Here is a 57671-nt window from a genome sequence, read left to right as displayed (position 1 = left end):
GCTGGATGGCGTGTCCGGACTTCTTCCACAAGCTCGTTTGCGCGGCCGTCACGAACTTGACGATAGCCGGCGAAATGTCCTGGAATTCGTCAATGAGCAAATGCTGTATAGGCGAGAGGTCAGCGGCATCCATTTCCCCGAGCACATCCCGCTCATCGGCGAGAGCTCTGAATATCTGGTTGAACGTCCAGACCCTCCGGGCCTCCAGCGCCTCATAGAAGGACGAATAGTATTCAGCGCAAGCGCGCCCGAACTGCTCCTCAATCGAGCCTTTGGCAAGAAGAGGAAGCTGGTCGAGGGTGCGAGGGTCAACAGCAAGATTTTCAGCAAACTGCCCGAACGTAAACAACGCATAGAACACCGGAAGCAGCTTTCGTTCACCGGGAATACGAATTTTGAATTTCGGAGCGGTGTTCGTTTCTGGAAGCGCGACCCAGTGGAGCTGCTTCTTCAGTGCCGTCAAGTCCTCCTCGTCCGTGACGTACCGAATCTTCTGCTCACATTGCGCCAGGAGCAAAGCCTGCTTGTTCTTCGAGGCGAGAAAGTTCTTAACGGGGGTCGTGCGCCCGAATCCATTCATCTTGTCACGTATCGCGCTGTGCACGCCAAGTACTACGTACGTATCGACCGAGGCGATGTAGCCATGAGCCACATATCGCCCGTTGTCAACAGTCAGAGCGCAGCGTTCGCCGGGCGATGTGAGTTCCCGAACGCCCGGCAACGGCCACAGACCACGCTCCCGCCAATCCGCCTCCACGTATGCAGAAAACTGTTCATCTCGGCGAAGAATATTCTTCTCGAAACGAACAGCTTCGATGGCATCTTTGTCATCCTTATCGATTGGAGGTGAAAGGAATGATGATTTAAGGAGTTCCTTCATGACGTCACGAAACGCACTGCTTTCAGAGAAGCGAGCCGTATAAGCGTCGTGCAGCAAACGCAGCTGGGGGCGCGACAGGTCGCCGGGCATTAGGCTATCAACATTGTTCGCGTTATTCTCCTCCTCGTTAAGCAAATCGTCGCTCAGAGGGGAGGCGTCAGAAGGCGCTGTGACGGCTTCCGCGCTCTTTGTTACCGCAGGAACGTCATCCTTCAGGAACTCGAATACCGCGACGTCTCGACCTCTTTTTGCACGGAATAACTGCAGAACCTTTGAATGAAAGGTTCGAACTGATGCCTCTGCTTCTTTCAGAGTAATCGGCGTCGGCCAAAACTGAGACTCTTCGACCAGTTTATCGATAAAGTCACGACGTGATTTCCGCGTAAACGTGAAGACGGTGATGTGACGCAACTGGACGTTCAGGTAGTTGGTCGACAATAGGAAACGATTGACAAGTGACGTCGACTTGCCCGAGCCGGCGCCCGCCAGCACTGGCAACGCAGCTCGTGTCGAGAAAATCAGTCTCAGCTGATTGTCTGTCGGGCCAATGAGCTTGCCGCTACCGGGTTCCTTTTCCCGATACATATGTTCCCGAACATTCCGCTGAGTGCTAGGTTTGATTTCGAACGCGTCGCCAGCATAGACTTCCTTGATAGTCGCTACCGAAGAAGTCACCGTTGGTTTCGGCTGTTGTGGCTTCACTGCGAGGGGCTGCTGAACGTGCCTCTGCGGAACAGCCTTGCGTTTGCTCGCTCTTGCGAGTCCAACAAAAGCCAGGAAGCTATCCCAGAGTTGTAAGAACCACTGCGTCATCGACAAACCTCGTAGAACTGGCGACTTGGCAATGGACGTCGCCGCCATCCGGTTTCCCGGTCGCCTTGTTTTGGATTCAAGCTGGCCTCCTGATGCAAGGTCCTCAAACGCAGGCGCGCGAGGTCGGGACCATTCGGCTCGGCACATCCTTCGAGTACTTGCAGGTGCTTGTTGCCCAGACGGATGGAATACTGAGATTCCGTCGAGCAAACCGAGAATATCTCAATATTGAGATGAAGACATATCTCTGTCGAAGCGCTGCGCAAGGAGGCAACTCCAAAGGGAGTGCTACGGGAGAGGAGGAACCAACCCGGAGCCAGATTATTTCGAGATAAGGAATAGTTTCGAGATAATCTCGCCATCCTAACCCGTTGCGGGTTCAAGATAGCGTCTGTCATATTGCCTGCTTAGGGTCTTCCCTATATGATTTTGCTCGGCTCTGAGAGAAGTCGACACAAGGAAAATCAAATGGGAGCGCAGGACCTTATCGCGTTGATAAATTCGGGGCTACTCCAGTCCGACCGGATTGTGAAATTGGATACCCCCGTCGGGCCGAATGTGCTGCTGCCACATATCGTGGTGGGTACTGCTCAGCTGGGTGGCAATTTCGAGATTGCCGTCGATGTTGTTTCGCTGCAGGATTCGCTCGAACTGAAGTCGTTCATCGCGCAACCCGTCACGCTTTGGACTCAACAGCCTGACAAGACCTACCGTCCGCGACACGGATACGTACACACCGCACGGCGACTGGGTACAGACGGGCGACTGGTCAGCCTGCAACTGATTTTCTCGTCGTGGCTTCATTTCCTGAAGTTCCGCAAGGACGCCCGCATCTTCCAGGACCAGACAGTCGAGACCATCCTCGAAACAGTCTTTCAGGAGCATCTGCAAGCAGTCGGTGCTTATCGAATCGATGTGCACAAGCCGTCGCCAGCGCGCTCGTTCTGCGTGCAGTACGAAGACGATTGGAACTTCGTGCACCGACTGATGGAGTCGGAAGGCTGGTTCTATTACTTCGAGCACGCCGACGACGGTAAATCTCATACCCTCGTCATCACGGACGACCTGTATTCGCTCAAGCCGCTTGAGCCGGAACAGCTCCTTTTCTACCGTGCCGGCGTCACGCGCCAGCCCGACGCGTTCGTCCACTGGTCGGGCACGCGGACCTTACAGAGCACGTCGTATTCGACGAGTACGTTCGACTATAAGAATCCGGACGCACGCAAGGAAAGGTCATTTCCGACCGTCGCGAACCAGGGCGACCTGCCGCAGCAGGCCGAGGTCTACGAGTACACAGGACCGTACACGTACCTGGAGGATGACCGCGGCGACCGGCTTACGAAGCTGAAGCTGGAGGAATGGGAGTCGCGCGCGAAACGATTCCACGGGGTAGGCAGCGTACCAAGCATTGATGCGGGGTACTGGTTCAGCTTGCTGGACCATCCAGAGCACGACCGGGATAGTGCCGACGACCGCAAGTTCGTCATCGTCGAAACAACCTGGTATATCCGCAACAATCTGCCGGTGGGCGAAACTCGCCCCTATCCGCATAGCCTCGATGCCCGTCTTTGCGAGGTTCGTGACGCTCACGAGGAGTCGGCACCCGCGTTCGCGGTTAAAGATGCTTCAGGCAGCGAGGGCTTCTTCCTCGTGGAGGTCGAAGCCCAGCGCCAGAAGGTGCCGTTTCGCAGCCCGTTCGAACACTGTAAACCCGTCATGCATCTTCAGACGGCGACGGTCGTCGGCCCTGGCAACGAGGAGGTCTACACCGATTCGCTGAACCGAATCTTGGTGCGCATGCACTGGGACCGACGTGAGGGCATCGGAGCGACATGCTGGGTGCGCGTTTCCTATTCCGATACTGGCGGCGGCTACGGCAGCGTGCACGTGCCGCGCGTTGGCGAAGAAGTGACTATCGAATGGCTTGGTGGCGATTGCGACCGTCCCATTGCAACAGGGCGCGTCTACAACGGTGCAACGCAGCCGCGCTGGCATTCGAACGGCATCCTATCAGGCTTTAGCTCGAAGGAATACGGCGGCAACGGTTACAACCACCTCGTGATGGACGATGCGACCGGGCAGAACCGGCTGCAACTGTTCTCGTCGCAAGGCAGCTCTATGCTTCACCTGGGATACCTGATTACCCAGGACGGCAATGTCCGCGGCAGCTATCTCGGTAGCGGCTTCGACCTTCGCACCGATGCATACGGCGCGATTCGCGCCAATCGTGGGCTTTTCCTCACGACCCATCCTGGTTCGGGTGCGGCGCATCAGCAGTTGGAGGTCCGACAAGCCCAGCAGCAACTCACCAGCGCTCACAACTTGGTCGAGTCGCTTTCCGACGTCGGCAGCCAGCACCAGGCCGAAAGCCTGAAAGCGGGCCAAGACGCGCTCAAGGCTTTCACGGACGCCACGACCGACAACGTTCAGGGGCAAGACCAGGGGAGCGGCGGCCGCACGGCGGGAGGCGGCACGGGCGCAGCCAACGCGTTCAAAAAACCTATTCTTCTGGCTGCAAGCCCGGTGGGCATTGCACTGTCGACGCAGCGGTCGGTGCACTTGGGTGCAGACGAACACGTGAACGTGGTCAGCGGCCAGAGCACCCACATCGCGGCCGGAAAATCGCTGCTCGCGAGTGTCGCCGAACGCATCAGCCTGTTCGCCCAGAACGCCGGGATGAAGCTCTTCGCTGCGAAGGGCAAGGTGGAAATCCAGGCGCAGTCGGACAACATCGAAGTGACCGCGCAAAAAACGGTAAAGGTGCTATCGGCGACCGAGAAGGTCGAAGTAGCCGCGAGCCAGGGCATCCTGCTGACCTCAGGTGGCGCGTATATCCGGATTCAGGGCGGCAATATCGAGATTCACGCTCCGGGCAAGATAGACATCAAGGGAGCGCAGCATGCGTTCGCCGGCCCCACGAGCGCACCCTACGATTTGCCGGCCCTACCCAAGGGCGACCTGCACAACAAGCTCGAACTGAATCTCACGGACGACAACCTCAAGGCTGTGCCTCAAGCTCCCTACAAAGTCGTGTTTGAGAACGGGACGACTCTGGCCGGCAAGCTTGACGGAAATGGCCACGCGGTCCTGCGCGACGTACCAGACGGCACCGCAAAGGTCTTCTTCGGGGAGGACGCCCGCCCATTCACACCCCAGCCCGTCCCCGCGCCCACGGAGCTCGCGCAGCCTGATGTTCTCAAAGAACTGCATGCAGCCGGGCACAAGGGCATTACAGAGGAAAACCTCTACAGCCTATTCAACAAATTTTCTGGCCGGCCGGATGTGAAATGAACGAAAGCGACCAACAAGCAATTGAAGACGCGGTCAAAGAGATTGGCTGGTCGATGGCAACCAACGCTGTCCCGTTGTTCTACGTCGCGCAGAACGTTTACGACACCACGGAGAGCGTCTGGACCGTATGGAACGCACGCGAAAGTGCGGACGAGATGACGAAAATCGAGGCCGGCATCGACTTGGTGTTCGCCGTCGTGGGGTGGGTCCCTGTCGTCGGCGCCGGCGTCAAGCGTACGTTCCGCCTAGTCAATCACAAGTCTGAAATCTACGGCCCGCTGCTGTTCGACATTCTGCGTTTGGTGCTTCAGCAAGCGCACATTCAAACCAGCCCGGATGCGTTGATTGATAGACTGTTCGATGCCACAGGCGTCAAGAAGTACCTGACCGAGGCGCGCGAGCATATCCAAAAATCCTGGCTGTATCGGGAGATGCCGTCCGCGATGCAAGTCACGTTTATGCAGGCGCTGACCTTCGTCGAAACGAACCTGCCGTACTGGCTCGCGCAATTCGTCCAACGTAAACTGCTCCACTGGCGCAAGAAGCAGCCGAATTCGTCGGCGGTCAGCACGCTGGATGAGCATCGGACCACCGAGAAGCCTGGCGCGAAAGGCGAAGAGGCGAAAGCCGGTCATGACCGCCCGGTCCCGACGCCGTCCAGGGGTGTGGTGAACGCCAAGCTCGCGGTGACCGATATCACGACCGAAATCACCGGCATCCTGGGCGAACACATCGGGGACTACTACTGTTACGAAAAGCTGAAGTGGGGAAGCGGCTGGCAGACCCATGATAAGGGCTTGAGCGGCAGGTGGAGCGAACAACCGGGCCTGCGAGTCATGGGCAAGCTCAACGACAAAGGCAAGCTGAATAAGCTGTTCGAACTCAAGGCGCGCGGTCACGGTATCGATGGCGTGTGGCGTACGGCTCCGTTCAGCAACCAGATGAAGGACTTCGCCATCGTCGAAATGAAGGCATCGACGACGAAGCGCAAGCTGAAGGACCCGAATGCAAAGCATAGTATCTGGAGCAAGCTCGGAACAATTAAGGATGAGGTGCGGCCCCTCGCGGACGACCTTCTCGAACCACCCGACGACGCGGGGCCCACTGTCCCAGCGGGCGGGGGCTCAGGCAAGCCTGGGGCCGGCAAACCCACGCCTGGCGGCGGAGGCGGAAAGCCACTGAGCACCGGGGGTGGAAAGCCTGCCGCCAGTAGCGACATCAAGGCTCAACGGAAGCTGCAAGAAGAGAGCGCTGCTGCGCCCGGCGGCGCGGCTCCGACAACTGAGCCAGCCGCTCCGAAAGACCCGAAAGCCAGCATCGTCCAGATGAGCAACGCCTGGATTCTGAAGAACCTGCCGGAGGCCGTGTCGCGCGACATTGAGCTGTCTATTCTGAATGTAGGCTATTCGCGCCATTTGTTGTATGTGCCGTTCTACCTCCCCTCGGCCGCGCAGCACGTCGAAGCGCTTGCGACGGGTGACGAACATGGACACGCCGACCACGACCTACCATTCACTCACCACTACAAGGACGGCGAGGTCGCTGAAGCAGTCAAGCGCAAAGCCGAGCGGCTAAAATCGCGTATCTGACACGAGATATTTGAAATGAGCGATTTTGATTCGAAGCGACGACAGCGTTTTCTGGGCGAAGACTACTTCAAGTGGCTGCTGGCTTCCTTTTCCGAAAACATCGCGAGTTGGGCCGACAGACTGACCCCTATCGGCGATACTGAAAATGAAAGGAAGGCGCTGACTCGAGGCATTGTTGCCTCGGACAGCTATCGTCGCTTTCTGCTCATGTACACGGGCGGCGAGGACATCAGCCTGCTAAGAAACGAATTCGAATCGGTGGTCTCCGCATTCGAACAGCTCACGATAGCCGAGCGCGTGCATCAGGCAGATGAGCGGCAGCCGCCGCTCGCGTTCAGTGAAATCGGCGATTATGAGACCGCTATGCAGTTGATTGGCTTTTGCTACCTGCTGCATCGGCGTGACTTGCTGCCGCGCATCGCCGCGATGTTCGACCCAGCCTACCGCGGGAAGGACACACTTTACGAAGACCTGCTCGCGTACGAACTCGAGGGGCGTGTTGACGTCGACAGCTGGTTTCACGATGTTCCGTATCGGCCGCTCGTCTTCAGTCTCTACCGCGAAGCGAAACAAGAGTGTGTCGACGACATCACACAATACCTCGGAGCCTGGTATCCGGGCATGGCCGCGGCGGTGTGGCATGACGGTCACCTCGAAGCACAGAAGGGGGGCAAGGGGACATACGTTGGCTATTGGGCAATCGAAGCCGCAGCAGTTGCCTATTTGCTAGAGCTGGACGACAGTTCCTTCCGGGACCATCTGCTGTATCCGAAGGACCTAGCCGACTTTGCGCGCAACTTCGAAGCACAGAAGGATAGCGCACCGGCACTCCAAGACAGAGCAACGAAAACAGTGCGTACCGGTCAGGTCTGCCCGGAAACCGGCATCTGGAAGGCGCTGGGCCACCACGTGCCTGGTGTGTTGGTACAGCAGGGCGAGCGCATGCCCGAAGTGTTCGCTCCGGACCGGTCAGGTGCATATCGCTCCCAACCCGCGCTGTGGGAGTTTGAACGCAAAGCATGACGTGCGAATGAGTTCGCCAGGCTGCGTTTTCAGACGTCGCGCGTCGTGATTTTGGTGGCGCACCCACCGCGGCAGACCAGAGCCCCGCCTGCTGAGTTCGTCCTTAAGCAAAACTATTAGAACCGCGCCGGTTCATCTGGCTTTTCGGGTGTGACACGCGGTCTCCCGAGGCCAGCCGGCATGGATACGAAGGTGCCCACGACGAGCCATTGATTTTTAAAGACTTTTCAAATCCTTAAGGAAAACTATCGCCTTTAAGGAAAACTGTTAGAGCCTGCCATAAGGGCCCTGGTTCTTCCAGTACATACCTCCGGCATATTTCAAAGCCTCGGATTTCGTCCGACAGCACTCCTCGAACACGGTAGACGAGTCGATAGCCTGACGAGCAGCTTGTCCGAGAGTGGCAGGGAGTTGAGCATTGGCCGTAGAGGTCTGTTTTTTGCATCACAAACGGCCAATCTTTATAAATCAATAGGTTACGATGATTCCCAGAGGTGTTCTGGCCCGCTTGGCCGCTGAGCCCACGTCTCCGCCCGAATCTTCCCCGCCAGCTTGCGGATATCGCGCGTCAAGCGAGCCTGATCGAGATACCCGAGAGGGCATGAGCCAGTTCCGCGAGATCGACCGATCACCCGCTTCGGCGTCACGCCCACATCGCTGGAAAAGCGCTGCTGCAGCGTGCGCGCGCTCCCCCCGCACACTCGACATGTTCCGTTGTGGCGCCCCCTCACCGCCCAAAGACTCGCGCAAGAAACCCACTACTTCGAGAAACTCAGCTTCTTCAACAACACCGCGCCACTCGCCCGACTCATGAGCGAAATGGATTCAACATCGAGGTACAACCTCGACGTCCTCGTCGTGATGTCGGTCGGCTCGTCGTTGTTCGGCTCGGCGTGCTCGACGTGTTCGGTCAGGTACGGCCGGACCAGGCGCCCGGAAAGAGCCAACACGAACCCGCCCTGCGCTTGTGCGTACGCAGCAGGTGACAGCTTCACGCTGCCGCGCACCGTGGACTTCCCGTCTTTTCCGGGATCGAGTTCGATGATGTCGATCTGCTGGATATAGCCTTTTGCCTTCGCCTCGGGTGCGATCACGAGCCCTCGCCCTCGCGGCCCGGTAATGGCCTTTCTGAGCAGGATGCCTGTCCGGCCTTCGCCGTCGGCGTCGACCAGGTCGACGTTCACCTTCAACAGATGCTTCTGCGACTGATATCGCAGCCCGTACGACACCGGCACCAGGAAAGTGACCTCACGATCCAGGTTGACCGCGGCCAGGTTGGCATCCTTGCCGTGCTTGTCGGCCACGCCGGGGATCAGGCCGCGGACGCGCTCGCTCAGGGACGGGGACGCGCTTTTGACGTGCAGCTTCTCCAGTGCTTCCCGAATCGCAACCGGATCGTCGCCGACGATCGGCCGCGTAAGCGACGTGTTGGCCGAAACAGCCGGCGCGACGCTCGCCGTTTCGTTGACAGTGTCGGCCGCTGCGCGCGTCGCGGCCGGGGCCAGCATGATCGCCACGGCGATGGCGCACGCGACATTCCGACGGCCCAACATGGATCTCCGGTGAAACACGACACACTCCTGATTTTTCTGGCGAATCGGTTGACGATGAAATCGGCAGGATCAAACGATCGGTAACGGTCCAACCGTTCGTATCCACCGATCGCCTGCGCGACCCATCATAGGTTCATTGTCAGTTCGGCGGCAGGCCGGTGCGCCACACTATCGTATTGCCCAGACTACAACAATCCGCGACAAACGAGCAGCGGCAAGATAGTCCGGTGCCGGGCCGACCGGGGGTGTCAGCGTTTCCGTGTTCAAGGCAGGTTGAGATTCACGCGGCGGGTCGAACGAATCGATCCTCGCAGAGGATCTGCGAACGGGTTCATCGCCGTCTTCCAGTCATGCGCGGCACGCCCGCGATGGCGACAGGCGGTTTCATCGCCCTTCCCCGAATGATGACTCGTGTCACGAATCATGTTGCCGTCGCAGTGCATCTGCAGGCTCAGCCTTCTGACGAATGCATCGACACGTCGCCGACGACCACGCCTCTCAGCCCCTCCCGCAACGCCGTCACGTTGTCTGCCCCGTTCAGTTGCTCGAACTCCCGTTGCGCCTCGCGCCAGAGAGGCGCCGCCCTGTCGTGCAGGCGCCGACCTTCCTCGGTGAGCTCGATCAGGCGGCTTCGGCCGTCCGTGGGCGACGGCTTGATCGTGACGAAGCCGTCGCGCTCCAGGAAGCCAACCATTTTCCCCATCGCCGTTCGTTCGATATCGAGCCGTTCGGCCAAGGCGTTGACCGGGGTACTTCCCACCTCGTTCAGGGCGGCCAGCGTGAGGAATTGCGTGATGCGCAGGCCCGCGGGCTCGAGATGACTATCGTAGAGTCGGGAGATCTGCCTGCTCGCCTTCCTCACGGCGAAGCAGTTGCATTGATCGATTCCAAGCGGCTGGTTGACCGGCAACATCTGTTCTACTCCTGATTTCGGTTGATCGCGCAAACGCCAAGCGTACGTCACGCGAAGGCGCAGCGGTATCTTTCGATGAAAGCCGGCAGCGGTGGCGTACGGCGATCCGCACACCTCGTGTCTCGCTGCCGCGCCCGCCCCGTATCATCTGCGGCGTTCAAAGCCCTGCCGGCGGCGTGATGTAGCCGGGTATCTCGGCCGCGAGCGTACTCTTCAGCAGCGCTGTTCCCTTGTCGGCCATCACCTCGCTCCTGCCGAGGGCGAGCGCGTCGTAAGTCTGTCGCACGACGTCCTCCGGACTGGCTTTGGGCACGTCGATGCCGTGGGTCAGGTCGGTATCCACGAACCCGACGTGCAGGCCGAGAACCTGGATGCCACGCTCGTGCAGAGACAGGCGAAGCTGGTTCGTGTAACTCCACGCGGCGGCCTTCGACGCAGCATACGGCGCCAGATAGGGCCGCGGAAGCCACACGATGTCGGACAGCACGTTGATGATGGCGGCATGCGGCCGGGCCGCCAGGATCGGCTCGAAGGCCTGTGTGACGCGCACCACGCCGTAGTAGTTCGTATCGAACATGCGGGCGGATTGCGCTTCCATGTCGGCCGCCAGCGGCCCGTCGATCAGCGCGGCAATCCCCGCGTTGTTGACCAGCAGCGTCGTATCCGCCGCCAGTTTCGCGGCCTCGGCGATCGACGCCGGATCCGTGACATCGATCCTGACCGGCACGACGCCCGGCTCGTCGAAACCGCTCGTGTTGCGCATGCCCGCATAGACTTTCGCCGCCCCGCGACGACGTGCCTCTCGCGCAAAAGCCAGACCCAGGCCGCGATTGGCGCCGGTGATGAAGACGGTGGCGTTCTTGATATCCATCACATGCTCCTCGTTCAAAAGCCGCACGCCGGGGGCGAGTCGACTCCCGCCGCCAGCCTGCGCGGGCTAGGTTCAAAGAAAGACGTTGTCCGGTAACTGCTTCGAGAGCGCTCCCCGCAGATGGGTGGCGAGCGTCAGTACGGCGCCAAGCGGGCTCATCCGCACGCTGACGCGCGGCACCGATCCGTCGGCGTTGCGATCGACGACAACGACCGCGCTCAACTTCTCGCCGCTCGTCAGGACAGCGTCGTATTCCAGAAAAAGCCGCGAGCCGACGGCTTGAAGAAACGTGGGCGTCTGTGACGCGTAGAAGGTTCCGACGGCGTCGACGGCGAGCCGGATGTCGTCGCGCCCGGTGACGGGACCCCGCAACACCGAGCTGATCAGTTCCGCGTCGGCCGTCAGATCGTCGAGAAACGGGTGACGCTCGTCTTGAGTGAGTGACATGTTCAAACCTCGCTTCTTTTTAAGGATGGGTTCACGCGAATGCGGACCGATTCCTGGCGACAAACGCCTGGACCGACAGCGGCGGCGTCCCGGTGATTGTCTCGACGACATCGTTGGTGCCCGAGAAAATGCCGTCGCGGTAGTTCTGCGCGACTTCGACCAGATGCTGCGTGAGGAACGGCGGAAACTTGTAAAGGGTTTCCATCTTGATTCGGAATGCCTCGATGGAAGTCGGCGCGTATTCGATCCGGGTGCCGAGCACCTCGCTCATCGCCGCTGCGATCTCGACATGGTTCATCTCGACGGGGCCGTGGAGCGTGTAGACCTTGCCCTCGTGGCCTGCGGGGTTGGCGAGGAGATGGGCGATGACGCGCCCCTGATCGTCGGAGGCGATCGGCGCGTGACGGCCATCGCCGAACGGAAATTCGATCTTCCCCGTGGCCCGGATTTCCTTTGCAAAATGCGGATAGACGAGCCAATCGGCGAAGAAGGTGGGGCGCAAATGCGTCGTCGCGACACCTGACCAATCAAAGACCCGTTCGGAAACCCAATGATCCTGCGCTGCGTGGCTCGCCGACTCCCGACGTGCGGAAATCTGCGACATGTTGACGATTGCCGAGACGCCCGCTTCCTTGGCTGCCTGCGCGAAATACGCCGCGGCCCCGATGATTCCCGGCGCGATCGGATGAAGGAAATAGGCCGACCGGATACCTTCCATCGCTGCCCGGATGGCGTCGATGTCGGTGAAGTCCCCCACCGCGATATCGACACCGCGCCGCCTCAGCGCGGCCGCCCGGTCGTCATCCGTGCGCACATATGCCCGCACGCGCTTGCCCAGCTTGAGCAGTTCGTCAATGGCAAACCCTCCGGTCCGCCCGGTTGCACCACTCACAAGAATCTCGGCTTCGTTCATCGCTTCGCTCCGTTGGAAAGTGAGAGCATATGCTCCCTTGAGGCAAGGATAGGAGCATATGCTCGCATTTTCAAGTTTTTCTGGTTGCGTGCATGCGGAGGAGCGCCAGGCTCGATTCAGCCCGGCGGCATGGCGGACATGCGCGCACAGCTCGAAATGGCCGAACGGAGTCAACCGATCTGGCGCCGCCGGTTTGATCTGGTCCTATCTTTGACAACGGAGGGGATCGTTGCCCGCCCGCTTCGGCCGATACGGCGACGACGAGAATCCATCGTCTGACGGCCGCTCCCCGGTGAATCTCAGGAAGCAACCGACCCGGCCCGCACGAAATGATGCTCCACCCTCGTGCGCAGTACGCCCTCGAGCGCGGCCAGTCGTTCGCGCAGTCGAACCGCCTGCCCTTCCGTCATTGCCCCGAGAACGATCTTCTGCTCGAGAACGTCACCACAGCGGGTGATGGCCCAACGGTCACATCAAGCTCGAACCCGGTGTTTTATCGGTGACATTCCCTCCTTGTACACCGGAGCGTCATGCAAGCCATCACGTTGTTTCTGATCAGGTGTCTTCGTACGAAGATGGCCATTTGCCGCTCCTGCCCGCGAGGCTATCCAAAGATTCGCGGAAGCTACGCCCTAGGAGTATCGTGGTGTGCTGGTCTCGCTTCCGATGCGCAATCCGACTCATCGAAAGCGGCTACTAGCGCCCTAAACGTGCAATGGAGGTGACGATGAGCAAAGGGACAGGCGGTAGCCAAGGTGGCGCGCGCAGCAACTCGGGCGGTGCATCGAAGGGCTCCTCCAGTGGGGCCAAATCGACCCAGAGCGGCGGCCGGTCGGGCAGTGGCACTTCCGGTGGAAACTGGCCGAGTACGACCGGGAATCCGTCCGGCGGTGGGCGCGGCAACGCTGCGCCTCGCGGGAGTCGCTGACGCGTGGTTTGCCGAGGCAACATCCCCAACGGTATTGACGGCGACTATCCGACGAGTTTCGAAGACGCGCCTGACGCACGCTTCAACGCAACGGACAACAGGCATTTGTCCGTTGCTTGAGACTGCAGAGAGTATTGTCGGAGGCGGCCGAACTACCCCCGAACAAAATGATGCTCCACCCTTGCACGCAGTACACCCTCGAGCGCGGCCAGTCGTTCGCGCAGTCGAACCGCTTGCCCTTCCGTCATTTCCCCGAGAACGATCTTTTGCTCGAGAACGTCCCCACAGCGGGTGATGGCCCAACGGTCGACCGTGACAGTTTCACCTTCGAGCACGGCAGCCGCCGTCGAGACGATGCCCGGATTCCGTCTCGACACGAGATGAACCGTATGCGTCAGCGTGAAACCAGGAAGGAAGTGTGACCAGTCTTCACAGACTGTCGGACAGGAGGCCGAGGTAGCTTGACGCATGGTTGCTCCGGATGATTGGTTATCGAACCGGTACCAGCCATGCTGCTCCCGTTTCGTTGCCGTAAATCGGCCGCATCGCCTCAGAGGCGTCCACCTTGCCCGGGAGGGCAGGTTGGCGTCGGAGAATCCGACTCTGGATGCTTGACTTCTTACGTTCGACATTTCGAACGTTTGTTCATTATACCGAAAAATGGATGGTGGGCAAGAGGTGACGGGAGCGCCGTACTTTGACCGGACGGCGCCGCCGATCCGACCCACGCGCTCCTTCAGGCGACGCGTGTCCGAACGCGTCGCCCCCCTTCCTCACGCAATGTACTTGTTCTTGATCCGAATATCCCGCCCCTGAAACGGCCCCGTATCGTGCTCATGCTCATGCACATGCACATGCACATGCACATGCACGATCACCTGCTTCGGATCGAACAACCGCGACACCTCGCGAAAATCCTGATTCACGCGCTTCATGCCTTCGAACATCTCGCCGTGCAGCGCCGCATCGTCGAGCTGCACCGCCCCACTCCCCAAAGCCCGCTCAAGACGGACATGCAGAAAGCTCGTCAACTGCGCATCCTCGGTCGTAGCGAGCTGGAACGTACTGATCTAGTCGTGCAACACCGGCGAAGCGGACAGAACCAGTTCGCTATCCTCTACGAGGATCGATTCGTTCGACCATCCATGTGAATCTCAACCCGCCTTGAACACGGAAATTCTGACTCCCCCGGTTCGGCCGCACATCTGATCGAGCGGTGCCCCGCCACCAGTCTGTTTGGCAAGAAGGGGCATGCGTGGCTCAGCGTTCAACCGCTTCCACTGGATGAGCGACTCGGTGTTGAGCACCGACTGCGCGAACTGGCCCGCTCCGGCGAGGATCTGCGCGAGATCGGGGCCAATATTCGACCACACGACACGCGCCTTCCGGGGCCTCTGTCCTTTAATGAATGAAGCGCGTGAGCATTGCCAGCACGCCTAATCCCATGACTACGCTTAGCAAGGCATTGCGCCAACGGAGATAACTTACCGCCACGACCGTCAACCCGACGATCTCGACGCCGAGCGGTGTCGCTGTACCACTCGCACTGAGGGAGTGCGTGACCAGAATAACCATCACGCACAAGGGAAGCTCTCGATTGAGCATCGTCATCCACGAGCTTCGAAGCACCGAACGATGCATCAGGAGCGGCAACGCTCGCAGCAATATCGTCAGCCCGCTCATGATTCCTACTGCGATCCAGTTTTCAATCATTCCCATCGCTTTTTCGCGCTCCATTGACTTCATTTTCCAGCGGAAAAACGGCCGCTCGGGTCAGCAACAGGATCAAGCCGAGCCCCAGGGAAACGATCAACGCATAGCTTGGTAACAGTGCCTTGGCGACAACGTACGCGCAAATACCGATGGCCGCAGGTGCCAACCGACGACGCGCCAAATACTGCTCGATTGCCAGAATGGCAAACAGCGCCGGCAATGCGAAGTCCAAATTGGGAATCCACCGCGAGACCTGATCGCCAAGCAATACTCCTAGCACCGTGCCGCCAATCCAGTATCCGTGGTTGACGAGGCTCACCACAGCCGACAACTGCCGACGGTCCGCTTCCGGAACAGTCGTCAGCACGGAGTAGTTCTCGTCGGTAAGCGCCGCTATAACGTAGGCGCGGGAAACTCGCGCCTTCGGCAGATGGTCGAGCAGCGGGATGGCATACAGGATGTGTCTCAAGTTGATCAGCAGCGTAGTGAGAGCAACCGTGACCGGATCAACTACGTTGGTCAGCATTGGAACCGCTGCAAATTGCAGCGCCCCGGCGAAAATAAGCATGCTCATTGCGATCACGAGCGCGGGCGGAAGTCCTGCTTGACACGCCAAAACGCCGAACGCAAACCCGGTCGGGATGTAACCCATTCCAACCGGCGTCGTGAGCCTCACGATCAAGCTTCGTCCGCTCGTCATCGTGCCAACGCCCCGATTTCGACAGATGGCGCGGCATGCGCGAGCGAATCCGATGTCTTGTAAAGTGAAAACGACTTGATCAATGGTCGAATTTCGCTCTCTGCACCAAACAGGCCGACGCACACGATGCGATTCTTTCCCGGCTCTGCTGACAGTGTCGCCGACTGCTGCTCGACTGCGCTCACGCCAAGCATTGAATCGATAAAGGCGTTGTGCACTATCTCCATCCCCCTCAGTTGCAGCACAAGTCTTTCGAGCTGGCTCGAGCGCTTCGAACGGAGAACGATAACCGGATACTCGCTGATGCGACTCTCTACGCTGAATGCAGGGCTTGGGTAAGGCAGCAGCTTCCAGGTTGAAGCCGCATTAGCCGCCGCCAGTCCAAGCGTGGTGTGCGCGACAGCGTTGAGAATTGTCGGTGCCGGAAACTCTGCATTGACGACAAGAACCGTCTTGCTGGAATTGTCGAGGTACATTATTTTCATTCTCCTGAATTGAGTGCTGCCCCCTCGGGGCGCGCCAATCCGCCCACGTGCGGGATCGAATATGTGCAGGTAATGCTCCCTAGCCACAAGAATTGATGTTCGATCATCCTACGCATGCCCCATAGTTCGCGTCGCGCGAAGCCGGGCTTGTCGCCATCAGCGATCGCGACTTGACGCAGATATAAGCTACGTGGCCAGTCGCGCGAACTTTGGCCTGCGATATGGGCCAAATGATGCCAGTCATGTGCAGGAAGGTCAGATACAAGGCAAGCCATCCGAACCGGAAGATGAAGCAGAAGCATCCTTGCTCCCCAACCGGACACGCGAATGACATAGGAAAGGTAGCCACGCCAATTGCTATCGTGCGCTCGCAACGGGAACGTCTCGCCGCAAAAGCGACCCCAGCATCGGTCTGCATACCCGCTCCAATCACCAACCGATTCCCCGGCGACATTCCAGGCATGCTCGGTTAAAAACTGAAGCAACGCACTGACGTGATAAATGAGGAACATCGGTACGAACACAGCGATCACATAAGCCTGCCACCCTGATACCATGATCAGTGCAACATGAGATGCCGCCATACCCAAGGCAACGAGCGTTTCAGCCGGCTTGTTGCGTAGAAAGACCGACTCGAGGCGTGCGCGCGCAAATACGAAGTGGAACACTGGGCTCGCGATGGTCATCCAAAGATTCATCCACAGCTCATTTCTTTCGCGCCCCGGGATGAAGCCGAGCTTTGCCAAAAATGCGGCATCCGCGTCGCGTTCGGTCGTAAATATGTTGGCGTTGTGATGCTCGAGATGTTCCTTCCGGTATTCTTCGCCGTTCTGCACGAAGATCAACGAAGGCAAAACTCGCGCGTAGAGCCTGTTCAACAGCGTGTGTGAAAACAGCCGGTTGTGAATCGCGTGATGTAAGTGTGTAACTTGCATCTTCCTGAGCAACCCGACCAAGATCAACCATGACACAACTATAAGAGCCCAGGCGCCGACCGTATTCTTGCTGGCAAGCAACACGAGCGCGACAACAATGACCACACTCAAAGCGAAGGTGACAATAACGTCCAGTGACCGCGGGAGGACAAAGCGCCGCTCAGTTGCTTCAAGCGGTTTGCCCGTCACCCATGTCAGGATAGGTTGCGCGACACCCGGTAGACCACGCATTGACTCTCTTGCACCACTCTCAAACATGCTATCCACTCTCGATCAGGAAAAAATGGGGACGCCTCGACGCCACGCCCCCAACGGTGGTACCGAAGCATCTCAGGGCTTCTCTGCCCGAAAGCGCAGGCGCGTGTAATCGATCGTCCATCGCCCATCGTTGCCGAGCAAGCGAGGCGCGAGCTGACGCGTCACTTGATCGAGCAACGCATCTCGCTCTTCCTCCGGCAATACGGTTAGATATGGGCTGCCAAATGTTCTGATCCAATCACGCACCGGGTAGTCGATCACCACGGGTCGATCGAATAACTCGATGTGTGACACGACAAGCCCACCATCCTCCAACACTTCTCTGCACTCCTTTTCTTCTGGCAAATACCACGGATCGATCTCCTCAGCATCGAAACCCCACCGTGTCAATGCCTCATGTATGGCTTGCCGGATGTAGTACGTATTCCTCGCGCCTGCGAACTCGCCGACGAAACGCCCTCCAGGCCGCAGCGCATTTTCCACGCCACGAACCACCGCGTCGGCGCGACGCATCCAATGCATCGCCGCGTTGCTGAACACGCCGTCGAACTCGCGGGAAAATTCGAGCTCTTCCCCGTTACCCACGTATGCATCTATGCCGCGTTCCCGTGCGACCGCTACGAGCTCCGGACTATAGTCGACACCTGTCATCATCGCTCCCATCCCAGCGATCTTTTCAGTCAGGTAGCCGTCGCCACAACCGATGTCGAGAATCCTTTCACCCGGTCGCGGATTCAGCAATTCGATTGCTCGGGCAGCGAGATCGCCAACAAAACGGGCATTTTTCTCATAGAGCTGCGGATTCCACTTCTGACGTTGCGAAGTACCTCGTTCAAAGCCCTTCTTTATCATCGCCGAACCTCGACTCTCGTATGAATTTCGGTCATGGCCTTTGCCGTCAAACGATCGACGAATGTCCTGTTGAGCATCGTATGATCGGTGTGCGTAGGCCCAGAATCTGAATCCGGGTGGTAGATCACGATGCGCATGCTCCCGTTTCGGCTTTGGAAACTGTGCGCGACACCGGGCGGAATTACGAATGCGGTGCCCGCTCGAAACTCCAGCATCCCATGGTGCGTTTCGCATTGACCATTGCCGGAGAGAATGAGGCCGACCCGCACGGTCGGATGTGTATGCAACGTCTGCGAGGTATGACTCGGCAGGTGCAGAAAATTCAGGCAAGGCTCACCGCGCACGGGCGGCGCAAGCAGCAAACTGCTCGTACATCCGTCGATATAGCGCAGTCGTCCAAGTTCTTCGACCGGTCCGCCTACGAGCGTTGCGCCTTCATAACCAAGGCTCGTGACAAGCAAAGAATGAGCTTTGCCCTTGAGCGTCGACGTACCGGGAAAGCACCCGAATTGCCCGCTCCTCATGTTGTAGACGCCACCTCCGTGCGACACCTCCAACTCACCGGAGTGCACAATGATGAAGTGCGTCGAATCCGCGTCCAGATGCCGCGTGCCGCCCGGCGATACGGCAACCCGGATTGGATTTTCCAATTGGCTGTAATCGAGCTCTGAAGCCATGTCCAGCGGAAACACCAACATCTTGTCGCCCGCAAGAAATCGCGTGCTGATGGTCATAACGTCTTCCTCAGGTTCTTATCGACACGCAAGGAGATGCGTGTCCTACATACAACGACCTCTACTGCGGCTGTTAGACAAAATTCGCCGCTTTTCGACTTTCCATTTGAGCGATGACGACGGCATCACTCGTCATACATATCGACCGCATTCTTCACGGGGAGCACGCATACCAACAATCGCAATTTGCTTACCCCAATTCATTGTAATGACAAACGCATCTCAATAATTTCCGCTTATTTGAGATACCAACATCAACCATGGAGAGTTGCAAAAAATATCTGCTTGATACAAGCGAGTTTGTTTCTATGATTTGACGCTCGATCGAACTGAAACTTTGCAAATTTTTAAATTTCGGTTCGGCACCCCACCGTCAAAATGTTGCCATCAAATCACTCAAATTCGCGCGTACCACCGCACTCTCAGTGGTAGTGAACTCATCGCTCAAATCACTCACACTTGGCTTATCACTCAATTTCCGGTTGCCTTTCTCCGTGGTCATGTGCAGCAGTTCTCCCTCCTACCAAAACGGCGCATTCCTCAGCTTGCCGTCGTTGTTTAATTACAACATCGACACGGATGGCAAACTCGGTCCGGCTCCCGGGACGACCGAAAATTGGCATCAACAATTTCTTTGAATTTCAGTGATCGAGCCGCGATCACACAACAAAAACCGCTCGTATTTCATAAATTCATTTATACCCACCAGGCAACCATCTGACAAATTCGATAATTTTTAGAGAAAACAACAATATTCGTACAAATCCCACAAATACCGACTCATTCAAACAATTCAAACCAATCCAAGAACAATTCCTTTATATATAGCCACTCTTCTCTGGCTCGCTTTCAAGAGTTGGCTACGGCCTCCGAACGAACGTCCATACGCACTGTATTCCACCGTCCATCTTGAAGCGCCAGCGCGCAACTTACCGGGAAGCACAGCATCGCCATGCCGCCCGACCGGATTCGGGATGTGGTCACGCCCGATCCTTACCAGTTATGCCAACAACGGCAGCCGTGCTTCGACACGATCTCGCGCGCAGCCACAGTTCCGGCAAGCGCATTCATCCATGCCACCGATGCCAGAGTGGGCGCCGCCATATCGCTCGCCGTCATCTCGCTGCCGTCCACCAAATAGCGGGGATCATCGACCTGGGCCGTGTCGGATATGTCGCGCGCGAACTCGTGCAGTTCACGCATAGTCCGAGAGGGCAGGCGCAGCTCAGTGTCTTACTTGACATCTAGGCGAGCGCTGGGCCGCACATGCGGCGCAGATCATGTAGATCGCTGACGTCCCGACTGGCGCCCCCGGCATCGCCGCGCTGGCTGCACGCCTGCATACAAGCAAACGGGCGTTTGCACGCAATTTCCGCAAAGAGAGCAGACAGTGACCCGCGTAATTCGTACTGGCAGCGCGGACCGAACATGCGAAAGCGCGCTAGCGCGAGCCGCCTGTCGTTAATCGTTCGACGAACCGCCCGCTCGCACCGTAATCAACGTCACCGTCGTCAGCGCGATCGGCACGCAGCTGGCCCTGGGACTGTATCTGCTGGACGAGCGCTTTATGGCGGCAGATGTGCTCTAGAGCTCGGCTCGGCTCCGCGCTGCACGGGACACGATGTTCAAGTTGGTACCCGCGACGCTGCTAGTGCGCTGCTAGTGCGCTCCTACATCGACCGCATATTTGCGCTTCCGGCCATTCAGCACGCGCAGGTGACAGATGCGGCGCAGTGGCGAAGCAGGACAAATCCAGGGCGGCAGCTACACCGGCCAGCTAGGGTAAGACTGGTGCATGGTGGAGTTGGACACAAGCTCCGCCGCCCTCGGATGCGGAAAAAGCGCCGCATCGGCGCGGGAAGCTCAGTCGGGCGGAATGCGGCCGCCAGCCGATCGTCACACCACACGCCCCGTCAAAACACCGTATGCAACCCCACCCGCGCCACCGTCTGGCTCGCCGAACTCGACGCCCCGTTCGGATCCAGCACGCCATTGACCTGCGCGTTCGCGCCGTTGTTCGCGCGCTGGTAGTCCGCCGACACATACACCATCGTCCGCTTCGAGAACCAGTACTGAAGCGCCACGCTGACCTGATGCGCGTGGTTGTCGTTCACCGCTTCATTGCCCTTCATGTACATGTACTTCGCGCCGAGCACGACATCCGGCCTGACGTGCCACAACCCGCCCGCCTCGGCCATCCACACGCCGGCGTCGTTGAACGAGTTGTGTACGGTGGTCATCAACGCGTTCGCGGTGACGACACCGAAGTCGTAATGCATCCCGACACCCCAGTTGCGCACGCTGGTGGACGGCACGCCGGGCGCAGGGCCGTATTTCTCGTTCGTGTAGGCCGCCCCGATACCGAACGGCCCCGCTTCATAGTTCAGCCCGGCGCTGACCGCATTGTCCGCCCCGACCGACCCGGCCACCCCACCAAACGCATACATCGCGCCGCCGGAAAAACCCGACACCGTCGGCGAACTGTACTTGACGGAATTCGCGATCGGTTTGCTACCCGCCGTGCGATCCCAATCGAATGCACCGGTCGGATTATCCGGAAGCGCGAGACGCTGGAACGGGCCATTGCGAAAGCCGTACAGCCCCGAGATATCCCGTGAAATCGCGTTGTTCTTCGAAAACAGCGAATCCACCATGAAGTCGTACTGATTGCCCAGCGTGATGCTGCCGAACCGGTTGCTTTCGAGGCCCACATACGCGTTGCGCCCGAAAATCCCCGTCCCGATGATCGCGCCGTTCGCCATCGAGAACTGGTTCACGAGCGCGAAGATCGCGCGATATCCGCCACCGAGATCTTCCGTGCCGCGAAAGCCGAAGAGGTTGGGCGCGAATATGCCGTCGTCGAACTTGACGTTCTTTCCGCCGCCCTCGTTGCTCACATAAGAGACGCCCGCGTCGATCAGCCCGAACATCGTCACGCTGCTCTGCGCCCATGCGCCCTGCGCCACCGCAAGAATCGCCACTGCTCCAAACCTGAGTTTCATTTTGTCTCCGTCTTTTTTATGAAAATACGAGACCACCACCTGCTGCGTGGCAGGTGCTCGCTCGATGTGTCACAAGGAATCGCCCGCAATCAGGCAGATGAAACAACGCCAGAAATATGCTTAGCTTTACTGATCGATGAACCCGATCGCCGTCGCATTGAACGGCCCTGCCCGCCCCTCATCAAAACACCGGAATCAAGCGCCTCGATAGACGACCCACGCAGCGGCATCCACCTCCACCGCCACGGCCTCCAGCGCCGATCCCGAGCAAGGCCCATCGATACACACACCATCATCGAACCGGAACAGCGCGCTGTGATGGGCGCACATCAGCACCTGCGACCGATAGCAGGAAACGCTACCCGGCACGAAATCGAGCGGCACCGAGAAGTGCGGGCAACGATTCACATAAGCCCATACCTGCTCACCGCGTCTCACGACGATCACGGGACGTCCGATACATGCTTCGTCGACGACCCGCGCGCCGCCGTCGGGCACATCGGAAAACCGGCAGAGTTGTCGTGCGTCCATGACTCATACCCTCTGCTCGGGGTTGCCGAGGCTCCAGTCCCACGGCCGCACCTCCACATGCGAGAACAGCCCCTCCTTCACATACGGATCGTTGCCGATGAACTGCATCACCGCCTGAATGTCGTCCGCCTCCAGGACGAGCAGCGTGCCGTTCATCGCGTCGCCGTGCGGGTCGAGCGTCGGGCCGCCGAGCCGCACCACCACGCCGTGCTGGTCGGCCGAGCGCAGGTAAGTCCGGTGAATCGGCCGCACGCGATCGCGCACGTCGCGCATGCCTGGCTGGTCCGTCGCAAACACCGCAAAAAATCTTGCCATGGCGGTCAGCTCCGATCGAGGACGAACGCATGAAGATGCCGCACGAGGCGCTGCATCGGCGCACGCAGGCGCAGGCTCGGCGTGCCGTCGAAGCGGGCGACGACCGGCTCGGCCAGCGTGGCGTCACCGTCATGGTGGTCAAGGCTCATGGTTGTCTCCGTTGGCGCATCCGGCCGTTCATTGCGGCGCGCGCCCTTCCCATGCATGCTGAAGCAGCGCGCGAATCGCCTCACGCTCGATCGGCCGCGGGTTCGCATACGGGTTGCGGCACGCGAGGTCGGCCGCTTCGTCGAGGCCGGCCTCCGGCATCCCGAGGTCAGCGAGCGCCGGCGCGATACCGAGCCGTGCGTTCAGCGCGAACAGCAGCGGGCCGGCTTCCGCCGCGTCGTTCCCGCCCAGCGCGCGCGCCACACGGCGCAGCGCATCGGGCGCGGCAGCGTGGTTGTAGTGCGCGGTATGCGGCAGCATCGCCGCATGCGTCTGCGCGTGCGGCAGGTTGAAGGTGCCGCCCAGCGTGTGGCACAGCTTGTGATGCAGCGCCATGCCGACCGCGCCCAGGCAGGTACCCGCGAGCCACGCGCCGTACAGCGCGCGGCTGCGCGCGTCGCGGTTCGCCGGATCGCGCACGACCACGGGCAGCGCTTCGCCGAGCGCCCGGATCGATTCTTCCGCCATCAGGCTGATCACCGGGTTCGCATCTTCCGCATAGAGCGCCTCGACGGCATGCGCCATCGCGTTGATGCCGGACGCCGCGGAAATGTCCGCCGGCAGCGACAACGTCAGCGACGGGTCGTAGAGCACCGTGCGCGGCAGCACGCGCGCGTCGCGCCCGGTGCGCTTCAGCCGGCCTTCCGTGAGCCCGAAGATCGGCGTCATCTCCGAGCCCGCGTACGTCGTCGGCACGGCCAGGATCGGCAGCACCGATTCGAGCGCGATCGCCTTGCCCAGCCCGATCGTCGACCCGCCGCCGATCGCGATGCAGCAATCCGCGTCCAGCTCGCCGGCCATCTCGCGCGCCGCGTGTGCGACTTCGATCGGCACGTGCATGACCGCCTGCGCGCAGATGCCGGCCGCACGCTCGCCCAGGATCGCCGCCACACGCTCGGCGAGCGGCCTCTGTTCGGGCGTGGACAGGATCAGCGCGCGGCGGGCGCCGAGCGTCGACAACTCGTCCGGCAGCCTGTCGAGCGCGCCCCATTCGAATACCACGCGGGACGGGGTGCCCTGATAGACGAAGCGATCCATGGCGAACCTCAGCGCTTGAAGTGCGGCGGCACGTTGCCGTCGACGTTGACCCACACCGACCGCGCCTCGGTATAGTCGTGCATCGCCTCGAAGCCCATCTCGCGGCCGTAGCCCGACTGGCCGACGCCGCCGAACGGGCTGCCCGGATTGACGCGCTTGTAGCAGTTGATCCAGCACATGCCCGCGTCGATCTGCGACGCCATCTTGTGTGCGCGGGACAGATCCTTCGTCCACAGGCCGCTGCCCAGCCCGTATTCGGTCGCGTTCGCGATGGCCAGCGCTTCTTCGTCGCTGCCGAAACGCAGCACCGTGACGAACGGGCCGAACACTTCCTCCTGCGCGATACGGTCGGTCGCGCTGCGGGCCTCGATGACCGTCGGGCGCACGTAGTAGCCGTTGGCGAGCGCCGGGTCCTGCGGCGCGCTGCCGCCGGCGAGCACGCGGCCGCCCTGCTCGCGCGCGACGTCGACGAACGCCAGCACACGATCGAGGTGCTGCTTCGACGTCAGCGGCCCCATCTCGGTGTTCGCATCGAGCGGGTTGCCGATGCGGATCGACGACGCGAGCGCCACGAAGCGCTCGAGGAACGCATCGGCGATGCGTTCGTGCAGCACGAGACGCGAGCCGGCGATGCACGCCTGCCCCTGGTTGTGGAAGATCGCCCACGCGGCGCCGTTGATGGCCGCGTCGAGATCGGCATCGTCGAACACGATGTTGGCGCCCTTGCCGCCCAGTTCGAGCTGCACGCGCTTCAGGTTGCCCTGCGACGCTTCGACGATCCGGCGGCCGGTGGCCGTCGATCCCGTGAACGCAATCTTGCCGACGCCCTGGTGTTCGGCGAGCCGCTGGCCGGCCGTGTGCCCATAGCCGGGGACGATGTTGACGACACCCGCGGGGAACCCGACCTCGGCCATCAGCTCGACGATGCGCAGCGTCGACAGCGGCGTGATTTCCGAAGGCTTGAGCACCACCGTGTTGCCGGCCGCGAGCGCGGGGCCCATCTTCCAGCTCGTGAACATCAGCGGAAAATTCCACGGCACGATCTGGCCGACGACACCGATCGGCGCGCGCTGCACGTAGTTCAGGAAACCGGTCTCGACAGGAATCACCGAGCCTTGCAGCTTGTCGGCCATGCCGCCGAAGTAGCGGAAGCACGCCGCCGTGCGCGGCACGTCGAGCGCACGCGAATCGCGGATCGGGTGGCCGGTGTCCAGCGATTCGAGTTGGGCCAGCTCCTCCGCGTTGGCCTCGATCGCATCAGCCAGGCGCAGCAGCAAGCGGCCGCGTTCGGCGGCCGGCAGCGCCGACCATTTGGGAAACGCGCGCGTCGCGGCTTCGACGGCCAGGTCGACGTCCGCCGCGGTGGCGGCCGCGATCTTCGTGATGACGGAGCCGTCGTGCGGGTTCAGCACGTCGATCGTGCCGCGGTCGACGGCGTCAACGAAGCGCCCGTCGATGAAGAGTTGGGTTTGCATGAATCGTCCTCGGTGGATGGCGTGAAGCGCAAGCGGAAACCGGCGCGCCGCTCAGAACGCGATCGGATACGGCGCGAGCTCGCCGCTCTCGTAGCGCTGCGGCAGGTTCGGTGTCGCGTTTTCCCAGACCAGCAGCATCGACCGCTTCGTGGAGTAGCCCTGGTGCCGGATGTCGGCGGGCATCGCGCAGATGTCGCCGGCGCGCATCGTTACGCGCGCGCGCGGCGCGCCGGTGTTCTTGTCGCCGATGTCCCACACGATTTCGTCGGACAGTTGCAGGAACCATTCGACGCGGTCGTTGCCATGGAACACCGGCAGGATGAATTCCTCGGTGGTCGGGCAGAACAGGCTGCGCCCGCACACCGACGTGACCGACGGATTCCACGTCACGTCCGAGCGGGACAGGTACTTGAACAGGTTGAATGCGTGCAGCTCGCCTTCGAAGCCCGGCTCGACGTGCACTTCCGGTTCGTCCTGCGCGACGTCGAGGAACGCGCGGTTGACCGGCAGGTCGTCGCGCAGCGGCGAATCGCCTTCGAGGCCAGGCATGCGGCGCGTCGCGATCCGCGTGCGCTCGATCGCCGCGCCGTTCTCGCCGTGCTTGCGCCCGAACGCCGTGCCGGTTTCCTCGGGCGCCGCGAACGGATCGAAGCCTTCGTTCGTCCAGTCGTGCAGCATCGCCTTGAAGGTCGCCATGATCGTGGGCGTGTCGAAGGTCTCGGTGTAATCGACGCCGGCGTCCTTCAGGATGCCGTTGAAGGTGCCCGCATACATGTCCACCTTGCCGTAGTGGTTGCGCGTGCCGAACACGTGGTCGAAGTTCACCCAGCCGTAGAAGAAGCCCCATGCCACGTCGCGCATCATCGCGCGCAGGAACGCGTCCGCCGGCATCGCGTGCGTGCGGGTCTGGCCTTTCGCGGGCCAGCTGATCTTCACGAAATATTCGTCGCGCTGAAATTCGAATGCGCCGAGCTGGAAGCGGCGGTAGCCGGTGACGGCATCGGCTTCGGTGGCTTGCACCAGATCGGCGGCAAAGCCTGCGGAAGTGTCGAAAGTGTCGAGGGTGGCCATAACGTGTCTCCTGGAAGTGTCGAATGAGGTCGGACGAATCAGTGCAGGCAGATGTCGGCCCACTTCTCCACGGACAGCTCGCCCAGGATGGTCTGCACGAGTGCGACGCCCGGCCGGCTGGCGGTGAAGCGATATGCACAGCCGGCCGGCAGCAGCGCCTGATGGCCCTGGCGCAATACGACGTAGCCCATCTTGCGGCCGGCCGGTTGCGTGCCGGCGTTCACGGTGCCGCGCCCCGCTTGCGGCGGCGTATCGAGCTTGATGAATTCGATCCGGACTTCGCCATCCATCTGGATCACGAACTCGTCGTGTGCGCAGGCGAACCACGGCGACTGGCCGTCGGTCCGCAGCACTTCGATCACGTATTCGAGGTTCTTGCCGGCGACGACCTTTTCATAAGGGGCCGACTTCGATGCGACCTCGAAAACATTCGAGAACGCGTAGTGTTGAGCGCTGCCGCTCGTGATTTCGATCTCGCCCTTCCGGTAATGGTCGAGCGAGCCAAAGACGGTATGGAATGCCGTGTCGGTCATTTCTGTCTCCTGAGTTGAACCGCTTGTTGGATTCCACTCTAGGGGTAAGGCCCACCCGCAACAAGGCACGGGACGGCGACTACGGCATTTGCGTTTCGCGAATAATCCGCGCGCTTCACCGCACCCAGCCACGCTCCAGAAGGGGAACATCCCACGGCGATTCGTCGCCGATGGTTTCCGCGAGGAACTCGACCAGCGCCTTCACTTTCAACGCCTGTCGCTGCGTTGCGGGATAAACCGCGGCAAAGCTCAGCGGCGCGAGCTGGAAGTCGGTCAGGATCGGCACGAGCCGGCCTGCGACGAGCGCTTCGCTCGCCACGAGCGTCGGCAGGCACACGACACCGCCGCCCGACAGCGCGTACTCGCGCAGCAGGTGCACGGAGTTCGAGCGGATCATGCCCGGCAGCTCCATTTCGACGACCTCGTCGCCGCGCGTCATCGTCCAGCGGTTGCGCGACGGATAGCCCGAATAAAGCGCGGTGGTGTGCTGCAGCAAGTCGCGTGGATGTTGTGGCGCACCATGCGTGTCGAGGTACGCGGGTGACGCGCAGAAGAGGCGCCTGACGGTGAACAGCCGCCGTTCGATCAGCGACTCGGAGATCGGCGGAAAGATCTGGAACGCGATGTCGAACCCTTCTTCGACGGGGTCCACGACACGGTCATTGACGATGACGTCGAGCTGGATGCCCGGGTAGCGCCGGTTGAATTCCATCAGCGGCGCGCCGAAGTGATCGAGCGCGAAACCGGGCAGCATCTGGATCCGCAGCCGCCCGGTCGGCGTCGCGCGAAGCTCGCGCATCTGGTCGGTCAGCTCGTTGACGCGCCCCACCACCTCCGCGCACTCGCGATAAAACGCCTCGCCCACTTCGGACAAGCGCACGTGGCGCGTGCTGCGATGGAACAGCGGCGCGTTGACGAACTTCTCGAGCTGCTGGATGCGGTTCGTCACGACCGAGCTGGTCACGCCAAGCTGCCGCGCCGCCTCGGCGAAGCTGCTCGCCTCCGCCACCCGGACGAATGCCTCGATGCTCAGGAACCGGTCCATACCGCGCCCTTTTTCGACAGCGAAACCGGCAGTCTACCCGTGCGGATCACGGGCTGTGTCATGCGGGACGCGTCACACTGTCACCCAATCGATGTCAATCGGCGATGACGCCGGCCCGCGCATGCGCGGCCCTGCCCCTGTATTGCCTTACCGCGATTGCTCGCCCGCCGCCAGTTCCGGTTGCACGGCCGCCAACCGACGCTGCAGCACGGCCGGCGCGGTTTCCTTCAGCAGCAGGCTGACCACGATGCCCAGCATGACCGCGCACATCGGCAGCCACAGAATGTTCTGGATGCCAAAGTGTGCGGCGACGTAGCCGCCCATCGCCGGCGCGATGCCGCCGCCGAAAATCTCGCCGACCCCGACCACCACGCCGATCGACGTCGACACGAGCCCGATGGGCGCGGCCTCCGTCGCCACCGGGCCGGACAGCAGCGACACCAGCCCGAGCGTGAAGAACGACGCAACGAACAGTACCCCGAACAGTGCGAGCGGCTGCGGGCCGAGGCCACGGAAGATGTAGAGCATCACGGCCGTTCCCGCGAAGCCGACGATGCTCGCGACGCGGCGGCCGATCAGATCGGACAGGCCCGGCAACCCGAACTGCCCGAGAAAACCGCCGAAACCGATCGCCGACACGACGAGGCCCATCTTCTGCGTGCCGAGCGCCAGGTAGTCGGTCAGGTACAGCGGCAACAGCGCGCCGAGCACGAATACGCCCGTCATCGCGCAGCACAACGCGGCCATCGCGACGAGGATGTTGCGGCTCTTGAGCACGTGGCCGAGCGATGCCGGCGCATGCTCCGACGCGACGACCTTCGTGACCTTCGGCTCGCGGATGACGAAGAACATGATCGCGCCGAGGATCAGGCCGGGCACGGCCACCAGCGCGAAGACCCAGCGCCACGACACGAAGCCGAGCAGCTGCGTCGCGATGATCGGCGACAGCGCGAGCCCGAACAGCGCGAAGCCGCTTTGCTGCAGCCCGAGGTTCAGCCCGCGCCGCCGCGGATGCGATGCATCGGCCGTCGCGGCGAAACTCGTCGGGCAGAACGAGCCCTCCGCGACGCCCATCAGGCCGCGAATCGCCATCAGCCCGAGCAGGCCGCCCGCGAGCCCCGAGAAGCCCGACAGCAGCGAGAACGCGAGGATGGCCGGAATCAGCACCTTGCGGCGGCCGATCTTGTCGGAGATGCCGCCCATCAGCGCCGCGAAGATGCCCCACGACAGGCCGAGCACGCCGATGCAGTTGCCGACGTCCTGCGCGTTCAGGTTGAGGTCCTTCATGATCGAAGGGAACAGCGGCGCGATCAGCCAGCGATCGAGGCCGACCAGCCCGAAGCCGAGCGCCAGCAGCGTGACCGCCTTCCACTCGTATGAGGTATCCCACTCGTTTGCTTTCATGTCCGTCTCCGTGGACACAGGTTCGCCTGCGCGCGCCGCAGCGCCTGCGCATGAGCCAGGTCCGATGGTTTTTGTGTGCGACGCGAATCGCGAGGAAGTGCCGACTGGCGTTCGGGTGCGACGCGTTGGGTTCAATCAGCCGACGTCACCACGATAGGTGCACGGCCGCCAATCGGGTAGGGAACAACCGGCGAACGCGCCATTCGCGAAACGCAAATAATCGCGGGCGGTGCCGGGAACGGTCGGCGGGGAAGCGCGAAGAGCGCGGGCGCGGCGTCGAAGTGACGCTCGCTCATGCATCACGGGGGAAATCCCTCATGGACATCGGGGCATCCACGCAAGGCGCCATGCATGCACAGAAGTCGTCCGCCGGGTAGCGGGGGGGGCGAAAAACAGGGGCAAACCAAGATGCACCGGACGAGCACCCGCGCAATCCCGTTCACCTCTCTTTCCGACACCGCAATGCGCCGCAGTTCGTCCAGACATGGGATGGATCTTATTCTTCACACCTTTCATTCAACTTATTTCGACGAAAAACAACTCATTATTCGCCGATCCAACAATAAATTTTCATTCAAAATATTCACGTCCGTTACTAAATACAAATTTCAATCCTCCCACAAAGAATGTTAAATACAGTTCCCTCGAAATATAAAAACTATCTCTAAATATCAAAACATTTATCGCGACAAATAAGTTTGATACCCTCCATCGCAAATTTCCCAGAACCTTCTTTTTATTTACCTTAAAGCTCAATTCGAACCAGTCCGAATTGAGAACGAAAATAACGAGATTGCGGTGATGTCGATAGAAAGTACCTTCCGAAATTTTGCGTCCGGTCTGATGGGCGGCAACAAGCGGTCGGTCGATCTCTATTTCGGGCTGGCGCAACGCACGGTCGGCCATCTGCTGGCGCTCCATCACGCCGATATTCGCGAAGGGTTGATATCGGGGATCGACGGGCAACTGACCTGCGTGTCCACCCACGCGCATCTATCGCCTGCGCTGTTTCTCGGTCTACCCGTGTCGGTCCGGCTGACGACCGATCGCGGCGGCATACGAACGATCAATGCGATCGTGCGCGACGTGCGGACCGGCCAATCCGACGGTGAACTGACCGTGTATCAATTGCACGTGTGCGACGCCCTGTCGCTGATGGACCGTCGCACGAACGCCCGCCTGTTCCGATCGTGCAACGTGATCGACATTCTGGCGACGCTGATGAATGAGTGGAAACATCGCAGCCCCGCACTCGCGCAGGCATTCGATTTCGACCTGTCGGCATTGCGGGCCGAACGCTATCCGGTGCGCGAACTGACACGGCAGGTGAACGAATCCGACGCGCGCTTCATCCGGCGTCTGTTGCGTCGGGACGGCATCACGGTATTTGCGAAGGCGGGACCGATCGGCGGGGCGAGCGGCATGCCCGACGAACGCCCGGTCCACACACTCCAGTTTTGCGACGATCCCTATCGCCTGACGGAAGCGCCGGCCGGCACCGTCCGCGTCCATCCGCGCGATGCCGGAGTCGAACCACGCGACACGGTAACGCTCTTTGCATGCTGCCAAGGCCTGTCGCCCGGCCAAGTCAGCCGTCCGTCGTGGGACTACAAGAAAGCCCGTGTAGACGAATCCACGAGCGTCACCGACATCGATCAGGGCGAGTCGGGAAACGACCTTGCGAACCTGCTGACCGACGTCGCGATCGACATTCCGCACGTCGGCGATTCGTGGAGCGATCACGATCGCCTCACGCACGACCGGATGCTCGCGCATCAGTTCGAAGCCGTACGCCATGAAGGCATCAGCAGTGTGCGCGACCTGCCGGTCGGTCACTGGTTCATGTTGACCGGCGCCCCCGAGCTGGATATGAAGCCCGCCGATCATCGCCAGTTTGTCGTCACGTCGGTTCGGCATGATATCTGGAACAACCTGCCGAAGATCCTGGCAGGTCGCGTGAGCGGGCTGTTCACGGCAAGCCGTCACCTGGCGCAAGTCGTTCCGCCGGCACCGGCCGATGCATCGGAACGAACGGACACGCGCTATGAGAACCGTTTCACGTGCGTGCGACGCGGCGTGCCGCTCACGCCCGCCTACGATCCGCGAATCGATGTGCCGCCGGTCCATCTGCTTACCGGCACGATCGTCGGCACACCGGGAGAGGAAGTGTTCTGCGATGAAGCCGGCCGCGTGCGCGTGCAGATTCACGGCTACGACCCGGTCGATCACGCCCACGCGCAAGGCGCCGGAACGACCGGCCTGGCCGGCGACAGTGCGCCGATTCGCGTCGGCGCGAACCTGGCGGGGAAATACTTCGGCGCGCTTTTCCTGCCTCGGGTCGGCATGGAGGTTTTGCTGGGCAGCCTGTCGGGCGATCCGGACCGTCTGGTGATCATCGGAATCCTGAGCAACGGCGCGAACCCGCCCGCGACCTTCAGCGATACCGGTTCGCTACCCGGCAACCGTTACTTGTCCGGGATCAAGACCAAGGAAATCAACGGCCATCGGTACAACCAGCTTCGCCTGGACGATACGCCGTCGCAGATTTCGGCGCAGTTGGCGAGCGAACATGCGCACTCTCAACTGAATCTCGGCTATCTGACGCAGCCCCGTCGTGATGGACACGGGAGCGACCGGGGTGAAGGCGCGGAACTGCGCACCGACGCCGCTGCGGCGTTGCGCGCCGCCCAAGGCATGCTGTTGACGACCTATGCGCGGTCGCACGCGACCGGCGGTCAGCTCGATCGCGATGAGCTGATTCACTTGCTCGACCAATGCACGGAGCTGTTCAAGTCGCTCGGCGATTACGCCGGCCAGCACGGCGGGCAATCCGCCGACACGGCCGGCCAGGACAACATCGCGCATGCATTCCGTCACTGGAAGCCCGGCCAGTCGGAATCCGGCGCCACCGGCGACGCATCCGCGTTCATGGCGTTCGGCGCGCAAGCGGGGTCGCTGAACGTCACGCCGAAAACGCACGTCACGTATGCGGGCGAGAACATCAATCAGATCGCGCAGCAACACATGCAGATCACGAGCGGCGAGCGAATCAATCTGCATGCGGGACACGGCATCGCGATGTTCGCGCATAGCAACGGCGTATCGGCGATCGCGAATCAGGGGAAAGTCGCCCTTCAATCGCAGAACGGCGACACGCAGATCGAGTCCGGCAAAAACATCCAGTTGACTGCGGCCGACGGCAAGCTCGCCGGCACGGCAAGCGACGAAGTCGTATTCGTCACGTCCGGCGGCGCGTATCTCAGGCTGCATGGCGGCGATATCGAACTGGGGTGCCCCGGCAAGTTCACCGTGAAATCCGATGGCCATGCATGGGATGGCCCCGCAAGCATGAGCGTCGACTTGCCGACATTCGATCAACGTCCGCTCGGCCGCGTCCCGAAGCTGATCCGACCAACGGACGGTCACGCGGCACCGGGGTTCGAAGGACAGATTCGAAAGGCATCGGGAACGCTGTCGGATTTGACGACCGACATCGCCGGGGAACTGCCGGAGGTCGATACCGACCGGTTCGAGAAGCTGGCGGTTCAGTTCGCCAAGAAGAATGTTTAACGCAAGCGCAGGACTCCGTATGACTGATTCATCTCTCGATCCTCGACCGGCTGCGGACGCCCGCACCAACGAGCATGCCGCAAAGACCGACGTGCCCGACGCCGTTGCGCCGCGCCCGGAGCCGCCGCAGATCGTCGTCGGCCGGAGCGAAGGGGTCGCGATGTGGACGAAAGGCACGCGGCTGATCTGCCTCAAGCAAATGCCGTTGCCCGGTATCGTCATCTTCGTGCATGGCGTGAATTCCGAAGGTGAATGGTTCGAAGCCGCCGAGCAGGGGCTGTGCGATGGCCTGAATCGCCGGCTCGGGCGGCTGGACGATCAACTCAAGTATCGCGGTATCGAGGCCGGGCAGTTGGTGCCTGTGAAGTACACGGAAAGCGTGACGCCTGACGGGTTTTTGAATCCCAAACTCTGGGCCGGCGACTACATCAAATCCGACCCGTCCTTCTCTCCCGTCATTCATTTCCGATGGGGCTATCGGGCGACCGCCGCTGAGCTGAAAGAGTATGGTGACAAGATCTTTCTGAACGAGAAGGACTACTGGGGCGGCGGCCCGTTCACGAACGGTTGCGCGAGCCTGCCCGATCTCTGGCACGGCGGCCTCGACGACCGCGCGGCCGGGTGGTTGACCGTCCAGGGGATCAACCCGACCAATCGGCCGCTGTATCGCGCGCCGCCCCGCGCATATGGCGTGCTCGCAGCCTTGCGTCTCGCCAAGCTGATCGAATCGATTCGCCGCATGCAGGCCGACGTGCCGATCACCGTCGTGTGCCATAGCCAGGGCAACATCGTGGGCCTTGCCGCGGCTTTCTTCGGCGATGCGCTGCCCGACGTCGAAGATCCGTGGGGGCGTAGCGGGCATTGCGTGGCCGACGCCTACGTGCTGGCGAACGCGCCGTACAGTCTTGCGCGTGCGGACGGTCCGAATCCCTCCGATACGTTCATGGATACCTGGTCGCAACGCGCGACCAAGGACAGCAAGGGCCGACGCGGACGGCAGACCTACGCCGCGCGCACGAAGACGTTCGGCAAGTTTCTGTCGATCATCGACACTCGGAAGGCCTATGAACTTTCCGCGGACAAGATCGATGAAGACATGGCGAACGAACGGGTATCGCCGACCAGCAAGAAGTCTTATGCAGCACAAGACGATCGGGTATGCCACGGCCTGAATGGATCGACGTATGGTCGCGTCACCGCGTATTGCTGTCCGCACGATCAGGTGATTTCGGCGATCACGGTTCAAGGCATCGGCTGGCGCGGCATCGACGAGAACGAGCTGAACGATATCGGCGTCCCCGGCGTGCTGACGCAGCGCGTCTTTGCCTCCGGCTTCCACGTCGGCGTGCAGAAACAGTATCGGTATCGGGAGGATGACTGGCGGTATGTACAGAAGGGAAAGACGTCGGGCTTCTGGTATCCGCCTTCACCGCCTGCCAAATTCAACCTCATCGGTGCGCTCAAGGGAAACGAGTCCGTGTTCGGGGTGGCGGCCACGCTTGCATCCGCGCCGATCATGTTTTTCGTGACCCAGATCAGCTCGGCATTGAATATGTTCCGCGTGAACGCCATTCCGCCGGAAGGCTGGACCGTGGTGGCGGACGCGCCGGCACTCGACGAACCGTTCCCGCCGAAGGCGTTTCGGTTCGGCAAGCCCATCGAAACGAAGGACGGCAATGCGACAAGCGACTTCAACGAAGGCAACGATCCGCCGGCCGCATGGCGCGACGCAAGCAAGAGCGAGGCAGACAAGCGCGCGGACGATCCCTACGATCAGTACACGGCGAAGAACAAGGACAGCGTCGCGCAAGGTACGGCGGAGAGCGAAGCCGGACAGCGTTACGAGGACCGCGCGTTGATGCGGATGGAGGCCCGGCGAACGCTGAATACGGAATGGCTCGATGGTGATGGCCACGTGATCGGTGAGGACGGCAAGAGCGAAATGCCGGAGGGCTACAAGGAATGGCGCGACAAGCAGATTATCGATTGGCTCGATCGTGGCTCGACCAACAGCCCGACGAATCATTCCACGACGATGACCAATCCGAAGCATGCGGAAAAGGCGCTTGCGTACGATGTGGCGATTGGGGTTTGCTATTTGACGCCCGAGCAACTCTATGACTTGCGGATTGAGGCGGATTGGCGGATGGGGGACGGCATTCCCAACGAAAATCCGAACAAGAAGTACTACGACTATTTTTCACGTGGAGAACTTGACGATCTATCGATACAGAGTTGGATCCATGAGGAGAACAGCGAAGGCAGAATGCCGACCGCGATCACGGACGAACGCGAAGGACAGTTCTATCTGAAGGTCGGGGGTGCGGTATGAAGGTGCTGATCGTTAAATGGCCGCGACGTTTCGCGGTTGCGGTCGCTGCGTGGATGATAGCGGCTGTACTCATGGCATCACTGATGGCGCACGTAGAACAACCGGACCCGGCACAGTTGGAATTTGGAGATTGGATGAAGCGATTTGTAGTTGTACCCAGTTTGGTAGCACTCGTGGTGTTTCTGTTTACTACGGCCATGATGCGTTCGGCGCATTCCGCGCCAACCCCTGAGTTCGTAGCAAACTCAGCCCCGGCCGTCGCAGAGCCGGCGAAGCCATTTGTTGCCCAGGTTGTCGGCCTGATCTGGTTGAATCCTTTGCAACGCATGGACTACCCGACCGAATGGCAATTGTTGTGGACGCAAGGACTTGCCGCGCCGAACAAGAATGACGATATGGTACGCACCGATCCGCAGTCCTTTACTACTCTCCAATCGGTTGCGGGCATCGCATATGGCAACCGTGGAGCAGAAACATTTAGAGGGTTCTATCGCAAGTACATGTACAAGTTTCCCTTGCTGATTCGCTCACGCTACGCAAGCAACGCAAAATACTTTTATACGGTCAAACCTGACGATACAAAAGACTGGCGCGAGTTGGCTGGTATCCGTGTTGAGCTCGCGATTCCGGAACGGCTCGACGCGGACGAGTCGAAAGCCTATTTGCAGGACTCGATTCGAAAATCGTTTTCGATCGGGAATACGCATTTTCCAACGATGTGGAGCCGCAGCGCGCTCCCCGACGTACAAATCACGCAAGGCGGCGCGAACGCCGGCTTCACTTCATTGAACAACGCATTGGACTACTTGCAGGCGAACCCCGACAAGAGCGTCTGGGTGATGAACTGGGACGCACCCAACTTCCCGCCCACGGATGCACAGATCAACGAGAATCTGGTCGTGCTGTTCCTCGCCGGCCCGACGTTCAACACCGAGCGCGAACCGCTCGCGTGGATCAGCAAGGCCGCGACCGGTAACACGCATGATTTTCCGCAGAAGGTCGGCACGACCCGCGCCGTGCAGGCGTGGAAGGCGACCATCGACCAAGCGGCGCGCAACGCCGGCATCGCGGCCGCCGACCTCAACTACATCGTTCACGACGCAGGCAAAGGCAGCGACGCATCGTCGGCACGTCTTGCCGCGCTCGCGCAAACCTTGACGGAAACGCTTCCCGCATACGACCACCACAAACAGACATTCAACACAGCCGCCCTACTCGGCGACATGGGCACCGGCAGCGCATTGACCGACGTCGCGCTCGCCATCGGCCGAATCAACCACTTCGGCGGCAACGCACTCGTCGCCGGCACGACCGATCCGGATCACCCGGTCGCGGTCGTCGTCCGGCCACCGTCGAAGCTCACGCCGATCGATCCCGACAAGGACTGGTTCCGCGCACGCGGCGGAAACAACGCCTACTTGCCGTGGTGGGGACGTCGACACGACACAAATTACGGCATGCAAGGCTATTCATGGTGATGCACACCGGCGCGGCAGATTGCTTCATCCGAGCGTGATCGCCGCGTCAGACCTCAAACCATTTGGAGGACGAAATCCCATGCGGGGAATTATCCGGGTAGAAGATACGCACACCCACGGCGGCCGGGTCGAATCCGGCGCCCGAAAAAGCACCGTGATGGGGCGCTCGGTCGCCCGCATCGGCGACCCATGCTCGTGTCCGATTCATGGCGCTTGCACGATTGCCGAAGGCGACACGGCCTTCAAGGTCGAAGGTCGAGACGCTGCCTTCGATGGTCACAAGACTTCATGCGGCGCGACCTTGATTTCTTCACTTCACACTTCCGGGCGAGTTTGAATGCAAAAGACCCGACGCATGACTGCCGAACAGTTCCGCCTGTTGCGCGTGCAAAATACACGAATCAAGCCTTTGAACCAGTGGGCTCTCCATGAGATTTTCGTCAAGGGCCGATCACAACGGGCCGTGGCGGCGGAAGTCGGCATGACGTGTTCCGCGATGTCGCAGCTTGTACGGAAGGTGTGGCAGCGGTATCTGGAGCTACCGGGAAACTACACGCGCCTCACCACCCTCACGATCACGATCCCGGCCAGATATGAGCCCGCACTCCAGGCATGGGTGCGGGATGCCTATCGATTGGCGATGCAGAATGAACAAGATACGGCGACCTGATCGGCAATTCACCAAAGACTCAACCCAGCGGAGACCACGCCTCCGGCAGGCAAATCGTCGACGTGGCCCGCTCGATCTGCTGCGGCCCGCCTTTCGGCGGCCAAAGCCCTTCGGCATAGTGGCGCGCGCGCAATGTCATGCGCTCCTCCAGGCTCGAGAACCCCCAGATATGGGCAATGCGAGGCGGGCCATCGATCGCGTACATGTTCGCGACGAGATGCGACGTATAGGCTTGCGCCGGGCCGACCGCCTGCTCCCATGCGGCGATCGTCGGCGCGATTCCGGCCGGCTTGAGCCAATAGCGGCGAAATTCGTAGAACCTGCCGTGTGTCGACGGCTCGATCGCGGGCAGGAACGGAAACAGTTCGTAGGTTTCCATGCTGATGCCCACGTGGTCACGGTCGATATTGAACGGCCCGCCGCTCATCAACGCACGACGGCGCTCCTGCTGCAGCTCGTCGATTTCATCGAAGCCGCGCAGCACGACGATCTGCCCCAACTCGCCGATTTCGGAACGCCATGCGCCGAGGAGACGCCCCGCGGCCCCCGGATCCGTTACCCATCGGTGTGCGCCGGCGGAAACCGCATCCTGCTCCAGCAGCAAACACGACAACGTCGTCAGTTCATACTGCATCTCGATCATCCCTCGCAAAATGGGCAGCGGACACGCAAATCGCACTCGCCCGCCGACAGAAAAATAAATTTCCCCCAATCCCACTTCCGATAAAACGTTATTCCATATCAAGCAGAATCGCCAGCCTACTTTGGATCCTTTTTCCCTCCTGTCCCCCGTATCATTTCTTCCATTCCGAAAGAAACGAGCATGAGAAGGACATGAGCGACACCACCACGCTGCACTACCTCGACTACGCCGCCACGACGCCCGCCGATCCGCGCGTGATCGAAGCGATGACGGCCTGCCTCGGCTTCGACGGCATCTTCGGCAACCCGGCATCGAGCTCGCACGCCGCCGGCCGGCTCGCGAAAGACAAGGTCGAGCAGGCCCGCGCGCAAGTCGCCGCGTTGATCGGCGCGGACGCCGACGAGATCGTCTGGACCTCGGGCGCCACCGAATCGAACAACCTCGCGCTGAAGGGCTATGCGGAAAACGCGACCGGCAAGCGCCACCTGATCACGAGCCGCATCGAGCACAAGGCCATTCTCGACACGATGGCGAACCTGTCGAAGCACGGCTCGACGGTCACGTTCCTCGCGCCCACGCGCGACGGCGAAATCACCGCCGACGCGGTCGCTGCCGCCATCGGCCCCGATACGGGCCTCGTGTCGCTGATGCTCGTGAACAACGAACTCGGCACGCTGACCGATATTGGCGCAATCTCGCGCATCGTGCATGACGCGGGCGCGCTGCTCCACGTCGACGCCGCGCAGGCGCTCGGCAAGACGCCGATCGGCGTGCGTGCGCTCGGCATCGACATGCTGTCGATGTCCGCGCATAAGGTGTACGGCCCGAAGGGCATCGGCGCGTTGTACGTCCGCCGCGATATCGCAAATCAAATCGCGCCTCAGATTCATGGCGGCGGGCATGAGCGCGGCTTGCGTTCGGGCACGCTCGCGACGCATCAGATCGTCGGCATGGGCGTGGCATGCGAACTGGCCGCTGAAAAGCTCGACGGCGAAGCCGCTCGCATCGCGGCGCTCGGCGCGCGCCTGACGGACGCACTGGTCGCACTCGGCGATGTCACGCAGAACGCGGCCGCCGCGCGCCGCATCCCGCACACGCTGAGCCTGACGGTGAATGCGCCGGGCTTCTTCCCGTTCATGCTCGGCGAAGCGCTCGCGGTGTCGTCGACGTCCGCATGCAACTCGACCAGCGGCGCACCGTCCCACGTGCTGACCGCGATCGGCCTCGACGCGGAAACGGCCGGCCGCACCGTGCGCGTGAGCTTCGGCCGCTTCACGACGGAGCAGGATGTCGACTTCGCGATCGCCTGCTTCCGCCACGCGATCGAGCAGTGTCGCGCGACGGCGGCCAACGGCTTCTCCGCGTCGCGGCAGATCACGCCGGCCGACCTGAAGGCGATCCGCAATGCCGGCTTCCGCTCGGTCATCTGCAACCGGCCTGACGGCGAAGGCGACGCCCATCCGGCGTTCGACGAAATCGCCGCGGCAGCCCGCGAACTGGGCCTCGAAGCACGCTATCTGCCGGTCGAGCGCGACGGCATCGGCGATGCGGAGATCGATGCCTTCGGCGCACTGGTCGATACGCTGCAGAAGCCGGTGCTCGCGTACTGCCGCAGCGGCAATCGCTCCGGCATGCTGTGGAATCGCTGGTCCGCCCGACGCACGGCCGCGGCCACGGCCACGGCTTCGGCCTGACCGGGATCATCGCCTCGTTCCGTTCCGCCACCCGCGTTCGCGCACGAAGCCGATGCTTCGATGCGCGGCCGGGTGTCGGCCGCGATTAAAACCCCTTCAGTCCCCCTCATCCCCGCTCACCGGCGTGTAAATCGCCAGCTTCAGCGCGGGATCGTCGTTCGCCTGGAACGTCGCGTATTCATAACGCTGCGCGCCCCGTTGCGCATGCGCGAACACCTTCTGCCCTGACACACCGCTGCGCACGTCATGCGCATCCCACCATTGCGCGAACGCGCTGCTGCTCGTGCGCAAGCGCGCCACCAGCGCGATGAACGCCGGATCGCTCGCATGGAGATCGTGGCTCGCGCGAAACAGCGCGATCATCCGGCATGCTTCGTCGGCCCAGCTCGCGGCGAAGAGCTGACGTGCGTGCGGCTCGACAAACATGTAGACGAGGATGTTGCGGTCGGCTTCCGCGAGCCGGTCGAAGCCGAGCAGGTCGGCCGCCGCGGCATTCCACACGAGGATGTCCCAGCGCCGCCCGGTCACGTAGGCGGGCTGGTTCAGGTTCGCCACGAGCCGCACGATGGACGGCGGCACGCGCTCCCGCACGAACACCCGTGATGCGTCACGCCGCGCGAGTGCGCGCAGGTGGGCGGCCTCGGCCTTGTCCAGCCGCAGCGCGCGCGCCAGCCCATCGAGCGTCGCCTCCGACGGGTTGACGTCGCGCCCCTGCTCCAGCCGCACGTACCAGTCGACACCGATGCCGGCCAGCTCCGCGACTTCCTCGCGCCGCAGGCCGGGCGTGCGCCGGCGCGGGCCGTCGTGCAGGCCGACGGCATCCGGGCGCAGCTTCTTGCGCCGCGAGCGCAGGAAATCGCCGAACGGGGTTCGCGGGGTGACGGTCATCGGGTGCGCTCCGTGCAGGGTGGTATCGGGCAATCCTGGGTTCGTGCCGGGCCTTGTTGCGGATTCTAAGCCTGCCAGAATCGGCGCGTCTCCCACCGTCAGGAAACCTCATGAAAGCTGCGATTCTGAAGTCGCTCGGCACGCCGCTCGCGATCGAAACGATGCCGGACCCGGTGCTCGGCACCGGCGAGGTCATCGTGGACGTGGTCGCGACGCCGGTTTTGCCCTACGCGCAGGAAGTGTTCAGCGGCGAACGCCGCTATCCGATCGCGCTGCCGATCGTGCCGGGCTGCGGCGCCATCGGCCGGGTCCGGCAAAGCGGCCCGGATGCGACGCAGCTGCGGCCCGGTGACTGGGTGTTCTGCGATCCGACCGTGTGCTCGCGCGACGATGCGCGGATGCCCGACATCGTGCTGCAGGGCTGGAGCGCACGCGGCGAAGGCGGCCAGCAGTTGCAGCGCCATTTCCACGATGGGCCGTTTGCCGAACGGGTGCGCGTGCCGACCGAGAACGCGGTGCGCATCGGCGAGATCGCGCCGGCCGATGCCGCGCGCTGGTGCGCGCTCAATACGATGCTCGTGCCGTACGGCGGGCTGCTCGCGTCCGATCTGCGCGCGGGCGAGATCGTGCTCGTGAGCGGCGCGACCGGCCACTTCGGCAGCGCATGCATCGCGGTGGCGCTGGCGATGGGTGCGCAGTGCGTGGTCGCGCCCGGCCGCAATGCGGGTGTGCTCGCGGATCTCGCGCGCCGCTTCGGCGAACGCGTGCGCCCCGTCGCGCTGACCGGCGATGAAGGCACCGATCGCACCCGCATGCAGCAGGCGGCACCGGGGCCGATCGACTGCGTGATCGACCTGATGCCGCCGTCGGTGCCGGCGACGACGGTGCGCGCCGCGGTGATGGCGGTGCGGCCCTACGGGCGCGTGGTGCTGATGGGCGGCGTCGGCATGCTCGGCGGCGCGGGGGCTGGAGTTGCCGTACCCGTGGATCATGCGCAACGACATCACGCTGCGCGGCAAGTGGATGTACCCGACCGAAGCCGCGACGCTGATGGCAGGGCTCGTCCGCGGCGGGTTGCTCGACCTCGGGTTGTTCGACGTAACGTGCTTCCCGCTCGACGAAGCGAACGACGCGGTTGCGCATGCGGCGGCGAGTGGCGGGCCGTTCAGGATGACGGTGATTGCGCCTTGATGTCGGCGCGCCGCTCGGCCAGCGTGTCGCCGAGCGGGCGTCGCGGTTCGCGGCGCGCGCGGCAGCAACACACCGTTCGCGAGGCGATCGACATGACACTGCCCTGCCTCGACATCCCGCTGCCCGGCGCCGGCGAATTCCGTCGCAAGCGCGGCACGCATTGCCCGCATGGCGCGCATGGCGCGCCGCTACCTCGGATACTCCAGTTGCAGCGCGACCCAACCCGACGTCGCGTCGCCATAGCGTGCCGCGATGTCGCCGAGCACACCGGGCAGCACCGCGTCCCCGCGCCGGTCGGCCGGTACCGCCATGCGCGTGTGCCGAGCATTCGCCGGCTGCGCCAGCAACCGCAGCCCGTGCTTCGACTCGATCACGCGCGCGTCTGCCGTCGCGACGACGTCGCTGCGCCAGGTCCGCGCCCACGCGTCGGCGGTCAATGCAACCGGTAGCTCGTCGAACCCGGTTTCGACCGGCAGATCGAATGTCTCGTGCCGCCAGAGCGCGACACGGTTCGTCAGCGCGACCGCCACCGCACGCGCCGTCAACGCGAACCGGCTGCCGTCGTGAACGTCGCTCCATGACTGCGCGCCGACGCGCCGCGCCGTCTCGCGCGCCACTGCCGGCCCTGCCAACGCATTCACCAACGCCAGCGTAGCGGGAATCGACGCCGATACGCCGGTCGTCGTCATGACGTTGCCGTCCATCACATAGCGGCGATCGCCGACCCACGTCGTATCGGCAAAGCGCCGGCGCAGGCCGTCGCGCGCATACCAGTGAGACGTCGCCGTGCGATGCCGCAGCAGGCCGGCGTTCGCGAGCACCTCCGCGCCCTCGCAGATCGCCACCATCGTCGCGCCGGCGGCGGCCTGCTTGCGTAACCATGCCAGTACGGCCGGGCTGTCCGCGCGATGCAGCGCGGGCACGATCACCACGTCGGCCCCCGCAGGCGTCGCGGCATCGAACCGATCGAACGTCGTATCGGCCAGCATGCGCAGCGCGGGCATCAGTTCGACCTCGCCCTCGGCGGCCGACACGGCGACGACGTCGACCGCATCGGATGCCTTCAGCATCGCGTACGGCACGATGAAATCGGTCGTCTCCGTTCCGGCGTTGTCCGCGACGATCGCCACGAGCGGCCGCGTGCGTGCCGCCTTCGGCGCGCCGATCGTCAGCGCCTGGACGACCGGCCGTGCGTCCTCCGCCTTCACCGGCACATGCCACCCCGCGACCCATGCGCCCAGCATCGCGCACACCAGCAGCACCGCCCCGCCTGTCTTCCGTCCCCGCATCGTTCACCCGCATCCGTCGATTGCATGTCCGGAAAATTACAAGGATCATGCACGCGGTCACAAGGACAACTCCACCGCACTTTCCGCCATGTCCCAGTCAACCTGTTCGGCACGCGACATCGTCGTCGTCGGCTTCGAAGGCGTCCAGTCGCTCGACATCACGGGCCCGATGGAAGTGTTCGCGGTCGCGAACCGTCATCTTCCCGACCATGCCGCGCCGTACCGGCTCACGCTCGCGTCGCAACACGGCGGCGACATCGTCACGCACGCGGGCCTGCGCCTCGCCGGCACGGCCGCGCTCGCGGCGCTGCCCGAGCGGATCGACACGCTCATCGTCGCCGGCGGCGATGAAGCAGCGCTGCGCCATGCCGCGTCGGAAGCAGGCGTGCTGCCGTGGCTGCGCACGCGGATCGCGGACACGCGGCGCATCGCGAGCATCTGTACGGGTGCGTTCGTGCTTGCCGCCGGCGGATGGCTGGACGGCAGGCGCGCAACCACGCACTGGAACCAGTGCGCGATGCTGCAGGCGCTTCGTCCCGACGCACGGATCGAACCGGACGCGATCTACGTCAGCGATCCGCCGTTCCATACGTCGGCCGGCGTGACGGCCGGCATCGATCTGTGTCTTGCACTCGTCGAGGCGGATTGCGGTGCGCCGACCGCGCTCGCGGTCGCACGCGAACTCGTGCTGTTCATGCACCGTCCCGGCGGACAGGCGCAGTTCAGCGTCGGGCTCGGCACGCTGGCCAACGCGACGCCGCGCATGCGCGCGCTGCTCGCCGAGATCGCCGACGATCCGGCCGGCGATCTCCGCGTCGCCGCGCTGGCCGCGCGGATGCACATGAGCGAACGCACATTTGCGCGCAATTTCCTGAAGGAGACCGGACGATCGCCCGCGCAGTTCGTGCTGGCCGCACGCGTCGAGCGCGCGAAGGCGCTGCTGGAGCGGGCCGACTGGCCGCTCGAACGCATCGCCGAGCGGTCGGGATTCGGCAGCGTCGACGCGTTGCAGCGCGCGTTCGCGAAGCAGGTCGGCGTCTCCCCGCGCGACTATCGCGCGCGCTTCGGACCGCGACGCGGCATGCCGCAAACGGAATAGGCCGTCGCTGGTTCCCGCATGCGTCCGGGGCCGCTTGCGTGGCGGCGATCCGGCGATCGCCCGTCGTCGCCGCCGCGCATCCGTCACGCTCCCGGCCCTCCCGGCGACGAAACGGTGCGACAAGCCCTGTTCCGGTGCATCCGTCCGGTTTTTTACTGGATTGCCGAAATCTGATAGAGCCGGGAAATTTGATTTCATACCGTTCACGCATCGGACTGGAAAGCGATCGCCGCTCGACACGGCATCGCGAGCCACCGACGAATCCCAGGAGCGGGCCAGCTTGCCTGGCCCGGGCGGCGATGACGGTCCTGCCACGCAGGACATTCGTGACGGAGCGACCATGGATGCAAAATTCCAGCCTGATTCAGGCACCGACAGTGACGTAAGCCTGCTGCACAAGATGGGCTATGCGCAGGAACTGTCGAGACGTATGAGCGGTTTCTCGAACTTCGCGGTGTCGTTTTCGGTGATCTGCATCCTGTCGGGTGGCATTACCGCGTTCCAGCTCGCGTTTTCCGCCACCGGCGGCGCCTCGATCGGCCTCGGCTGGCCGTTGGGCTCGCTGTTCGCGCTGATCGTCGCGGTGTCGATGTCGCAGATCGCGTCCGCGTTTCCGACGGCCGGCGGCCTCTATCACTGGGGCGCGATCCTCGGCGGGAAGAAATGGGGGTGGATGACCGCGTGGCTCAACCTGATCGGCCTGATCTTCGTGATCGCCGCGATCAACTTCGGCACCTACGATCCGTTCTTCAAGACGCTGATCGCGCCGATGTTCGGCGTCAGCCCGGACAGCCTGACGTGGTGGCACCAGACGGCGTTCATCGCGTTCATCACGATCTCGCAGGCGATCCTGAATGCGCGCGGCATCAGGATCGCGAGCAAGATCACCGACCTGTCGGGCTACCTCATCTTCGTGGTGACGATCGCGCTCGTGGTGTCGCTGCTCGTCTACTCGCCGGTCGCGTTCGACGCGCATCGGCTGGTGACGTTCACCAATTTCACCGGCGTCGACGGCGGGGCGTGGCCGAAGCAGGCCACGCCGCTCGCGTTCCTGTCCGGCCTGCTGCTCGTGACCTACACGATCACCGGCTTCGACGCCTCAGCACACACGTCGGAAGAGACGCACGATGCGGCCAAAAACGTGCCGCGCGGCATCATCGGGTCGGTGTTCTGGTCCGCGGTGTTCGGCTACGTGATGGTGTGCGCATTCGTGCTGGTGATGCCCGACCTGACCGCCAGCATGAAGCCGGGCACCGGCTTTTTCGAGGCGATTCTCGCGCCGATTCCGAAGACGCTGCGCGTCACCCTCGAACTCGCGATGTTCTTCATCAACTACGTGTGCGGGCTCGCGGCGATCATGTCGACGTCGCGGATGGTGTACGCGTTTGCACGCGACGGCGGGCTGCCGGCGTCGAAGCTGCTGCGCAGCGTGAGCCCGACGCACCGCACGCCCGGCCCCGCGATCTGGACGTGCGCGGTGCTCGCGATCGTCGTCACGCTGTACGGCGACGCGTTCTCGGTGCTGAGCGCCGGCAGCGCGGTGTTCCTGTTCATCTCGTATGCGATGCCGATCGGCTCCGGGATGCTGGCCGAAGGCCGTTCGTGGACGGACAAGGGCCCGTTCCAGCTCGGGATCTGGTCGAAGCCGTGTGCGCTGCTCGCGCTGGTCGGCGCGTGCGTGCTCGCGTATGTCGGCATCCAGCCGCCGAACGAAAAGGTGCTGTACGTGCTCGTCGGTTTCGTCGTCGTGCTGATGGTGATCTGGTATGGCTTCGGCGTGCGAAACACGTTCGCGGGGCCGCCGGTATTGAAAGACACGCGCAATCTCGACCGCATCCGCGAACTCGAGGCGAACGTCGATCCGTCTGTCTGAAGCGGATTCGAAGCAGGTTGAAAAAAAACGACTCGCCGGCTTCGTGCCGCGAGTCGGTTTTTTCATGTTCACGCGCAACGACGAAATTCAACCGCCTCGCAGCGGTTGAATCCTGCGGGCATCCGTAATCAGACGGCGGAGAAGCAGTTGTCGACGAACAGGTGCGTGCCGTTGACGAAACTCGACTCGTCGGAAGCGAGGAACAGTGCCGCCGCCGCGACTTCCGACGGCTCGCACAGCCGGCCTTGCTGAACCGCGATCGCCGCCTCGGTCGCGTCGACACCCATCGCCTGCAGGTCCTTCAGTTCACGCATTCCGTGCGGCGTGCGGATGAACCCCGGCGCGAGCGCGTTGCAACGAATGCCGCGGTCGCGGTACTCGACGGCGATCGCCCGCGCGAACATGTGGCACGCGCCCTTGGTCGCGTCATACAGCACCTCGCCCGGCGTCGCGCACACCGCGGAAATCGACGACGTGCAGACGATGCTGCCCCGCCCCTTCTCCAGCATCTGCGGCAACACCGCTTGCGTCATCAGGAACATGCTCTTCACGTTCACGCCCATCAGCCAGTCCCATTCCGACTCCTCGATGTCGAGGAACGGTTTGACGATCAGCGTGCCCGCGTGATTGAACAGGATGTCCGCGTTGCCGTACTGCTCCCGCGCGGCATTCACGGCCTGCCGGACTTCCGCCTGTTTCGATACGTCGGCGCCGAGGCCGATCGCCTGCAGGCCCGCGTCGCGCAGCCGGGACGCGAGCGTGTCGGCTGCGTCGCCGTCGCGGTCGATGATCGCGACCTTCGCGCCCTGGGCGGCGAACAGTTCCGACGCCGCGCCGCCGCAGCCGCCGGCGCCGCCGCTTACGATCGCGACCTTGCCGGCCAGGCGGCCGTCAATCTTGACATTCATGTTGCGTGCTCCATTCTGGTTCGTTTGGTCTGCTCAACTGAACAGCGTCCGCAGGTGATCGTTGAGGAAATAGCCTTCGGGGTCCACGCTGCGGCGCAGCGCGCGAAACGCCTCGGCCTTGGGGAACCAGCGATCGACGTCCTCGCGGTTCGTGAAATGCAGCTTGCCCCAGTGCGGCCGCGAGCCGTAGTCGCGCAGGATCGTGTCGACGTCCTTCAGGAACGGCCAGTAGTCGACGCCGTTCGGGCCGCCCGAGCATGAAATCGTGACGCTGTCCTGATGGTTGAACGGGCTGATCCACGCCGGGTCGCCCTTCGTGAAGCGGTACTCGACCGGGAAAATGCAGTCGCGGTGTTTCGTGAGGATCAGCTCGCGCACGCGGCGCAGCGCTTCCTTGCCGTGTTGCGCGGGCACCGCATACTCGAGCTCGTGGAAGTTCGGCACGTAGTGGATCGCGTACACCTCCGAGCTGTAGGCGATCTTCTCGTGCTCGCCTTCATGGAACGTGCGCGCGTCGGTGATATCCATCACCTTGATCTCGCACACGTCGTAGTCCTTCTTCGAATTCGACACCTTCGTGGTGTCGGGCAGGCAGTAGAGCTCGCGGCTGGCCGACGTCGGGCACCAGAAGAAGCCGAAATGCCGGTGCTTCGCCGCCAGGTCGTCGTACTGCTCCATCAGCGCGTCGAAGTCCTCGCGCCACACGCGGTCGTGCAGCCAGAACGCATCGGTCACCTGCAGCGTGATCTCCGACACCACGCCGAACATGCCGATGTTCACCTGCGTCGCATGGAGCAAGTCGAGGTCCTGCCGGTCGCTGACCTTCATGATCGAGCCGTCCGGGCGCACGATGCGCATCCCGACGACCTGCGACGACAGGTTGCCCAGCGTCGCCCCCGTGCCGTGCGTGCCGGTGGCCAATGCACCGGCGATCGCCTGCGAATCGATATCGCCCTGGTTGACGAGCGACAGGCCGAGGTCCTTCAGGTGCCGCGTCACAGCATTGATTTTGGTGCCGGCCTTCACGGTCACGCGCTTGCGCGCTTCGTCGACCTCCACGATGCCCTGGTAGTCCTGCAGCGACAGCAGCAGGCCGCTGGTGGCCACCACGGGCGTGAACGAGTGCCCCGACCCCGCGCACCGCACGTGCTTGCCTTGCCGCGTCGCGGCATGCACCAGTTCCGCGATCTCGGCCTCGCTGGTGGGCGCGGCCAGATGCGCGGCCACGCACGACTGATTGCCGACCCAGTTCCTCCAGAATCCGCCGCGGGGAAGTTCCATCACCGTCTCTCCAGCGTCCTATTGCTGCCAAAGATAGGGTGCCGAAAGGTTTTTCACTATCGGATTTCGGCAAGTCAGGGTTTTGACGAGGCGATACCCGTCCGGCGCTTTTTGACCGGCGCGGCGAGCGGCTACAATGAATCGATCCGGCCCGCCCGTTCCCGCCCTCCGCCCTCGATGACGCCGTCTGCCCACCCGAGCGATTTCTCCGGCGACCCGCTGTTCGCGCGAACGGTCGCGTTCTGCGCGTTCACCGACGTCGAGGAACAGGCGCGCGCGTTCGACGGCTGGAACATGAACTACACGCAGATCTCCGGCGGGCGGTTTCACGGCTCGTCGTCGATCATGTCGCTGGGCGGCATCAAGCTGCTGGTCGAGGATCTCGACAAGGTCATCCTGCAGCAAGGCGCGGTGCCGACGGAGCGGATCGCCGTGGCCGTGCCGCTGGAACTGGAAGGCCATGCGCGCCTGTGCGGCGAGAAGAGCGGGCGCGACAGCCTGCACGTGTTTTCCAGCCAGCCGCAGTTCGAGTTCTATTCGCCCGACCGCCATCTGCTCGTGAACGTCGAAATCGAGCCGGAGAACCTGTCGACACAGGCGCTGCGCACGGTGGCCGCGTCGCTGCGCGCCCAAACCCATGCGCCGGTGATCCCGATGGCAACCGGTGTGGCCGATCATCTGCGCGAGCTGCTGCGCCAGACACTCGCCGCCGCCGTAAAAACCACCCGCATCGACGACGTCACGACGCAGGACAGGTTCGAACTGCTCGAACGCACCGTGCTCTACGCGATCTCGGAAGTAATGACGGCCGCCACGCCGGAGGCCGGCGCACGGATCGTGCGCCCGACGAAATACTGGTCGCTGGTCAATGCGGTGCGGGAGCGGCTGCAGGATGCATCGACGTGCCCGCTGTCGATCGCCGAGCTGTGCGTGGAACTCGGTGTCAGCCGGCGCACCGCGCAATACGCGTTCCAGGACACGTTGAACCTGAACCCGATCGCGTACCTGCGGGCCGTGCGGCTGAACCACGTGCGCCGCGAGCTTCGGCTCGGCGACTCCGTGACGACCGCGGCCACCAAGTGGGGCTTCTGGCACCTGAGCAGTTTTGCGCAGGACTACCGCGCGATGTTCGGCGAACTGCCGTCCGCCACCGCGAAGCGCTACGCGCGCCAAGCCCGCTAGCGCCGGTCGTTCACGCTGTCGTTCCCCTTCCGGCGGCCGGTGCGAACGCGTCCGCACCGGCCGCCGCCCTGCCTGCTACGTCACTCGTCCTGCTGTTCCTGCTGCGCCTGCACCTGCCGCTGCTGGATGAACTGCCGCACATCGCTCATCGTCACGCGGCCGGTGTGCTTCGCATCGATCTCGTCGAAGTGCTTCGACACGAAGCCGAGACCGCTGCTCTGCGCCTGCGCCTTCGTCACGGCCGCGCCGTTGCTCAGCACCGTATTGGCGCCGAGCCGCGCATCGACACGCTGCTGCGCCTGCTGCTGCAGCGTCGCGCCGGTCGACGGCAACACCGGCGCCGCTTTCGTGGCGGGAAAGAACGGACCGTCGACACCGCGCCCGCCGTGCGGCAGCTTCACCGGCGCGACCGCCTGCGGCGGCAACGCGTAGACACTGCTCATCACGGCACCGAGGACGATCAACGGAGACATACGCCGCATCAATTTGATTAGGGACATGATCACTCGCATTCAATGGATGAATAGAGGGTTCCTTCGACAAGGAGTCCGTCGCTGGGGGGCGCTCACGGGGCCGCCGCCAGCGTCGTCCCGGCGGTCGCGCCCGGGATGCTGCCGGTCGGCACGCTCGGCGGGTTTTCATCCGGCCACGGCGGCGGCAGCGTGTGCAGCGTCAGCGCGGTCGGAATCCGCGCGCCCTTGTAGAACGTCTTCAGGTCCCGCTTCATCTGCGGCCGGGCGACGTCGTCCAGGTAGATCATGTGGCCGCCCTGGAAGAAGTTCACCTGCAGCTTCGGATTCAGGCCCTTCACGGTCTGCAGCCGCGCGAGTTGCTTCTCCGTGTTGAAGAACGGCGTCGCGAGATCGTGGAAGCCATTCTCCGCGAGCACGCGAAGCTTCGGGTTGAGCTGCAGCGCACCGAGCAGATCGGGGATCGTGTCGGGCATCGGCTGGCCGTCGTGCGTGAAGTCCCAGACGCCGATGATGTTGTCGTTCAGCGGCAGGTACGTCGCGTTCGGTGCGGTGTAGCCGAGGTAATCCGGCATCTGCGTCGCGAGCGCGTTCGTGAACGGCTGCGAAATCAGGATGTCGGACGGGTCGCCGTCGTTCTGCAGGCGCGGATCGGCGTTCGGCAACGATACGCGCCCGTCATACCGGCCGATCGTCGTCCCGGGCAAGAGGCTCGTGCCGAACGGATTCGCGTTGAAGTAGCCGCGCAGCGCCTGTTGCGTGAGGCTCGACGGGATCGACCACAGCTTGAGCGTCGCATCGCTCGGGAACACCGGCGTGCCGAGCGCATCCGGAATGCCGAGCTGGCTCAACACCCACGACTGCGAATACTTCTGCAGCTGGTTGTAGATCAGCGTCGTGAACAGTTCCGTCTGCAGTGCGTACAGATCGGCGTTCACCGGCGCCGGCGACACCTGGTTGAAGTACGCCGCGACCGCCGCATAACCCGGCAGGTAGCCGGCCACGGTATCGGTTTCGAGCAGCAGCCCCTCCGTCGACTGCGTGATCGCGACGGCTTCCACCGCATCCGCGAAGTAGTTCAGGATCGCCGACTGCAGCACGATACCCGTCAGGTGCACGCCGGCCGATTCGAGCGCCAGCGCGAGCATGTCGGTACGCGGCGTGCCGTACGATTCGCCGTACAGGTAGATCGGCGACGTGCCGCGGCTGTTGACGTTCAGGTAGCGCTGGATGAAGTCGCGCATGATGTTCACGTCCGCATCGGAACCCCAGTACTTCTGGTTGGTGTTCGGCAGCACGGCTTCCGACAGCCCGGTGCCGGGCGGGTCGATGAACACGAGGTCGGTGGTGTCGATCAGGCTTTCGGCGTTGTCGACGAGCGGATAGTTCGGCCAGTTGCTGCCGAACAGCGGATCGGGCGTGGCCACGCGGGTCGGTGCGAACGAGCCGAGCCGCAGCCAGATCGACGACGAGCCGGGGCCGCCGTTATAGACGAACGTGACCGGGCGCGGCTTGCCGTTCGTGCTCGGCGCGGTGTACGCGACATACGACATCGACGCTTCCGCATTGCCGTTCGCGTCCTGTGCGGTCAGGTGGCCGGTGGTCGTCGTGTAGTTGACGGTCGTGCCGCCGTTTTTCCACTGGTAATGCATGACGGCGGTTTTCTCGGACACCTGCCCGGGGGCGAGGCCGTCGGTCGCATTCATCGAATACGCGACCGGGTCGACGTACGGCTGGTTGGCCGGTGTCTGCCCGGCCGCCTGTTGCGCGCTCGCCTGCTGGCTGGCGGCGGCCTGCGCGAGGCTCGACGCACCGACGGACGACGAATCGTCGCCGCCGCATGCCGCGAGCGCCAGTGTCATGACGGTCAATGCACCTAGCCCGGCCAACCGGCCGTGACGGCCACGGCGGCTGCCGGTACAGCTCTTGTCTGGTTTCATCTCTGTCCTTTGATTCGGATACCGTTTCACACAGGCCGCCAACGCCTGCGGAACGCGCAGGCGAACCCGCCACTCGCGTTGCACGGTCGGCAGTCGGCGGTTGGGGATTGGACTTCCAAGAGACTGAACTTGATACAGACACAGCAAACTGCTGGCGAGAATGGTGCTCGGACGCCCCCTGCAGTTTGAACAACTTTTATATGACCCAAATTTACGACAACACAAAAATAGGCGGTGCTGCGCCGCGTTGTCAAAGATCATTCGGATATTAAAAAACCCGCAATGATGCTAACGGCGGACAGTGTCTGGCAATTGAAAGAAAACGGGATTATTCGTGCATTGCGCGCGCTATCGACAATAATCCGCCGAATCCGCCGCTTTTATCGCACAACCGGCAATCCTTTACCGGCAACGATGTTGCGCCTCGAAAGCCTTCAGATCACCGGAATTATTCTTTCATTTTAATTATCCGTGATCGATTAATTCGGCGTGACGGCATGCATGGTCCGCCATTCAATGATTCAAGTCACTTCAACCATTCTTCAAGCGATGCGCTTATCCGCACTGCGTCATCCATAAAATACCGATTTATCCAATTCTCGAAAATCAAGCGGAATTATTTACCCTTTCTCGCGCCGGCCTTCCAGCAGGGTAGAAGCGCGACATGCAGCCTCGTCGCACGCCGCGCTTCTTCCGCATTCAATCCGCCATTACTTCCCGCCGCCCGGCAGCGCGATATCGATCAGCACCGGATCGTGATCCGACGAGCGATACGCATCCGGCGCGTAGAACGTCTTCTGCTGCTCGGCCGACTTGTACGCGAGCGTGTACTGCAGCGCGAGCGGCTCGTCCGCGTTGATGTGCCATTCGTGCACGGCCTTCACGTGCGATGCGAGCGGCAGCGTCGCGAGCGCGTGATCGAGGTAGCCGGCTTCGCCGTTGTACACGTAGCTGTATGCATTCGCGCCGATCCAGCGCGCGACGAGGTTGCGGTAGCCGCGCGATTCGAGCGTGCGGATCGGGTCTTCGTACGTGTAGCTGTTGAAGTCGCCGATCAGCAGCACGCCCTGGCCCGCGACGCCCGTGGGGTTGCCGGCAAGCCAGTCGGCCACCTTCGCCGCCGCGCGCGTGCGCGTCGGGTTCCAGCAGCCCTGGCCGTCGCCCTGGTCGAGATCGTCGTTGGCGGCATCCGGGCAGTTCTTCGACTTCAGGTGGTTCACGGCCACCGTCAGCGACTGCTTGTTGCCGTTGATCAGCCGGAACGACTGCGCGAGCGGCTGGCGGTTCTTGTCGTCGATCGCGAGCGTCGCCGCGCGGCCGACCGGTTCGACCTTGCGGCTGTCGTAGATCATCGCGACCGTGATCGCATCGCCGCCGAGGCGCGACACGCCCGGATCGACGACACGCCAGTTATTGCCGAGCTTCGCCGCGAGCTGACGCACCGCGCTCAGTTCGCCGTAGCCGTTGTTCTGGATTTCCATCAGGCCGATCACGTCGGCGTCGATCGCCTTCAGCGCGCTGACGATCTTCGCTTCCTGGCGCTGGAATTCCTGGAAGTTCTTCGCGCCGCGGTTGTTCGGATCGTCGAAGCCGCCGCCGAGACCGTTGCCGTTGAAGTAGTTCAGCACGTTGAACGACGCGACGCGCAGGTTCGATTTCGGGTCGCGCGCCGGTGCGTGGGTGCGCGGGTTCGTGCGCGCGTCGAATGCCGGCACGGCCGCGCCCGGCAGCGGCTGCACGCGCCATGCGCCGTAGCGCACTTCGAGCACGCCCTCGACGTCGCGCACCGTGTAGCCCGCGCGCAGCGTGTTCGCGGCCGACAGGCCCGGCGCCGGGTACGGCACCGTGGCGGGGTTCTGCTTGTTCGAGCCGTCGTCGAGGATCAGGCGGTTGCGTGCGTTCGCATCGATTTGCGTCTGCGCCTGCGCGGGCGGCACGACGCTCGTCGGCGTGCGCAGGCGGCCGTTGCTGAGCATCACGCTGCCGTAGCGGCCGAGCTCGTAGTTGTCCGTGACGTTCAGCGTCTGCGGCAGGCGCACGAGCATCCCTTCATACGCGGCGAACGCGTTCGGGCTGTCGACCGGCAGCGTGAGCGTCGCGGGCGTGACGGTCTGGTTGTTCGCGCACACCGCGATCGCGCCCGACTGCGTGAGCTGCGTCTGGCCGTACTTCTCCTCGACCTTGCCCGTCACGTGCACGAGGTCGCCCGCTTTCGCCCGCACCTTCGGCGCGTAGACAAACAGGCCTTCGGACACGCCCGGCTGGTTGCGGCGCTGCGCGTCGGCCTGCTGGACGAAGAAGCCGCCGAAGCCGTCCGTGCCGCCGAAATCGGCGGTGACGACCGCTTCGATCGACACGTTCTGGCCGGCGAGCGGCGACGGCGCGCCCGGCCCCTGGATATCGGCGATCGGCGTCGTGCTGCCGCCGCAGTTCGGGCTGACGGGCGCGGCAGTGGCGGCGAAAACCGGCGCGGCGAGCGTCGGGAGCAGCAATAGCGGGGTGAAGCGGCGGATTGTCGAGCGCATGACGGGGAATCCCGGTTGTGAGGGTGGCGAAAGCTTAGCGGCGCTCAATGACAGTTTTTGGTAATCGAAAGACAGGCAGATGTAATTATCGTTATCACGCCGCGATCGCCGTCGAGCGCGCGTTTCCGCCGGAAAAAGCGGGGAATCGTCTGACGAAAATCCACCATGACCGTGACGATTGCCCCGCGTGGTCTTGCTGCCGCGGCTTTGCGTCGTCGCGCTACACCGTGCCCGGCAACGCGCTCGACACGAGCACGGCCGCGACCATCAGCACGCCGCCAAGCACCACCGCTTCGATCCGCAACACCGTGCCGAACCGTTTCAACGAACTGGCCGGCATCGAGGCGGCCGGATCCTTCAACGCAGCCAGCAACGTTGGCATCCCGAAGAAGCGGTTGTGTCCGCCGAGCGCCGCCGCGATCAACACGAGCGCGAGCTTCAACAGCAGGATCTGCCCGTACGCCGACCCAAGCAGATTGACGGGCGTATCGACGCCGCGCCAGCCGTTGTACGCGCCGGTCGCGAACAGCACGATCAATGCGCAGGTCGACGCATCGGACAGCGACTGCACGAACGATGCGCCGGTCGTGCGTTCGCTCGCGGGCATGGCTGCAAGCCTCGGCATCACGCCGAAAGCCGTCACGAGCACGAGCCCGACCCACGCGCTGATCGCCAGCAAATGCAGCCAGTCGATCCACACCGGCACGCTGAACAACCCGGCATCCACCGGATGTCCGCCGTTGCTGCGCGCGAGCGCGACGCCAGCAAGCGCGGCCCACATCGCGAACGGCAAGCGCGACTCGTTCGCATACCGGACGAACGACAGCACCACGACGACGAGCATGAACACCGCACCGACCAGCCACGCATGACCGAAGCCGGTACCCGCGAGCATCGCGCAGACGGCCGGGCCCGCTTCGAGCAACGACACGTCGCTCATCAGCGCGCAGTGCGCCCAGAACGCGGTGATGCTTGCGAGCAGCGAGATGACGGACGCACTGCGCAGCGTCGCGGCGAGCCGCCGCCCGATGCCGTGCTGCCACGCCGACGCGCCGCGCGCGAGCCAGTGGCGGCCGAGCAGCGCGCCGACGACGACGGCGAACCCGGCGTTCTGGATCGCCACCGACACGAGCCGCAGGAGACCGATGACGCCGTCGTTCACCCCTTCACCCTGAACGTATAGGTGCCCTTCGTGCGATGCGCGTCGGCCGTCATCGCCGCCCACTGCACCGTGTACGCACCGGGCGCGAGCTTCGGCATCGCGACGGTCATCACGCGCGGGTTCGCCGCATCGACCTTCGCTTTTTCCTGCGTGACGGCGTTGCCGTTCGCATCCGACACCTTCACCGAGCTGAACGCCGGTTCGAGGTCTTCGTTGAACGTAAGCCGCACCGTGTCGGGCGCGGTGTCGACCGTGCTGCCCGTCGCCGGCGCGGCGCTTTCCAGCTTGCCGTGCGCGGATGCCGCGACCGGGGCGGCGGCGAGCATCGCACCGGTCGCGACGATCGCGGCCAGCCGCGAGAGGTTCGTGATCTTCATGGTCCCGCTCCGCGTCACGGCTTCTTCAGCTCGACGACGGTCAGCGCGCCGTCCACGTCTTCCGCGACGAAGTCGATCGTGTCGCCCGCTTTCACCTGCGACAGCATCGCCGGGTCCTTCACCTTGAACACCATCGTCATCGCGTCCATCCCGAGGTTTTCGAGCGGGCCGTGCTTGATCGTCAGCTTGCCGGCGGCCGTATCGACCTTGCGGATTTCGCCGTGCGACATGCCCGGCGTCGCCGCGGCTGCCTGCTTCGCGCCGCCGCTCATGTCCATGCCGGCCATGTCGCCGGCCGCGTACGACGCCGCGGAAAACACCAGTGCATACCCCATTGCCATCGAAACCAGTCCCTTCTTCATCGTGTCGACTCCCAGTGAATGAAACGAAACCGGCGGCCGCATGCACGCAGCCGCCGCATGCTGCTGCTCAACCGTCCGGCAGTTCGCCGGTGTACTCGTATGCGACGGTGCCCTTCGGATGTTTGAACCAGCCCGGATCGCGATAGTCATTGCGGCCGAGCCCCTGCCGCACCTTGCAGACCGTGAACATGCCGCCCATCTCCAGCGGCCCGAACGGGCCCGTGCCCGTCATCATCGGCAGCGTGTTGTCGGGCAGCGGCATCTCCATGCCGCCCATCGCGCCGCCCGTGCTGCCCATCGCCATGTAGTCGGGCACGAGCTTGCCGATACGCTGCGCGAGATCCTTCTGCGGCACGCCGATCAGGTTCGGCACCTGGTGGCCCATCGCATTCATCGTGTGATGCGACTTGTGGCAGTGGAACGCCCAGTCGCCCGGCCGATCGGCGGTGAACTCGATCGCGCGCATCTGGCCCACCGCGACATCGGCGGTCACTTCCGGCCAGCGCGCGGCCGGCGGAATCCATCCGCCGTCGGTGCCCGCGACTTCGAAGCTGTAGCCGTGCAGGTGGATCGGATGGTTCGTCATCGTCAGGTTGCCGAACCGGATCCGCACGCGGTCGCCCGCGCGCACCGGCAACGGATCGATGCCCGGGAACACGCGCGAGTTGAAGGTCCACATGTTGAAGTCCGTCATCTCGTTCACGCGCGGCGTGTAGCTGCCCGGATCGATGTCGTATGCGGCGAGCAGGAACACGAAATCGCGATCGACCGGCATCGTGCCTCGATCCTTCGGGTGCACGATGAACATGCCCATCATCCCCATCGCCATCTGCACCATCTCGTCGGCGTGCGGGTGATACATAAACGTGCCGTGCGCTTCCAGCTGGAACTCGTAGACGAAGGTCTTGCCGGGCGGGATATGCGGCTGCGTGAGGCCGCCGACGCCGTCCATCCCGTTCGGCAGCCGCAGCCCGTGCCAGTGGATCGTCGTGTGCTCGGGCAGCCGGTTGGTCACGAAGATGCGTACCTTGTCGCCTTCGACGGCCTCGATCGTCGGGCCCGGCGACTGGCCGTTGTAGCCCCACAGGTTCGCGTTCATGCCGGGCGCCATCTCGCGCACGACGGGCTCGGCCGTCAGGTGGAATTCCTTCCAGCCGTTCTTCATTCGCCACGGCAGCGTCCAGCCGTTGAGCGTCGCGACGGGCGTGTACGGGCGGC

51 protein-coding genes, 1 pseudogene and 1 riboswitch (2 of these 53 running past the window's edge) are annotated in these 57671 nt (G+C 62.7%); of the genes and pseudogenes, 14 read left to right on the top strand and 38 right to left on the bottom strand.

The features are described from left to right. Positions 1-1693, bottom strand: partial view of a UvrD-helicase domain-containing protein gene (locus G3N96_RS01290; protein WP_206135959.1) — the 5' portion only. The gene continues 782 nt to the left of window position 1, outside the view; the window shows 1693 of its 2475 coding nt (coding positions 1-1693); it begins with the start codon at positions 1691-1693; the stop codon falls past the left edge of the window. 468 nt (positions 1694-2161) lie between these two features. On the opposite strand from G3N96_RS01290, the gene G3N96_RS01285 reads away from it, so the two are divergent. Genes G3N96_RS01285 through G3N96_RS01275 form a run of 3 tightly spaced genes read left to right on the top strand, consistent with a single transcriptional unit; the run spans position 2162 to position 7596 of the window. Further along, a complete protein-coding gene (locus G3N96_RS01285; protein WP_206135958.1) occupies positions 2162-4984 on the top strand; it encodes a type VI secretion system tip protein VgrG in 2823 nt (940 codons plus the stop codon). Further along, the gene (locus G3N96_RS01280; protein ID WP_206135957.1) at positions 4981-6573 is read left to right on the top strand and encodes a hypothetical protein; all 1593 of its coding nucleotides are present in this window, start codon (positions 4981-4983) and stop codon (positions 6571-6573) included. Before G3N96_RS01285 ends, G3N96_RS01280 begins: the two co-directional genes overlap by 4 nt. Positions 6574-6588: 15 nt before the next feature. After that, positions 6589-7596 carry a PoNe immunity protein domain-containing protein gene (locus G3N96_RS01275; RefSeq protein ID WP_206135956.1) on the top strand — a complete coding sequence of 336 codons (1008 nt, stop codon included), beginning with the start codon at positions 6589-6591 and terminating at the stop codon, positions 7594-7596. A 758-nt stretch (positions 7597-8354) separates the two neighbouring features. Here the strand turns inward: G3N96_RS01275 and G3N96_RS01270 are convergent. The 25 genes from G3N96_RS01270 to G3N96_RS01150 all read right to left on the bottom strand — a co-directional run bounded on the left by G3N96_RS01270 (position 8355) and on the right by G3N96_RS01150 (position 29519). After that, complete coding sequence (locus tag G3N96_RS01270; RefSeq protein ID WP_241022405.1) at positions 8355-9149, bottom strand: hypothetical protein; 795 nt, start codon at positions 9147-9149, stop codon at positions 8355-8357. A 451-nt stretch (positions 9150-9600) separates the two neighbouring features. Further along, on the bottom strand, positions 9601-10062 hold the full coding sequence (locus tag G3N96_RS01265) for a MarR family winged helix-turn-helix transcriptional regulator (RefSeq protein WP_206135954.1): 462 nt from the start codon (positions 10060-10062) through the stop codon (positions 9601-9603). Between the two features lie 157 nt (positions 10063-10219). Further along, complete coding sequence (locus tag G3N96_RS01260; protein ID WP_206135953.1) at positions 10220-10933, bottom strand: SDR family oxidoreductase; 714 nt, start codon at positions 10931-10933, stop codon at positions 10220-10222. A gap of 72 nt (positions 10934-11005) precedes the next feature. Further along, positions 11006-11380: a hypothetical protein gene (locus G3N96_RS01255; RefSeq protein WP_206135952.1), complete on the bottom strand. Its 375-nt coding sequence runs from the start codon at positions 11378-11380 to the stop codon at positions 11006-11008. A gap of 31 nt (positions 11381-11411) precedes the next feature. Then, positions 11412-12293, bottom strand: a complete 882-nt coding sequence (locus G3N96_RS01250; RefSeq protein WP_206135951.1) for an NmrA family NAD(P)-binding protein — start codon at positions 12291-12293, stop codon at positions 11412-11414. A 1080-nt stretch (positions 12294-13373) separates the two neighbouring features. Beyond that, on the bottom strand, positions 13374-13691 hold the full coding sequence (locus tag G3N96_RS01245; protein WP_206135950.1) for a hypothetical protein: 318 nt from the start codon (positions 13689-13691) through the stop codon (positions 13374-13376). A gap of 42 nt (positions 13692-13733) precedes the next feature. Further along, a riboswitch (SAM-I-IV-variant riboswitch) is annotated at positions 13734-13837 on the bottom strand. Between the two features lie 157 nt (positions 13838-13994). Continuing rightward, positions 13995-14252 (bottom strand): hypothetical protein, encoded by a 258-nt coding sequence (locus G3N96_RS01240; protein WP_241022404.1) that lies wholly within the window; start codon positions 14250-14252, stop codon positions 13995-13997. A 123-nt stretch (positions 14253-14375) separates the two neighbouring features. Beyond that, positions 14376-14594, bottom strand: a complete 219-nt coding sequence (locus G3N96_RS01235) for a hypothetical protein (protein WP_206135949.1) — start codon at positions 14592-14594, stop codon at positions 14376-14378. 28 nt (positions 14595-14622) lie between these two features. Continuing rightward, complete coding sequence (locus G3N96_RS01230; protein WP_241022403.1) at positions 14623-14958, bottom strand: AzlD domain-containing protein; 336 nt, start codon at positions 14956-14958, stop codon at positions 14623-14625. Continuing rightward, on the bottom strand, positions 14927-15610 hold the full coding sequence (locus G3N96_RS01225) for an AzlC family ABC transporter permease (RefSeq protein WP_346778865.1): 684 nt from the start codon (positions 15608-15610) through the stop codon (positions 14927-14929). The genes G3N96_RS01230 and G3N96_RS01225 overlap by 32 nt, the downstream gene beginning before the upstream one ends. Before the next feature lie 20 nt (positions 15611-15630). Further along, entirely contained in the window at positions 15631-16110 is a 480-nt protein-coding gene (locus tag G3N96_RS01220; protein WP_241022401.1) for a DUF2000 domain-containing protein, read from the bottom strand. A 5-nt stretch (positions 16111-16115) separates the two neighbouring features. Continuing rightward, complete coding sequence (locus G3N96_RS01215) at positions 16116-17285, bottom strand: fatty acid desaturase (RefSeq protein ID WP_206135947.1); 1170 nt, start codon at positions 17283-17285, stop codon at positions 16116-16118. Positions 17286-17384: 99 nt separating this feature from the next. Then, the gene (locus G3N96_RS01210) at positions 17385-18164 is read right to left on the bottom strand and encodes a class I SAM-dependent methyltransferase (protein ID WP_206135946.1); all 780 of its coding nucleotides are present in this window, start codon (positions 18162-18164) and stop codon (positions 17385-17387) included. Continuing rightward, the gene (locus tag G3N96_RS01205; protein WP_206135945.1) at positions 18161-18898 is read right to left on the bottom strand and encodes a cupin domain-containing protein; all 738 of its coding nucleotides are present in this window, start codon (positions 18896-18898) and stop codon (positions 18161-18163) included. The genes G3N96_RS01210 and G3N96_RS01205 overlap by 4 nt, the downstream gene beginning before the upstream one ends. A 993-nt stretch (positions 18899-19891) precedes the next feature. Next, entirely contained in the window at positions 19892-20101 is a 210-nt protein-coding gene (locus tag G3N96_RS01200; RefSeq protein ID WP_206135944.1) for a hypothetical protein, read from the bottom strand. Between the two features lie 710 nt (positions 20102-20811). Further along, entirely contained in the window at positions 20812-21900 is a 1089-nt protein-coding gene (locus tag G3N96_RS01195) for a porin (RefSeq protein WP_206135943.1), read from the bottom strand. Between the two features lie 195 nt (positions 21901-22095). Continuing rightward, entirely contained in the window at positions 22096-22431 is a 336-nt protein-coding gene (locus tag G3N96_RS01190; RefSeq protein WP_206135942.1) for a Rieske 2Fe-2S domain-containing protein, read from the bottom strand. A 3-nt stretch (positions 22432-22434) separates the two neighbouring features. Next, positions 22435-22746: a YciI family protein gene (locus G3N96_RS01185; protein WP_206135941.1), complete on the bottom strand. Its 312-nt coding sequence runs from the start codon at positions 22744-22746 to the stop codon at positions 22435-22437. Positions 22747-22751: 5 nt separating this feature from the next. Then, the gene (locus G3N96_RS01180; protein ID WP_206135940.1) at positions 22752-22895 is read right to left on the bottom strand and encodes a hypothetical protein; all 144 of its coding nucleotides are present in this window, start codon (positions 22893-22895) and stop codon (positions 22752-22754) included. Positions 22896-22923: 28 nt separating this feature from the next. Then, positions 22924-23991: a maleylacetate reductase gene (locus G3N96_RS01175; RefSeq protein ID WP_206135939.1), complete on the bottom strand. Its 1068-nt coding sequence runs from the start codon at positions 23989-23991 to the stop codon at positions 22924-22926. An 8-nt stretch (positions 23992-23999) separates the two neighbouring features. Then, entirely contained in the window at positions 24000-25466 is a 1467-nt protein-coding gene (locus G3N96_RS01170; RefSeq protein ID WP_206135938.1) for an aldehyde dehydrogenase family protein, read from the bottom strand. A gap of 51 nt (positions 25467-25517) precedes the next feature. Further along, complete coding sequence (locus tag G3N96_RS01165; protein ID WP_206135937.1) at positions 25518-26537, bottom strand: hydroxyquinol 1,2-dioxygenase; 1020 nt, start codon at positions 26535-26537, stop codon at positions 25518-25520. A 38-nt stretch (positions 26538-26575) separates the two neighbouring features. Beyond that, a complete protein-coding gene (locus tag G3N96_RS01160) occupies positions 26576-27070 on the bottom strand; it encodes a hydroxyquinol 1,2-dioxygenase (RefSeq protein WP_206135936.1) in 495 nt (164 codons plus the stop codon). A gap of 115 nt (positions 27071-27185) precedes the next feature. Further along, positions 27186-28115: a LysR family transcriptional regulator gene (locus G3N96_RS01155; protein WP_206135935.1), complete on the bottom strand. Its 930-nt coding sequence runs from the start codon at positions 28113-28115 to the stop codon at positions 27186-27188. A gap of 147 nt (positions 28116-28262) precedes the next feature. Beyond that, the gene (locus G3N96_RS01150; RefSeq protein ID WP_206135934.1) at positions 28263-29519 is read right to left on the bottom strand and encodes an MFS transporter; all 1257 of its coding nucleotides are present in this window, start codon (positions 29517-29519) and stop codon (positions 28263-28265) included. A gap of 801 nt (positions 29520-30320) precedes the next feature. Here G3N96_RS01150 and G3N96_RS01145 point away from each other — a divergent pair. From G3N96_RS01145 to G3N96_RS01125, 5 genes are all read left to right on the top strand, one after another. Further along, positions 30321-33089 carry a type VI secretion system Vgr family protein gene (locus G3N96_RS01145; protein WP_206135933.1) on the top strand — a complete coding sequence of 923 codons (2769 nt, stop codon included), beginning with the start codon at positions 30321-30323 and terminating at the stop codon, positions 33087-33089. A gap of 19 nt (positions 33090-33108) precedes the next feature. Then, positions 33109-35421: a hypothetical protein gene (locus G3N96_RS01140; protein WP_206135932.1), complete on the top strand. Its 2313-nt coding sequence runs from the start codon at positions 33109-33111 to the stop codon at positions 35419-35421. Then, a complete protein-coding gene (locus G3N96_RS01135; RefSeq protein WP_241022400.1) occupies positions 35418-36899 on the top strand; it encodes a virulence factor in 1482 nt (493 codons plus the stop codon). The genes G3N96_RS01140 and G3N96_RS01135 overlap by 4 nt, the downstream gene beginning before the upstream one ends. A gap of 79 nt (positions 36900-36978) precedes the next feature. Then, a complete protein-coding gene (locus G3N96_RS01130) occupies positions 36979-37236 on the top strand; it encodes a PAAR domain-containing protein (RefSeq protein WP_089443418.1) in 258 nt (85 codons plus the stop codon). Next, the gene (locus tag G3N96_RS01125) at positions 37237-37569 is read left to right on the top strand and encodes a TrfB-related DNA-binding protein (protein ID WP_185634224.1); all 333 of its coding nucleotides are present in this window, start codon (positions 37237-37239) and stop codon (positions 37567-37569) included. Between the two features lie 19 nt (positions 37570-37588). Here G3N96_RS01125 and G3N96_RS01120 read toward each other — a convergent pair whose 3' ends face one another. After that, positions 37589-38212 carry an NIPSNAP family protein gene (locus G3N96_RS01120; protein WP_241022399.1) on the bottom strand — a complete coding sequence of 208 codons (624 nt, stop codon included), beginning with the start codon at positions 38210-38212 and terminating at the stop codon, positions 37589-37591. A 191-nt stretch (positions 38213-38403) separates the two neighbouring features. Here G3N96_RS01120 and G3N96_RS01115 point away from each other — a divergent pair, with 191 nt between their 5' ends. Next, positions 38404-39906 carry an aminotransferase class V-fold PLP-dependent enzyme gene (locus tag G3N96_RS01115; RefSeq protein WP_206135931.1) on the top strand — a complete coding sequence of 501 codons (1503 nt, stop codon included), beginning with the start codon at positions 38404-38406 and terminating at the stop codon, positions 39904-39906. Positions 39907-40002: 96 nt separating this feature from the next. Here the strand turns inward: G3N96_RS01115 and G3N96_RS01110 are convergent, their stop codons facing one another. Next, a complete protein-coding gene (locus G3N96_RS01110; protein ID WP_206135930.1) occupies positions 40003-40794 on the bottom strand; it encodes a helix-turn-helix transcriptional regulator in 792 nt (263 codons plus the stop codon). 110 nt (positions 40795-40904) lie between these two features. Here G3N96_RS01110 and G3N96_RS39815 point away from each other — a divergent pair. Then, a pseudogene (locus G3N96_RS39815) lies at positions 40905-41985 on the top strand (zinc-binding alcohol dehydrogenase family protein). Between the two features lie 188 nt (positions 41986-42173). Here the strand turns inward: G3N96_RS39815 and G3N96_RS01100 are convergent. Beyond that, entirely contained in the window at positions 42174-43274 is a 1101-nt protein-coding gene (locus G3N96_RS01100) for a DJ-1/PfpI family protein (RefSeq protein WP_206135929.1), read from the bottom strand. Between the two features lie 88 nt (positions 43275-43362). Here G3N96_RS01100 and G3N96_RS01095 point away from each other — a divergent pair, with 88 nt between their 5' ends. Both G3N96_RS01095 and G3N96_RS01090 read left to right on the top strand, forming a co-directional pair. Beyond that, positions 43363-44373: a helix-turn-helix domain-containing protein gene (locus G3N96_RS01095; RefSeq protein WP_206135928.1), complete on the top strand. Its 1011-nt coding sequence runs from the start codon at positions 43363-43365 to the stop codon at positions 44371-44373. Between the two features lie 340 nt (positions 44374-44713). Continuing rightward, a complete protein-coding gene (locus G3N96_RS01090) occupies positions 44714-46246 on the top strand; it encodes an amino acid permease (RefSeq protein ID WP_206135927.1) in 1533 nt (510 codons plus the stop codon). Positions 46247-46374: 128 nt separating this feature from the next. On the opposite strand, the gene G3N96_RS01085 is transcribed toward G3N96_RS01090, so the two are convergent. Next, positions 46375-47154, bottom strand: a complete 780-nt coding sequence (locus G3N96_RS01085; protein WP_206135926.1) for an SDR family oxidoreductase — start codon at positions 47152-47154, stop codon at positions 46375-46377. A 33-nt stretch (positions 47155-47187) separates the two neighbouring features. Continuing rightward, on the bottom strand, positions 47188-48435 hold the full coding sequence (locus G3N96_RS01080) for a D-arabinono-1,4-lactone oxidase (protein WP_206135925.1): 1248 nt from the start codon (positions 48433-48435) through the stop codon (positions 47188-47190). A 177-nt stretch (positions 48436-48612) separates the two neighbouring features. Between G3N96_RS01080 and G3N96_RS01075 the strand changes: the two genes are divergently transcribed. Continuing rightward, positions 48613-49617, top strand: a complete 1005-nt coding sequence (locus tag G3N96_RS01075; protein ID WP_206135924.1) for a helix-turn-helix domain-containing protein — start codon at positions 48613-48615, stop codon at positions 49615-49617. Between the two features lie 80 nt (positions 49618-49697). Here G3N96_RS01075 and G3N96_RS01070 read toward each other — a convergent pair whose 3' ends face one another. Next, the gene (locus tag G3N96_RS01070) at positions 49698-50129 is read right to left on the bottom strand and encodes a 2-oxoglutarate dehydrogenase (RefSeq protein ID WP_124581527.1); all 432 of its coding nucleotides are present in this window, start codon (positions 50127-50129) and stop codon (positions 49698-49700) included. A gap of 53 nt (positions 50130-50182) precedes the next feature. Then, positions 50183-52027: a peptidase S10 gene (locus G3N96_RS01065; protein ID WP_206135923.1), complete on the bottom strand. Its 1845-nt coding sequence runs from the start codon at positions 52025-52027 to the stop codon at positions 50183-50185. 234 nt (positions 52028-52261) lie between these two features. On the opposite strand from G3N96_RS01065, the gene G3N96_RS01060 reads away from it, so the two are divergent. Beyond that, positions 52262-52492: a hypothetical protein gene (locus G3N96_RS01060; protein ID WP_241022398.1), complete on the top strand. Its 231-nt coding sequence runs from the start codon at positions 52262-52264 to the stop codon at positions 52490-52492. 245 nt (positions 52493-52737) lie between these two features. On the opposite strand, the gene G3N96_RS01055 is transcribed toward G3N96_RS01060, so the two are convergent. The 5 genes from G3N96_RS01055 to G3N96_RS01035 form a co-directional block, all read right to left on the bottom strand. After that, positions 52738-54552 (bottom strand): ExeM/NucH family extracellular endonuclease, encoded by a 1815-nt coding sequence (locus tag G3N96_RS01055; protein WP_206135922.1) that lies wholly within the window; start codon positions 54550-54552, stop codon positions 52738-52740. A gap of 220 nt (positions 54553-54772) precedes the next feature. Further along, positions 54773-55714 (bottom strand): CopD family protein, encoded by a 942-nt coding sequence (locus G3N96_RS01050; protein WP_206135921.1) that lies wholly within the window; start codon positions 55712-55714, stop codon positions 54773-54775. Beyond that, a complete protein-coding gene (gene copC / locus G3N96_RS01045; RefSeq protein ID WP_206135920.1) occupies positions 55711-56091 on the bottom strand; it encodes a copper homeostasis periplasmic binding protein CopC in 381 nt (126 codons plus the stop codon). The genes G3N96_RS01050 and copC overlap by 4 nt, the downstream gene beginning before the upstream one ends. A 14-nt stretch (positions 56092-56105) precedes the next feature. Next, the gene (locus G3N96_RS01040; protein WP_206135919.1) at positions 56106-56453 is read right to left on the bottom strand and encodes a copper-binding protein; all 348 of its coding nucleotides are present in this window, start codon (positions 56451-56453) and stop codon (positions 56106-56108) included. Positions 56454-56520: 67 nt separating this feature from the next. Further along, positions 56521-57671, bottom strand: partial view of a copper oxidase gene (locus G3N96_RS01035; protein ID WP_206135918.1) — the 3' portion only. The gene runs 145 nt beyond the window's last position; 1151 of the gene's 1296 nt are visible here — the last part of the coding sequence; its start codon lies beyond the right edge, outside the window; it ends in the stop codon at positions 56521-56523.

The organism is Burkholderia sp. Se-20373 (assembly GCF_017104705.1).
In the GTDB taxonomy this organism is placed as follows: domain Bacteria; phylum Pseudomonadota; class Gammaproteobacteria; order Burkholderiales; family Burkholderiaceae; genus Burkholderia.
Note: the sequence above shows the minus strand (reverse complement) of the source record. Positions and strands in the feature narration are given on the sequence as shown.

What these genes read in the sequence shown, in the direction of transcription:
- G3N96_RS01205 (WP_206135945.1), bottom strand. Translation starts at nt 18,898, where the DNA reads ATGACCATCAGCACGCGATTTCTTGCGGGCGACAAGATGTTGGTGTTT.
- G3N96_RS01200 (WP_206135944.1), bottom strand. Translation starts at nt 20,101, where the DNA reads ATGCGTGAACTGCACGAGTTCGCGCGCGACATATCCGACACGGCCCAG.
- G3N96_RS01250 (WP_206135951.1), bottom strand. Translation starts at nt 12,293, where the DNA reads ATGAACGAAGCCGAGATTCTTGTGAGTGGTGCAACCGGGCGGACCGGA.
- G3N96_RS01155 (WP_206135935.1), bottom strand. Translation starts at nt 28,115, where the DNA reads ATGGACCGGTTCCTGAGCATCGAGGCATTCGTCCGGGTGGCGGAGGCG.
- G3N96_RS01100 (WP_206135929.1), bottom strand. Translation starts at nt 43,274, where the DNA reads ATGCGGGGACGGAAGACAGGCGGGGCGGTGCTGCTGGTGTGCGCGATG.
- G3N96_RS01270 (WP_241022405.1), bottom strand. Translation starts at nt 9,149, where the DNA reads ATGTTGGGCCGTCGGAATGTCGCGTGCGCCATCGCCGTGGCGATCATG.
- G3N96_RS01285 (WP_206135958.1), top strand. Translation starts at nt 2,162, where the DNA reads ATGGGAGCGCAGGACCTTATCGCGTTGATAAATTCGGGGCTACTCCAG.
- G3N96_RS01145 (WP_206135933.1), top strand. Translation starts at nt 30,321, where the DNA reads ATGTCGATAGAAAGTACCTTCCGAAATTTTGCGTCCGGTCTGATGGGC.
- G3N96_RS01220 (WP_241022401.1), bottom strand. Translation starts at nt 16,110, where the DNA reads ATGTACCTCGACAATTCCAGCAAGACGGTTCTTGTCGTCAATGCAGAG.
- G3N96_RS01080 (WP_206135925.1), bottom strand. Translation starts at nt 48,435, where the DNA reads ATGGAACTTCCCCGCGGCGGATTCTGGAGGAACTGGGTCGGCAATCAG.
- G3N96_RS01195 (WP_206135943.1), bottom strand. Translation starts at nt 21,900, where the DNA reads ATGAAACTCAGGTTTGGAGCAGTGGCGATTCTTGCGGTGGCGCAGGGC.
- G3N96_RS01130 (WP_089443418.1), top strand. Translation starts at nt 36,979, where the DNA reads ATGCGGGGAATTATCCGGGTAGAAGATACGCACACCCACGGCGGCCGG.
- G3N96_RS01125 (WP_185634224.1), top strand. Translation starts at nt 37,237, where the DNA reads ATGCAAAAGACCCGACGCATGACTGCCGAACAGTTCCGCCTGTTGCGC.
- G3N96_RS01215 (WP_206135947.1), bottom strand. Translation starts at nt 17,285, where the DNA reads ATGCGTGGTCTACCGGGTGTCGCGCAACCTATCCTGACATGGGTGACG.
- copC (WP_206135920.1), bottom strand. Translation starts at nt 56,091, where the DNA reads ATGAAGATCACGAACCTCTCGCGGCTGGCCGCGATCGTCGCGACCGGT.
- G3N96_RS01255 (WP_206135952.1), bottom strand. Translation starts at nt 11,380, where the DNA reads ATGTCACTCACTCAAGACGAGCGTCACCCGTTTCTCGACGATCTGACG.
- G3N96_RS01190 (WP_206135942.1), bottom strand. Translation starts at nt 22,431, where the DNA reads ATGGACGCACGACAACTCTGCCGGTTTTCCGATGTGCCCGACGGCGGC.
- G3N96_RS01275 (WP_206135956.1), top strand. Translation starts at nt 6,589, where the DNA reads ATGAGCGATTTTGATTCGAAGCGACGACAGCGTTTTCTGGGCGAAGAC.
- G3N96_RS01085 (WP_206135926.1), bottom strand. Translation starts at nt 47,154, where the DNA reads ATGAATGTCAAGATTGACGGCCGCCTGGCCGGCAAGGTCGCGATCGTA.
- G3N96_RS01180 (WP_206135940.1), bottom strand. Translation starts at nt 22,895, where the DNA reads ATGAGCCTTGACCACCATGACGGTGACGCCACGCTGGCCGAGCCGGTC.
- G3N96_RS01170 (WP_206135938.1), bottom strand. Translation starts at nt 25,466, where the DNA reads ATGCAAACCCAACTCTTCATCGACGGGCGCTTCGTTGACGCCGTCGAC.
- G3N96_RS01070 (WP_124581527.1), bottom strand. Translation starts at nt 50,129, where the DNA reads ATGCGAGTGATCATGTCCCTAATCAAATTGATGCGGCGTATGTCTCCG.
- G3N96_RS01040 (WP_206135919.1), bottom strand. Translation starts at nt 56,453, where the DNA reads ATGAAGAAGGGACTGGTTTCGATGGCAATGGGGTATGCACTGGTGTTT.
- G3N96_RS01245 (WP_206135950.1), bottom strand. Translation starts at nt 13,691, where the DNA reads ATGCGTCAAGCTACCTCGGCCTCCTGTCCGACAGTCTGTGAAGACTGG.
- G3N96_RS01210 (WP_206135946.1), bottom strand. Translation starts at nt 18,164, where the DNA reads ATGATAAAGAAGGGCTTTGAACGAGGTACTTCGCAACGTCAGAAGTGG.
- G3N96_RS01280 (WP_206135957.1), top strand. Translation starts at nt 4,981, where the DNA reads ATGAACGAAAGCGACCAACAAGCAATTGAAGACGCGGTCAAAGAGATT.
- G3N96_RS01175 (WP_206135939.1), bottom strand. Translation starts at nt 23,991, where the DNA reads ATGGATCGCTTCGTCTATCAGGGCACCCCGTCCCGCGTGGTATTCGAA.
- G3N96_RS01230 (WP_241022403.1), bottom strand. Translation starts at nt 14,958, where the DNA reads ATGGAGCGCGAAAAAGCGATGGGAATGATTGAAAACTGGATCGCAGTA.
- G3N96_RS01120 (WP_241022399.1), bottom strand. Translation starts at nt 38,212, where the DNA reads ATGATCGAGATGCAGTATGAACTGACGACGTTGTCGTGTTTGCTGCTG.
- G3N96_RS01115 (WP_206135931.1), top strand. Translation starts at nt 38,404, where the DNA reads ATGAGCGACACCACCACGCTGCACTACCTCGACTACGCCGCCACGACG.
- G3N96_RS01075 (WP_206135924.1), top strand. Translation starts at nt 48,613, where the DNA reads ATGACGCCGTCTGCCCACCCGAGCGATTTCTCCGGCGACCCGCTGTTC.
- G3N96_RS01095 (WP_206135928.1), top strand. Translation starts at nt 43,363, where the DNA reads ATGTCCCAGTCAACCTGTTCGGCACGCGACATCGTCGTCGTCGGCTTC.
- G3N96_RS01135 (WP_241022400.1), top strand. Translation starts at nt 35,418, where the DNA reads ATGAAGGTGCTGATCGTTAAATGGCCGCGACGTTTCGCGGTTGCGGTC.
- G3N96_RS01160 (WP_206135936.1), bottom strand. Translation starts at nt 27,070, where the DNA reads ATGACCGACACGGCATTCCATACCGTCTTTGGCTCGCTCGACCATTAC.
- G3N96_RS01110 (WP_206135930.1), bottom strand. Translation starts at nt 40,794, where the DNA reads ATGACCGTCACCCCGCGAACCCCGTTCGGCGATTTCCTGCGCTCGCGG.
- G3N96_RS01185 (WP_206135941.1), bottom strand. Translation starts at nt 22,746, where the DNA reads ATGGCAAGATTTTTTGCGGTGTTTGCGACGGACCAGCCAGGCATGCGC.
- G3N96_RS01140 (WP_206135932.1), top strand. Translation starts at nt 33,109, where the DNA reads ATGACTGATTCATCTCTCGATCCTCGACCGGCTGCGGACGCCCGCACC.
- G3N96_RS01065 (WP_206135923.1), bottom strand. Translation starts at nt 52,027, where the DNA reads ATGAAACCAGACAAGAGCTGTACCGGCAGCCGCCGTGGCCGTCACGGC.
- G3N96_RS01165 (WP_206135937.1), bottom strand. Translation starts at nt 26,537, where the DNA reads ATGGCCACCCTCGACACTTTCGACACTTCCGCAGGCTTTGCCGCCGAT.
- G3N96_RS01265 (WP_206135954.1), bottom strand. Translation starts at nt 10,062, where the DNA reads ATGTTGCCGGTCAACCAGCCGCTTGGAATCGATCAATGCAACTGCTTC.
- G3N96_RS01055 (WP_206135922.1), bottom strand. Translation starts at nt 54,552, where the DNA reads ATGCGCTCGACAATCCGCCGCTTCACCCCGCTATTGCTGCTCCCGACG.
- G3N96_RS01090 (WP_206135927.1), top strand. Translation starts at nt 44,714, where the DNA reads ATGGATGCAAAATTCCAGCCTGATTCAGGCACCGACAGTGACGTAAGC.
- G3N96_RS01260 (WP_206135953.1), bottom strand. Translation starts at nt 10,933, where the DNA reads ATGGATATCAAGAACGCCACCGTCTTCATCACCGGCGCCAATCGCGGC.
- G3N96_RS01150 (WP_206135934.1), bottom strand. Translation starts at nt 29,519, where the DNA reads ATGAAAGCAAACGAGTGGGATACCTCATACGAGTGGAAGGCGGTCACG.